At 28.8% G+C, this 44,667-nt stretch carries 44 protein-coding genes; 17 read left to right on the plus strand and 27 right to left on the minus strand.

The genetic code is table 11. The annotated features are described in order from the left end of the window. Positions 1–92: 92 nt before the first annotated feature. The 6 genes from CAMP5063_RS05765 to CAMP5063_RS05790 form a co-directional block, all read right to left on the minus strand. Complete coding sequence (locus CAMP5063_RS05765) at positions 93–2,201, minus strand: polyribonucleotide nucleotidyltransferase (RefSeq protein WP_337194982.1); 2,109 nt, start codon at positions 2,199–2,201, stop codon at positions 93–95. Between the two features lie 135 nt (positions 2,202–2,336). Beyond that, positions 2,337–2,996, minus strand: coding sequence for a phosphoribosyltransferase (locus tag CAMP5063_RS05770; RefSeq protein ID WP_133319883.1), 660 nt, complete (start codon positions 2,994–2,996; stop codon positions 2,337–2,339). Then, a complete protein-coding gene (locus CAMP5063_RS05775; protein ID WP_337194990.1) occupies positions 2,993–5,029 on the minus strand; it encodes an LPS-assembly protein LptD in 2,037 nt (678 codons plus the stop codon). The genes CAMP5063_RS05770 and CAMP5063_RS05775 overlap by 4 nt, the downstream gene beginning before the upstream one ends. Beyond that, positions 5,019–5,477 (minus strand): RDD family protein, encoded by a 459-nt coding sequence (locus CAMP5063_RS05780; protein WP_133319881.1) that lies wholly within the window; start codon positions 5,475–5,477, stop codon positions 5,019–5,021. Before CAMP5063_RS05780 ends, CAMP5063_RS05775 begins: the two co-directional genes overlap by 11 nt. After that, the gene (gene purD / locus CAMP5063_RS05785) at positions 5,474–6,724 is read right to left on the minus strand and encodes a phosphoribosylamine--glycine ligase (RefSeq protein ID WP_337194983.1); all 1,251 of its coding nucleotides are present in this window, start codon (positions 6,722–6,724) and stop codon (positions 5,474–5,476) included. Before purD ends, CAMP5063_RS05780 begins: the two co-directional genes overlap by 4 nt. A 259-nt stretch (positions 6,725–6,983) precedes the next feature. Further along, positions 6,984–8,423, minus strand: coding sequence for a hypothetical protein (locus CAMP5063_RS05790; RefSeq protein ID WP_133319879.1), 1,440 nt, complete (start codon positions 8,421–8,423; stop codon positions 6,984–6,986). A gap of 112 nt (positions 8,424–8,535) precedes the next feature. Between CAMP5063_RS05790 and CAMP5063_RS05795 the strand changes: the two genes are divergently transcribed. Further along, positions 8,536–9,087 carry a class I SAM-dependent methyltransferase gene (locus CAMP5063_RS05795; protein ID WP_133319878.1) on the plus strand — a complete coding sequence of 184 codons (552 nt, stop codon included), beginning with the start codon at positions 8,536–8,538 and terminating at the stop codon, positions 9,085–9,087. Here the strand turns inward: CAMP5063_RS05795 and guaA are convergent, their stop codons facing one another. Further along, positions 9,088–10,623 (minus strand): glutamine-hydrolyzing GMP synthase, encoded by a 1,536-nt coding sequence (guaA, locus tag CAMP5063_RS05800; protein WP_263737741.1) that lies wholly within the window; start codon positions 10,621–10,623, stop codon positions 9,088–9,090. A gap of 9 nt (positions 10,624–10,632) precedes the next feature. Next, positions 10,633–11,991 (minus strand): sodium:proton antiporter NhaD, encoded by a 1,359-nt coding sequence (gene nhaD, locus CAMP5063_RS05805; RefSeq protein WP_263737742.1) that lies wholly within the window; start codon positions 11,989–11,991, stop codon positions 10,633–10,635. Positions 11,992–12,125: 134 nt separating this feature from the next. Here nhaD and CAMP5063_RS05810 point away from each other — a divergent pair, with 134 nt between their 5' ends. Genes CAMP5063_RS05810 through CAMP5063_RS05820 form a run of 3 tightly spaced genes read left to right on the plus strand, consistent with a single transcriptional unit; the run spans position 12,126 to position 15,410 of the window. After that, a complete protein-coding gene (locus CAMP5063_RS05810) occupies positions 12,126–12,599 on the plus strand; it encodes a hypothetical protein (RefSeq protein ID WP_263737743.1) in 474 nt (157 codons plus the stop codon). After that, positions 12,592–14,385 (plus strand): excinuclease ABC subunit UvrC, encoded by a 1,794-nt coding sequence (gene uvrC, locus CAMP5063_RS05815; RefSeq protein ID WP_337194984.1) that lies wholly within the window; start codon positions 12,592–12,594, stop codon positions 14,383–14,385. Before CAMP5063_RS05810 ends, uvrC begins: the two co-directional genes overlap by 8 nt. Continuing rightward, entirely contained in the window at positions 14,382–15,410 is a 1,029-nt protein-coding gene (locus CAMP5063_RS05820; RefSeq protein WP_263737744.1) for a hypothetical protein, read from the plus strand. The genes uvrC and CAMP5063_RS05820 overlap by 4 nt, the downstream gene beginning before the upstream one ends. On the opposite strand, the gene recR is transcribed toward CAMP5063_RS05820, so the two are convergent. The 3 genes from recR to CAMP5063_RS05835 are packed head-to-tail and all read right to left on the minus strand — an operon-like array spanning position 15,397 to position 17,871. Then, positions 15,397–15,969: a recombination mediator RecR gene (gene recR, locus CAMP5063_RS05825; protein ID WP_263660753.1), complete on the minus strand. Its 573-nt coding sequence runs from the start codon at positions 15,967–15,969 to the stop codon at positions 15,397–15,399. The two genes, CAMP5063_RS05820 and recR, sit on opposite strands and share 14 nt — an antisense overlap. Before the next feature lies 1 nt (position 15,970). Further along, positions 15,971–17,203 (minus strand): ArsS family sensor histidine kinase, encoded by a 1,233-nt coding sequence (locus CAMP5063_RS05830; RefSeq protein ID WP_263737745.1) that lies wholly within the window; start codon positions 17,201–17,203, stop codon positions 15,971–15,973. Beyond that, positions 17,200–17,871 (minus strand): response regulator transcription factor, encoded by a 672-nt coding sequence (locus CAMP5063_RS05835; protein ID WP_066006696.1) that lies wholly within the window; start codon positions 17,869–17,871, stop codon positions 17,200–17,202. Before CAMP5063_RS05835 ends, CAMP5063_RS05830 begins: the two co-directional genes overlap by 4 nt. A gap of 115 nt (positions 17,872–17,986) precedes the next feature. On the opposite strand from CAMP5063_RS05835, the gene dnaJ reads away from it, so the two are divergent. Next, a complete protein-coding gene (gene dnaJ / locus CAMP5063_RS05840) occupies positions 17,987–19,108 on the plus strand; it encodes a molecular chaperone DnaJ (protein WP_263661661.1) in 1,122 nt (373 codons plus the stop codon). Here dnaJ and CAMP5063_RS05845 read toward each other — a convergent pair. Genes CAMP5063_RS05845 through gatC form a run of 8 tightly spaced genes read right to left on the minus strand, consistent with a single transcriptional unit; the run spans position 19,105 to position 25,330 of the window. Continuing rightward, on the minus strand, positions 19,105–19,887 hold the full coding sequence (locus CAMP5063_RS05845) for a shikimate dehydrogenase (protein ID WP_263737746.1): 783 nt from the start codon (positions 19,885–19,887) through the stop codon (positions 19,105–19,107). The genes dnaJ and CAMP5063_RS05845 overlap by 4 nt on opposite strands. Next, entirely contained in the window at positions 19,884–20,690 is an 807-nt protein-coding gene (locus CAMP5063_RS05850) for an SPOR domain-containing protein (RefSeq protein ID WP_337194985.1), read from the minus strand. The genes CAMP5063_RS05845 and CAMP5063_RS05850 overlap by 4 nt, the downstream gene beginning before the upstream one ends. An 18-nt stretch (positions 20,691–20,708) precedes the next feature. After that, the gene (locus CAMP5063_RS05855) at positions 20,709–21,254 is read right to left on the minus strand and encodes a DUF1882 domain-containing protein (RefSeq protein WP_133319866.1); all 546 of its coding nucleotides are present in this window, start codon (positions 21,252–21,254) and stop codon (positions 20,709–20,711) included. After that, positions 21,251–22,492 (minus strand): serine hydroxymethyltransferase, encoded by a 1,242-nt coding sequence (locus CAMP5063_RS05860; RefSeq protein ID WP_133319865.1) that lies wholly within the window; start codon positions 22,490–22,492, stop codon positions 21,251–21,253. The genes CAMP5063_RS05855 and CAMP5063_RS05860 overlap by 4 nt, the downstream gene beginning before the upstream one ends. Continuing rightward, positions 22,493–23,995 carry a lysine--tRNA ligase gene (gene lysS, locus CAMP5063_RS05865; protein WP_337194986.1) on the minus strand — a complete coding sequence of 501 codons (1,503 nt, stop codon included), beginning with the start codon at positions 23,993–23,995 and terminating at the stop codon, positions 22,493–22,495. Between the two features lie 11 nt (positions 23,996–24,006). Next, positions 24,007–24,462: a Fur family transcriptional regulator gene (locus CAMP5063_RS05870; RefSeq protein WP_043019516.1), complete on the minus strand. Its 456-nt coding sequence runs from the start codon at positions 24,460–24,462 to the stop codon at positions 24,007–24,009. After that, positions 24,452–25,021 (minus strand): CvpA family protein, encoded by a 570-nt coding sequence (locus CAMP5063_RS05875; RefSeq protein ID WP_263661665.1) that lies wholly within the window; start codon positions 25,019–25,021, stop codon positions 24,452–24,454. Before CAMP5063_RS05875 ends, CAMP5063_RS05870 begins: the two co-directional genes overlap by 11 nt. Before the next feature lie 21 nt (positions 25,022–25,042). Then, the gene (gatC, locus tag CAMP5063_RS05880) at positions 25,043–25,330 is read right to left on the minus strand and encodes an Asp-tRNA(Asn)/Glu-tRNA(Gln) amidotransferase subunit GatC (RefSeq protein ID WP_133319862.1); all 288 of its coding nucleotides are present in this window, start codon (positions 25,328–25,330) and stop codon (positions 25,043–25,045) included. A gap of 146 nt (positions 25,331–25,476) precedes the next feature. On the opposite strand from gatC, the gene CAMP5063_RS05885 reads away from it, so the two are divergent. The 6 genes from CAMP5063_RS05885 to pyk all read left to right on the plus strand — a co-directional run bounded on the left by CAMP5063_RS05885 (position 25,477) and on the right by pyk (position 30,879). Further along, entirely contained in the window at positions 25,477–26,022 is a 546-nt protein-coding gene (locus CAMP5063_RS05885) for a hypothetical protein (protein ID WP_133319861.1), read from the plus strand. Next, positions 26,019–27,014, plus strand: a complete 996-nt coding sequence (locus tag CAMP5063_RS05890) for a hypothetical protein (protein ID WP_337194987.1) — start codon at positions 26,019–26,021, stop codon at positions 27,012–27,014. Before CAMP5063_RS05885 ends, CAMP5063_RS05890 begins: the two co-directional genes overlap by 4 nt. A gap of 1 nt (position 27,015) precedes the next feature. After that, entirely contained in the window at positions 27,016–27,348 is a 333-nt protein-coding gene (locus CAMP5063_RS05895; RefSeq protein ID WP_263660759.1) for a hypothetical protein, read from the plus strand. Continuing rightward, positions 27,335–27,958 (plus strand): type III pantothenate kinase, encoded by a 624-nt coding sequence (locus CAMP5063_RS05900; RefSeq protein WP_133319858.1) that lies wholly within the window; start codon positions 27,335–27,337, stop codon positions 27,956–27,958. The genes CAMP5063_RS05895 and CAMP5063_RS05900 overlap by 14 nt, the downstream gene beginning before the upstream one ends. A gap of 110 nt (positions 27,959–28,068) precedes the next feature. Continuing rightward, positions 28,069–29,415 carry an FAD-dependent oxidoreductase gene (locus CAMP5063_RS05905; RefSeq protein ID WP_337194988.1) on the plus strand — a complete coding sequence of 449 codons (1,347 nt, stop codon included), beginning with the start codon at positions 28,069–28,071 and terminating at the stop codon, positions 29,413–29,415. 12 nt (positions 29,416–29,427) lie between these two features. Beyond that, a complete protein-coding gene (pyk, locus tag CAMP5063_RS05910; RefSeq protein WP_263666818.1) occupies positions 29,428–30,879 on the plus strand; it encodes a pyruvate kinase in 1,452 nt (483 codons plus the stop codon). Positions 30,880–30,886: 7 nt separating this feature from the next. On the opposite strand, the gene gmhA is transcribed toward pyk, so the two are convergent. The 4 genes from gmhA to CAMP5063_RS05930 are packed head-to-tail and all read right to left on the minus strand — an operon-like array spanning position 30,887 to position 34,268. Beyond that, the gene (gene gmhA, locus CAMP5063_RS05915) at positions 30,887–31,447 is read right to left on the minus strand and encodes a D-sedoheptulose 7-phosphate isomerase (RefSeq protein ID WP_263673264.1); all 561 of its coding nucleotides are present in this window, start codon (positions 31,445–31,447) and stop codon (positions 30,887–30,889) included. Continuing rightward, positions 31,437–32,810, minus strand: coding sequence for a D-glycero-beta-D-manno-heptose-7-phosphate kinase (gene rfaE1 / locus CAMP5063_RS05920; RefSeq protein ID WP_337194989.1), 1,374 nt, complete (start codon positions 32,808–32,810; stop codon positions 31,437–31,439). The genes gmhA and rfaE1 overlap by 11 nt, the downstream gene beginning before the upstream one ends. Then, positions 32,803–33,756 (minus strand): ADP-glyceromanno-heptose 6-epimerase, encoded by a 954-nt coding sequence (gene rfaD, locus CAMP5063_RS05925; RefSeq protein WP_263737750.1) that lies wholly within the window; start codon positions 33,754–33,756, stop codon positions 32,803–32,805. The genes rfaE1 and rfaD overlap by 8 nt, the downstream gene beginning before the upstream one ends. Continuing rightward, positions 33,753–34,268 carry a D-glycero-alpha-D-manno-heptose-1,7-bisphosphate 7-phosphatase gene (locus CAMP5063_RS05930; protein WP_263737751.1) on the minus strand — a complete coding sequence of 172 codons (516 nt, stop codon included), beginning with the start codon at positions 34,266–34,268 and terminating at the stop codon, positions 33,753–33,755. Before CAMP5063_RS05930 ends, rfaD begins: the two co-directional genes overlap by 4 nt. 129 nt (positions 34,269–34,397) lie before the next feature. Between CAMP5063_RS05930 and CAMP5063_RS05935 the strand changes: the two genes are divergently transcribed. Then, positions 34,398–34,703, plus strand: coding sequence for a c-type cytochrome (locus CAMP5063_RS05935; RefSeq protein WP_133319851.1), 306 nt, complete (start codon positions 34,398–34,400; stop codon positions 34,701–34,703). Positions 34,704–34,714: 11 nt separating this feature from the next. Here the strand turns inward: CAMP5063_RS05935 and ccoS are convergent, their stop codons facing one another. After that, a complete protein-coding gene (gene ccoS, locus CAMP5063_RS05940) occupies positions 34,715–34,930 on the minus strand; it encodes a cbb3-type cytochrome oxidase assembly protein CcoS (protein WP_263666814.1) in 216 nt (71 codons plus the stop codon). Continuing rightward, entirely contained in the window at positions 34,927–37,272 is a 2,346-nt protein-coding gene (locus CAMP5063_RS05945) for a heavy metal translocating P-type ATPase (RefSeq protein ID WP_263737752.1), read from the minus strand. The genes ccoS and CAMP5063_RS05945 overlap by 4 nt, the downstream gene beginning before the upstream one ends. A 181-nt stretch (positions 37,273–37,453) precedes the next feature. Here CAMP5063_RS05945 and rho point away from each other — a divergent pair, with 181 nt between their 5' ends. After that, positions 37,454–38,758 (plus strand): transcription termination factor Rho, encoded by a 1,305-nt coding sequence (rho, locus tag CAMP5063_RS05950; RefSeq protein WP_039617780.1) that lies wholly within the window; start codon positions 37,454–37,456, stop codon positions 38,756–38,758. 2 nt (positions 38,759–38,760) lie between these two features. Next, the gene (locus tag CAMP5063_RS05955; protein WP_263737754.1) at positions 38,761–40,296 is read left to right on the plus strand and encodes a DNA polymerase III subunit gamma/tau; all 1,536 of its coding nucleotides are present in this window, start codon (positions 38,761–38,763) and stop codon (positions 40,294–40,296) included. On the opposite strand, the gene cfrA is transcribed toward CAMP5063_RS05955, so the two are convergent. Further along, the gene (gene cfrA, locus CAMP5063_RS05960) at positions 40,293–42,386 is read right to left on the minus strand and encodes a TonB-dependent ferric enterobactin receptor CfrA (RefSeq protein ID WP_263665897.1); all 2,094 of its coding nucleotides are present in this window, start codon (positions 42,384–42,386) and stop codon (positions 40,293–40,295) included. The two genes, CAMP5063_RS05955 and cfrA, sit on opposite strands and share 4 nt — an antisense overlap. A gap of 158 nt (positions 42,387–42,544) precedes the next feature. On the opposite strand from cfrA, the gene exbB reads away from it, so the two are divergent. From exbB to CAMP5063_RS05975, 3 genes are read left to right on the plus strand one after another with little or no spacing between them, the layout of a single operon-like run. Beyond that, positions 42,545–42,976, plus strand: a complete 432-nt coding sequence (exbB, locus tag CAMP5063_RS05965; RefSeq protein ID WP_133319846.1) for a TonB-system energizer ExbB — start codon at positions 42,545–42,547, stop codon at positions 42,974–42,976. Next, positions 42,969–43,358, plus strand: coding sequence for a TonB system transport protein ExbD (exbD, locus tag CAMP5063_RS05970; RefSeq protein WP_263665899.1), 390 nt, complete (start codon positions 42,969–42,971; stop codon positions 43,356–43,358). Before exbB ends, exbD begins: the two co-directional genes overlap by 8 nt. Further along, positions 43,355–44,008: an energy transducer TonB family protein gene (locus tag CAMP5063_RS05975; RefSeq protein ID WP_263737755.1), complete on the plus strand. Its 654-nt coding sequence runs from the start codon at positions 43,355–43,357 to the stop codon at positions 44,006–44,008. The genes exbD and CAMP5063_RS05975 overlap by 4 nt, the downstream gene beginning before the upstream one ends. A gap of 10 nt (positions 44,009–44,018) precedes the next feature. Here CAMP5063_RS05975 and CAMP5063_RS05980 read toward each other — a convergent pair whose 3' ends face one another. Next, positions 44,019–44,471 carry a DUF411 domain-containing protein gene (locus CAMP5063_RS05980; protein ID WP_263737756.1) on the minus strand — a complete coding sequence of 151 codons (453 nt, stop codon included), beginning with the start codon at positions 44,469–44,471 and terminating at the stop codon, positions 44,019–44,021. Positions 44,472–44,667 lie beyond the last annotated feature (196 nt).

A 44,667-nucleotide genomic window follows, 5' to 3' on the forward strand; every position in this document is an offset into this window, starting at 1 on the left:
CAAAAAATGAAATTATGCCAAAAGAATATTTTTTTGTCAAGATCTAAAATAAAAATTTAAGCATATTCTTAAATATGCTTAAATTTAAACAATTAAGCTAAATCCAACGACACTTTTCCATTTTTAATTTCTGCCACCTTAACCTTAACCTCGTTACCAATTTCTAGCTTTTCCTTGAATTTAGAATTATGTAATAAACCATCTACGCCATCTCTAAGTTCTACAAAAACTCCAAATTCTACAACTTTTTGAACTTTTCCTATAAATTCTTCTCCGATATCAAATTTAGGCACTTCTTTTCTATCGCGCTTTTTATTAGAACCTTTAGAATGAACTAAATTTAATATATATTCTTTGCTTTGAGAAATAAAATCATGATTAATTCCTGCTATTTTAACCTCACCTTTATCTCTATCTAAGTCAATATTAACTTCAAATTTTTCTATAATCTCTTTTATAGTTTTACCACCTTGGCCAATAATATCAGGGATTTTATTTGGATCTACATTAAAAATTTCAATCTTTGGTAAAATTGCTTCATTAACAACTATGTTTTGATTGGCCTCTTCCATTAATTGTAAAATGTGCTCCCTGGCTTCTTTTGCTTGATATAAAGCTTCTTTTAAAACTTGTTGCTCTATACCGCCAAGTTTTATATCCATCTGCAAAGCAGTGATTCCCTCATAACTCCCTGCTACTTTAAAATCCATATCTCCATCATGATCCTCAAGACCCATAATATCTGTTAAAATAGCATATTTTTCATCTTCAAAAACAAGTCCCATTGCCACACCTGCCACTAGTTTTTCACTTTTTACCCCTGCGGCTCTTAAAGCCAAAGCACCACCACAAACAGTAGCCATAGAACTAGAACCATTGCTTTCTAAAATTTCAGACACTAAACGAATAGTATGAATATAATCCGTATCAATACTAGGATGTAAAGCTCTTTTTGCTAAATTTCCATGCCCTAACTCTCTTCTACCTGGAGCTTTTATAGGAGTAGCCTCACCTACGGAAAAACCTGGAAAATTATAATTTACCATAAATTTTTCGCATATTGGATTTTTTTCTGTTAGCAAATCTGACATTTGCGCATCATTATCACTTCCCAAGGTAGCTATAACTAAAGCTTGAGTTTGCCCTCTAGTAAAAAGACACGATCCATGTGCATTTGGCAGAATATTTGTCTCTATATCTATCTTTCTAACATCTTTCAAGCCTCTACCATCTGCCCTTTTATTTTCATTAAGAATTTGACTTCTAACAAGCTCTCTTTTGCACAAATATAAAGCTTTCTCAATATCTTCAATTTTCCATTCATTTTCAATAGCACTAGCTTCATTTTCAATCTCTTTTGCTATTTGTGAGATTTCACTTGCTCTTTCACTTTTCGCCATTTGGTTAATTGCAATTTTAAGCTTTGAGATATAAGAATTTTTAATAAAATCAACAATTTTACCACCATCTGTTTCTATTTTAAATTCAAGTTTGGAATTTTTTCTATAAGCAGCAAAAACTCTTTCATATTCATTAGAGCCACGCAAAATCGCATTGCCTGCAAATTCTAAAGCCTTTAAAACATCATCCTCATTAAGCTCATTCATACAATGTTGACCATTTTGTTTATTTGCTAAAGCTCTCATTTCTATCATTAAAAGCTCATCTTTAACACCCGCCACATAAAGGTCTAGGGTGCTATTTTTTAATTCACTATTGCTTGGATTTAAAACAAATTCATTATTCATACGACCTATTCTTACACCACAAACTGGCGCTTTTATAGGAATATCACTTAAATATAAAGCAATGCTTGCGGCATTTAAACTCATCACTTGCAGATCTACTTCAGGATCAGCAGAAAGAACCATTACTACAATTTGAGTTGGATAGGCATAGCCTTTTGGGAAAAGAGGTCTTAAACTTCTATCTATAATCCTTGCACTTAAAGTTTCATTATCACCTGGTTTAGTTTCTCTTTTTACATAACCACCTGGAATTCTTCCTGCTGCATAAGCTTTTTCTATATATTGTACCGTAAGAGGTAAAAAATCCTCTTCTATCATTTTTTCTTCTCTAGCAACAGTTGCCAAAACTACAGCATTTTTTTCTTGCATTAAAACTGCACCTGCTGCTTGTTTTGCAACCTTATTAGTCTCAAATATTTCAAGATGATTATTAATATTTATTTCATGTCGCATGATTTTTCCTTTAATATTTTCATCATAGGCAAAAACCAAATAAGCTTTTTAAATTTTAAAAATTAAAACTTAAAAAGCCTGTTTTTGTTTTGCCTATAAATTTATATCTAAACAACCGATTGTTTAGATATAAATTTATCTCTTTAATGGAAGATAATATTTACTTTCTTCTAAAATATCTAAAATTTCATGAGCTTGCAAAATCGTTTTATTTTTAAAATAAAACTCAATATTCACAAAATGATCAATTTTTTGCACACAATAAACCTCATCTACAAAAACACCGATATATTCATATACATCACTTGGCATTAAAGCAGTAGCATAAACAATACTATTCACTTCTTCTTTTAACAAACTTTTAATACATGAAGAAGCAGTAATTCCACTTTCGCAACCTTCATGCAATATTAAAATATTTCTCCCTTTTAAATCCTTTAAAAGATTTCCTTTTCTATAACGATACACATTTTTTAAAATTTTTTCTTCGTAGGTTCTATTGGCTTCACCATAAATATAATCTAAACTTATATCGAAAGCTTTAACTAAAGCCTCATTATAAACCAACTCCTTTGTTTCACTAATCATAGCTATTTGACATTCATCATTATTAGGAGCTTTAATTTGTTCTGTAAATAAAAAATCATATGGAATTTCTAATTTTTGTGCTAGCGCATCAACAAAAACTATCGATTTTAAAGAAGGTGTAATAATAATATAATCTTTTAGTTTGTTTAATGGTAATATATCATATAATTTCTCAAGCGCATCTTTTTCATCTTCAAAAAATATCATATCGACCTTTCATTTTCCTCTAAAGAAAAATCATAAGATACCCCGCCTAATGGATAAAAATTAAACATAAAATATACACCACTTTGATCTTTAGCACTAATACCACCACTTGTAAGTTTAGGTGAAATATCTTTGCGATACATCAAAGAATAATTCCAACATTTTCTTTGATAAGTATAACCTATTTCCCATTTTTCAGGATCTTTGTTCAAATCAAACCACAATCCGCCAAAAATTTGATAATTAGTATTTATATCATATTGGGCTTTAGTTCCTATAAAATTATATTTTTCATTTTCATACATTCTATAAGCATGGTTTAAACTAATCTTCCATTCACCATAATCAAACAAAGCTTCACTAAAAACCTTATCAAAACGATTATCAACTCCAGAATATTCAGCTTCATTTCTTAAACTTATATAATCATTGTAAAAATATTCTACAACATTATCAAAAGCACCAAAGCTACCTTCTTTAGTAAAGTATTTAACCTTCAAGTTATGATATAATTTTTTTTTGCCTAAAGTATTATAAAAATACTGATACATTGAAAAATTAAGTTGCTCAGGATCATTTTTTAACTCTACAAAATCTTCAGTGATTTCACCTGATTTAGCTCCAGGTAGAAAATAATTAACCCCTAAATATAGAGTATGATAAAAATTTTCATATGGCTTTGAAAGATCTGTATATAAAGAAAAATTATGAGAATTTCTAAATAAATGTTCTTGATTTTTAACATCTGTATTAGAATAATCTACAAAATTTGCATATATCCTTTCTGTAAAAGCAAAATTTAAAAAATCATCAAAAAAACTCGTATGATAAATTAAAGGTAAATCAAAATCTAAAGTTTTAGCATAAATACCCGTATGTCTATAATACCTACGAAAAGAAGCATCCAAGCTATATTGTATATAATTATCAAAAAATCCATTTAAATATCTATGATATTGAAAAGATGGATATTCTTGTAAAGTATCTTTATTGCTAATTTTAGAAGTGTCTATATAATACTTTGCATAAGCACCATAATAATTATCATCATCTGATAAAAAATAATTTATTTTAGAAGTAACTAAAGAAGCTTCGGTTTTTGCGCTAGAACTTAAATTCATATAATCAACATCATTTAAATAAGTAGCATCAACCCATAAACCCTCTTGAAAGTCTTCACCTAAAAGACTTTTAAATAAAGATTCATTGGAATATTTAACCTCTAAACCATAGTGTTCTTTATTTTTTAAATTTTCTTCTCTTTTATAACTTGATTTTTCACCAAAAATACCACCGCTAATTTCACCTTGAGAATAAGGGGTATCAATAAATCTTAAAGTTGAGTATAAGCCATAACCTCTTTTTGTTCTAATCTGAGGTTCAAATTGAATGTCCGCATTATCATCAATAACATAATAAATTGGCTGATTATAATATAGCCCCTCACTTTGTTTTAAAACTACTTGGGGAATTAACAATCCGCTTTTTCTTTTAGTATCTACACTAAAACCAAAATAAGGTAAATACATCACCGGAACATTTTTTACATATAATCTTGCATTATAAAGATGTAAAAAATTACTCTCTTTGTTTAATTTGCCTTCATCAAAACGAATTTCCCAATCAGGATTTTCAACATTACAACTAGATACAACAGACTTTTTACTCATTACAAATTTGTCATCAATTTTAGCTTGATGACATTGTAGCCAAACCTCCAAATCATTATTTGAAAAAAATAAATTTTTAAAAGCTGTAGTGTTATCTTTTAAGTTAATCTTCGTATAGGTAGAATTAGTTCTTTCTTTTTGCCCCCTTAAGATATTAACATCTCCAAAAAGCTCCAAATCTTTTGTTGTTTCATTAAATTTAGCCTCGCTTGCAGTTATCAAATAAAAATCAGATACCACAACTACATTATTTTTTGCCTCTATGATATCATTTTTTTTAACAACATCCAAAGCATAGATATCTACTTTAGAAGCATATAAACTTCCTATGCAAGCCAAAGAAAGTAATATTTTACGCAAGATCTATCACCACTGTTTTGGCCGCATAATCATGCCAAGTTTTTAAAACGATATTGCTTAAAGCCCAAGCAAAACCCAAACCATACAACATATCACTAATTTGCCTTACACCTGCTCTTAAAGCACTTTGAATGAAATTTGGTTTATCTAATAAGTTTTGATCAATAACCATAATCTTCAAAAGCATTTTTCCTAAAGTTGCACCATATAAATATGTAAATAAACTATGATATGTAAATTGCAAAATTAAAGTTCCGCCAGCAAAACGTATTAAAAGATTGTGAATTTCATCATAAGTTTGCATAGAACTAATCTTATCAAATAAAATAATACTCACAATAGCTAAAATCACAAAACTATCAACAATATAAGCTAAAAATCTTTTTTTAAAACTTGCTATTTTTAGCTCTTCTTTTTCTAGTTTGTCAAATAATTCTTGATTTGCACTCATTTAAGAACCTGAAAAGCAATATCTTTTCTATGTTGTTTTCCTTTAAAATGAACATTATCACAAAGCATATAAGCGTTTTTTTGCGCCTCTTCAATACTTTTTCCAATTCCTACACAAACTAATACACGACCACCACTAGCATATAGTTTGTTATTTTCTAAAGTTACTCCAGCATAAGAAATATGAGAATTTTGCGGAATTTCTCCTATATCAATTAATGCTTTTGGAGAATCTTTATAAGGATAGTTTTTACTTGCACAAACCACACCTACTGCAAATTCATCTTTGATTTTTATACGAGTATTTGCAAGATTTTTATTCACACATGCTAAAAATAAATCCAAAGGATTTTCTATCAAAGGCATCAAAACTTCGCACTCAGGATCACCAAAACGCACATTGTATTCTAAAACATAAGGTTTATTATTTACAACCATCAAACCTATAAACAACACTCCAACAAATTCAGTACCCTCTTCTTTCATACCTTTAAGAGTTGGTACTACTATATCTTTTTTTACTTGCTCTAATAAATTTTCACTTGCTAAAATACTTGGAGCATATGCACCCATTCCTCCTGTGTTTGGTCCCTTATCATTATCTAGTAATCTTTTATGATCTTGTGCAGCAGGTAACAATATAAAATCATCTCCATCACAAACTGCAAATACACTTAATTCAAATCCGTTGAGATATTCTTCTATAACAACAATCTTACCGGCTTCACCAAAACTCTCTCCGCTAAGCATATTTTTAGTAGCCTCTAAAGCTTCTTCATGGCTTTGAGCAATAATCACACCTTTGCCCGCACACAAACCATCTGCTTTTACCACTATAGGAGGAGTTAAACTCATAATAAATTTCTTAGCTTTCTCATAATCTGTTGTATTTAAAAATTTAGCTGTTTTAATTTTATATTTTTTTAAAAAACTCTTCATATAAGATTTTGAAGCTTCAAGCATAGCAGCAGCTTTAGTAGGACCAAAAATAGCAATATTATTTTCTTTAAAAAGATCTACTATACCCTCTGCTAGAAAATTTTCACTTCCAACTATACAAAGATCAATCTCAGATGCCTTTGCATAAGCTGTAATAACCTTAGGATCTTTCATATTAAGATTTGTTCCTATTTTAGCGGTAGCACCATTTCCTGGTGCAAAATAAAATTCCAAATTATCATTTGTTTTTTGAAGAGCCAAAGCGATAGAATATTCCCTAGCACCGCTTCCTAATATTAAAATTTTCATTATTTTCCTTAAAATATCAAAACCCAAATGGCCGGAGTATAAGTGTCTGACCCTCAAAAAGTCAAAGTATGCCATTAGGTGATTTTTAAAGGCTGCAGCTTCTCGCTTTTTTTCAAAACTCAAACGAAGTCACAGAACACGGTAAATCACACATCACAGCTTATAATTAATGTGTTGGATCCTCTTTAATACCATATCGAACCATTTAGGCATTCTAATTATAACTAAGAAAACTTAAAAATAGGGTTTAAAAGGATTTTTATAAAATTTTGAATTTAGTTTTGGAGTCCTTTTTTAAAAAATACTTTCCTTCTAAAATAACATCAGCAACAGATGCCCAAATAGTTTTTTCATCTACATAAACTATATCAAATTCAGTATTTTTCATCAATCCTTGATAATTTACTTTTTTAGGTGCATGCTTAACAACATAATAAGGATTCATTGCAAAAATTTGGATTTTCATATTAACATATAAATCAGGATTGGAAGTAACTATTAAAAAACTTTTTTCACATTCTTTTCTTACTTTTTTAACATAAGAAAGCAATAATTGATCATTTGGATTTAGTGCATGTTTATTTAATCTATTTAAATAAAGTTCAGCAAAAGAAAGAGTGCAGAAAGAAATTTCGCTTGCAGTTTTAAAATAAGAATTTTTTATACTTGTTGATTTTAAAGATTTTTTCCAAATTTCTATATCTAATTTTGTAGCACATATATTTAAACCTTGTTTAATTTTCTCAAAAAGTTTCTCTCTAGCCATATTAAAACTATTATTAAAAATGGTAAGATTTTTTTCATAGAAAGACTTTCTCATTGCCTCTAATTTTTCAATGCTTTTTGTAAAATAATCTACTTCATTTTTTATTTCAACAAGCTTTTGTTTTTTACTTTGTATCATTTCTTCAAATTCTTGTCGTTTTTTACCACTTTCTGTTTCTATTCTCGCTTGTTTTGATTTAATATCTGTAATCAAAGTACTCATTTGGCGATCAAGTGCTAATTTTCTATTTTTCCTATTGTCGATCGAAGCAAGAAGGGCTTGATAATGACATTGATGAGACAAAAAGACTTCATCATACAAACGCTCCATGTTGATATGTTTTTGTTTATCTTTCATATCTTTATAAGCCATTTCAAGATGTACTATAATATTTTTCATAGCAGAAAAGTCAGCTTGGTTAATGGTATTATCTGAAAAAAGCAAAGTATCCAAAGCTTTATGTAAAAAACGCTTCATAGCAAAAAAATCTATAATATATGGCACCTCATCTGTATTAATATCTTTCACAGCATTGATTGATAGTGTTTCATTATAAAAATACCTTTGAATGGCTTGTGGGATAGTCAAATTTAGAGTAATCTTATCAAGATTATCATAATCAGTTTCTCTATAAAGCTCTTGAACATAAGCATCACGCCTTGTTAGTCTTAAATCCTCCAATTCATCATCACTATCTGTTTTCCAAAAATCTCTTTCTTTGATAAAATCATTATCTCCAAATTCTTGAAATTTAGAAGGTCTTAAATCTGTAATATGCTTTCCATCGGATCTAAACTCAACAAACATACCAACCGTTGGCATGCTTCTTTTATCGTGCCAAGCATGTTTGTTAAATTCAAAAAATGTTTTTGCAAGATTAATTACTGTTCCTCTTCCAGTACCATCCACATAAACCATTATTTTTCCATGCATATCCAAATCCTTGATCTAAAGAAAAATTAAATTCTTATTTTAACTTTGTTTTCATAAATTTACAATAATATTTTAAAATTTATTAAAAATAACTATCTTAGGTATTTAATCTATGTTTTTATATCAATACTTTAAAAATCCAAAGCAAACAGGAGCATTTTGTGCAAGCTCAAAAAAACTAAGCAAACTCATAACCTCTCATGTCCAACATGCAAAAAATATTATTGAAATAGGACCTGGAACAGGAAGTTTTACCAAATATATCCTTAAGCAAAAAAATCATGATGCAAGATTTTTTGCAGTTGAAATTAATCCACATATGGCAAAAAAACTACAACAAAATATAAAAAATATAGATTTAGAAATTAGATCAGCGGAATTTCTACCTGATATGTTAGAAAAAAGAGCAATCAACAACGCGGACTTAATTATTTCTGGAATTCCTTGGGCTTTATTAAATTCCAAAGAACAAGATTTATTATTAAAGTCCATTCATGAAGTTTTAGAGGAAAATGGTTGCTTTGCAACATTTGCATATATACTGCCCACGCCAAAAGGAAGAGCTTTTAAGAAAAAACTTTTTACTACTTTTAGCAAGGTAGAAATTTCACCTATCATTTGGCAAAATCTCCCTCCTGCTTTTGTTTATTTTTGCACTAAATAACTATTCCCATTCAATAGTCGCTGGCGGCTTACTAGAAATATCATACACCACACGATTAATTCCTTCTACTTCATTAATAATACGGCGTGAAATATTTTCTAGTAACTCATAAGGTAAATGAGAAAAAGTAGCTGTCATACCATCACTTGCATTCACCACACGCACACAAACTGCATTATCATAAGTCCTGTTATCTCCCATTACGCCAACACTTTGCACATTTAAAAGCACGCAAAAAGCCTGCCATGTTTTATCATACCAACCACTGCTTTTTAATTCTTCAATCAAAATCACATCAGCTTTTCTCAAAAGCTCCAAACTAGGCTCATTTACTTCACCCATAATGCGTATAGCAAGCCCTGGTCCCGGAAAAGGATGACGATAAACTACATCTTTACTCAAGCCAAGTTCTATTCCTAAAGCTCTTACCTCATCTTTAAAAATTTCTTTTAGAGGTTCAATAAGTTTTAAATTCATCTTTTCAGGTAACCCACCCACATTATGATGAGATTTTATGGTTTTACTAGCTCCTACAACCGAACTTTCAATAATATCAGTATATAAAGTTCCTTGTGCTAAATATTTTACATCTTTATGTTTTTTAGCTTCTTCTTCAAAAACCTCTATAAAGGTATTTCCTATAATTTTTCTCTTTTGCTCAGGATCCCTAACACCCGCTAAGCGACTTAAGAAAATCTCCCTAGCATCAATACTAATTAGATCAATACCTAAAGTATGTTTAAACATATATTCAACTTGCTCTTTTTCACCGCTTCTTAAAAGACCATTATCAACAAATACTACTACCACTTGATCTTTTATCGCACTTGCTAGTAATGCAGCCACTACACTGCTATCAACCCCACCACTAACAGCACATAATACCTTATCATTACCCACTTCTTCTTTAATTTTTTGCGCTTGAGTTTTTGCAAAAGATCCCATATTCCATATACTATCACAATTACATGCATACTTAGCGAAATTTTTTAAGATGCTTTTTCCAAACTCACTATGTTGAACTTCAGGGTGAAATTGTAAAGCAAAAAATTTACGCTTTTCATCTCCAAATACACAAAAAGGACTATTTTCGCTTGTTGCTAAAACCTCAAAACCTTGTGGTAAATTTTCTACCTTATCAGAATGACTCATCCATACCGTTTGTTTTTTAGGTAAATTTTTAAACAAGTCACTATCATTTTGAATATCTATAGTTGCTTTGCCATATTCTTTATGACCTGCTGGAGCTACATTTGCACCAAAATGATGTGCCATAAGTTGCATACCATAACAAATTCCTAAAACTGGTATATTTAAATCAAAAACACCTTTATCACAAAAATAAGCATCATTTGCATATACACTAGCCGGTCCACCGCTTAAAATAATACCCTTAGGCTCTTTAATTTTAATTTCATCTAAACTTACATTAAAAGGTAAAATTTCTGCATATACACCCTGCTCTCTTAATCTTCTTGCAATGAGCTGTGTATATTGCGAACCAAAGTCCAAAACCAAAATATCTGCTTTTTTCATCTAACTCCTTTATAAATTTAACAATTGAAATTGTACATACCAAACTATAATAGATACTATATATCCAACTAAAATCGTCCATGCATATTTTAAATGAGAGTTAAAAGTATAAATTCCCTTCATTTTTCCCATTACCCCCACACCAGCTGCTGAGCCAAAGCTTATTAATGATCCTCCAATTCCTGCTGTAAGAGTTACTAAAAGCCATTGAGTATCATCCATACTTGGATTAGCTTTTAATACCGCACTCATAACCGGAACATTATCTACAATAGCAGATAAAAATCCTACGCCTATATTAATACTAGTAGCTCCAAATTTTGTATAAAGATCGGAAGCATAAGCAAGCCATCCAACAAAATGTAAAGCGCCCACAGCAGATAAAATTCCAAAGAAAAATAATAAAGTATCCATTTCAATACGCGTCATATAATGAAAAATATTTAAATCTTTTTTACCTTGTTTTCTATTGAAAAAATACATATATAAGCTGAGCAAAGAAAGACCAAAAATCATACCCCACATTGCAGGTAAATCGCAAATACTATGGATAAAAACTGCTAAAGCGATAGTTAAAAAACCAAGCACAATAAATACTTTACCACCTGGCTTAATTTCAACTTTTTCTAGATTATCTTTATGAAAATTTGGCTCAATATCAGGCACATAACGCGATAGCAAATAAGCCGTAAGAAACCATCCAATAAAAGAAGCAGGAAAAAGAGCAAAAAATTCAAAAAAGGTAGCTTTTTTTGCCGTCCAAACCATCAAAGTAGTAATATCACCAAATGGCGACCAAGCTCCACCAGCATTAGCTGCTACTACAATATTTATAGCGCCTGGGATTAAAAATTCTTTATTATGTTTATCTATAGTTAAAAGCACAGTAGATAAAATCAAAGCTGTGGTAAGATTATCTGCAATCGGAGAGATAAAAAAAGCCAAAATTCCTGTTAGCCAAAATAATTTTCTATAAGTATAACCCTTGCTTACAAGCTTATATTTTAAAGTTTCAAAAACCGATCTTTCTATTAATGCTTCTATAAAAGTCATTGCTGCTATTAAGAAAAACACAATTTGTGCGATTTCCAAGATAAGATGATTAACACTTTCTTCAAGTATTTGCGTGTCTAAATCATTTACTACCATATATATACCAATGACAATAAAAGAAAATGTTCCTATAAATAAAGCAGGTTTAGTTTTGTTGATATGATATTTTTCTTCTGCTGCTATAAAATAATACCCCAATACAAAAATTATTAAAACACCTATACCCAAAGCACTAAAAGCCAAATTTAACTCATGAGTTTGACCTGCTAATAAAAAGCTAATACTAAAACAAAGTAAAAAAAGTATTCTACTCATATTTCACTCTCCAAAGATTGGAATTTTTTTATTTCCTTTACACTGCCATTATTATCTTTTATCTCATAAAATGGAGCAGCTTTATAACCACATGCACTTAAAAATATTAATAAAAAAAATGTTACAATAATTAAATGGAAGTTAAAAATGATATTAAAACAAGTCGTGATGTTATTGATATATTTGCTAATTCTGAAAAATATAAACATTATAGACCTTTAAAAGCACTTTTGCAATATAAAGAGTTTTTAAAACTATTTAACCATAATCACCAACAAATGATTACTAAACTCTTTATAAAAAATAATACTTTGATTATTTTAGTTAAACACCACATTGCATATATGGAGCTTAATCACGATAATACCAAAAAAATGATTAAAAGTCTCATAAAAAACTATATTTTAGCCAAGCCAATGAGTAATTTTGCAAAAGTGGAAAATATAAAAATACTTAGCGACAAAAACTTTATATCCAAAAACAATACTTTTAGCGCACATAAAAAAACTCATCTAGAACTTTCTAATGGAAATTTTAAAAACCATTTTGAAAATCCTATTTTATATAATAAATTTGAAAAACTACGAAAGCTTATAAAAAATGCTTGAAAATGAACTCAAAACCTTGCCTAATTTACCTGGCGTGTATCAGTATTTTGATATACAAGGTAAGCTTTTATATGTAGGTAAAGCCAAGAATTTAAAAAACCGCGTTAGAAGTTATTTTAATTTTACTCCAAATCTTTGCCCAAATCCTAGCAATAGTTTAAGAATTCAAAAGATGATTAGCCAAACACATCATTTAGAATTTATTACCACAAAAAGCGAGGCTGATGCTTTAATACTAGAAAATTCTTTTATAAAACAATTACACCCAAAATACAATATATTATTAAGAGATGATAAAACCTACCCTTATATTTATATAGACTTAAATGAAGATTTTCCAAGATTTGAGATTACAAGAAAAATTATCAAAAAAAATAAAATAAAATATTTTGGTCCATTTTTTAAAGGCGCAAAAGAGCTTTTAAATGCTTTATATTTATCTTTTGAGCTAAGACAAAAGAAATCTTGCAAAGAACTTTGTCTTTTTTATCAGATTAAGCGTTGCAAAGGTCCATGCGAGCAAAAAATCTCTAAACAAGAATATGAAAAAATTATCCAAAAAGCCACACAAGCTCTTTTAAATCCCTTATCTTTAACAAAAAATTTAGAAAATAAAATGCTTGAATACGCAAAGAGTGAAAACTACGAAGAAGCAGCTCTTATAAGGGATCAAATTAAAACAATTGAAGATTTAAGTGTAAAAATACAAATAGACCTTGCAAAATTAGAAGATTTTGATATTTATGCTATTTATTGCGAAGAAAACATACTCTCCATGGTGCGTTTTGTAATAAATAATGGTAAAATCATTAGTTCAAATCATAAAATACTAGCTCTTAATAATCAAAACGAATTTGACTTAAATGCAATTTATAAACAATATATTCTAGAAAATTACACACAAGAATCTCCAATAAAATCAACTCATATTTATACACACAAAGATTTTGAAGACATGAAGCTACTGCAAGATCTACTCAGCGAGAGATTTTCTAAAAAATTTTACCTTAAATCGCCAAAACTTGGTGAAAAAAAAGCCCTGTGCGAGCTTGCTCTAGAAAATGCAAAAATAAACATACAAAAGCATTTAAAAAATGAAAATTATTTATTTTTAAAAGAATTAAAAGATTTTTTCAATCTGCAAAATTATCCCAATCATATAGAAATTTTTGATAATTCTCATATGCAAGGTGATGCAATTGTAGGTGCTTTAGTAACCTTCAAAGATGGGAAATTTGATAAAAGCTCTTATAGACACTATCATTTATCTTATAAAAATGATTATGATCAAATGCTTCAAATCCTTAGTAAAAGAGCTTTATCCTTTGATAAAAATCCACCGCCTGATTTATGGCTGATTGATGGCGGGAATGCCTTATTGAAACTAGCAAATGATATTATTAAAAGTTCTGGAGCAAATGTGGATATTTTAGCTATATCTAAAGAAAAAATAGATGCTAAAGCTTATAGAGCAAAAGGAAGTGCGAAAGATAAAATTTATACTCAAGAAGGAAAAATTCAACTTTCTACCGATGATAAAAAATTGCAATTTTTGCAAAAATTACGCGATGAGGCACATCGCTTCGCAATTAGTTTTCACCAAAAAACAAAAAGAAAACAGGACCTACAAAGCTCTAAGTTGATACAACTTGGAATCTCTCAAGGTTATATTAAAAAATTTTTAGATTATTACGGTAGTTTTGATAAAATCAGTAAAGCCGATTTTAATGAATTAAAATCACTTTCTAATATAAAAATAGCCAAAATAATTAAGGAAAATTTATGATATTTTTTATTAGTTCTTTAACTTTGATTTTATGTTTTTTCAATTATTATTTTTTATATCCAATTGATCAAAAATTATTCTATATTTATACCTCTATTAGTATTTTAATATTTATCGCTACATGTATTTATTTAATCATAAAAAATCAAAAACTTAAAAAAGATAATATCATTATTCAAGAAATAGAAAAATTTTTAAAATTATCAAGTTCAACCTCTTTAATAGATCTAAAAGAAAAATTAAAAACATCATTTGAGCTAACGCAAAAACAATTGCAAGATCAAAAAATACAAAACAAACTTTTACAAAAAAACTTGCAATATCTTATTCAAAGTTTTAACTATATGCGATTAGAAAATTCCATTACACTAAAGCCGATTTTAAAAAAATATCAAATAAATACAAAAACAAAAAATATTATTTTTAAGAATATCCACGCATGCATTGTAAATGATGATATGATTGAAAATTTTTTATTACAATGTATTTTATTAGATATAGGCATTAGTAGTGAAATTTTTGATGATTTTCAAAAAGTAGAGAAAAAATATTCCTTTATTATTTCAAAGAAGAAAATAAAAAATACGCTAAACTACACATTTGTAGATGTCAATGTCAAAGATCTTATCAATTTTTTAAGTACAAATTTTAAAGAAGAAAGTTATCAAATAGCAAATTTATACAATGTATTGATTTTTAAATCTTCTAGTTTTGAAAATAATCTAATTTTAAATATAACCAATCAATTTTGCTCAAATAATCAAATCGTAGATAGCCTAAGTGATTTTAAGAATGCTTTAAAATTAAATTTTAGATTAATTTTGGTTGATTATGAAGTCATAAAGTTCGATATTTTATATTTTAGCCAAATACTACATGAGTATAAAATACAAAATTCACAAAATAAAATTTTACTTTTTACCAAAAATAGAGTTAAAAATTGCGATTTTGCCGATGAAATTATAAATGACATTAGCAAAAATAAATGGATAATTTTACTTAAAAAATATATCAATCAAGTTTAGTTCTATGATTAATAGCCTTATGTAAAGATATAAAATCGACATTTTCCAAACTAACACCGCTTGGAATACCTTGGGCTATTTGGGAAAAACTCAAATTTAAATCCTTTAATTTTTCCTCTATAAAAAAAACTACAGCATCTGAATTTAAGCCTTGAGTAAAAGCGAAAAAAATTTCTTTAGTATTTTTATTTTCAATCATTACTCTTAATTTAGTAATATTTTCTTCGTTAGTATTTTCTAGTACAAAATAAAGCCCATCATAGCTTTTACTATCTTCTAAAATTAATACATCTTTAGGATCTTGCACTATACAAATAATATTATTATTTCTTTCTATATCAGAACAAACTTCACATAATTCATTTTCACTTAAAGCCCCGCATTGTATACATTTTTTAATTCCTCTAATGGACTCTTCAATACTATAAGCAAGTTTAGAACCTAGCAAAGGATCTTTTATACAAACATAATAAGCAAGTCTTAATGCGGACTTTTTACCGATAGTAGGCAATGCAGAAAATGCATTTACCAATTCATTAAATTTTTCTAAATCTTTCAAGTCATTTTAACCTTGAAAAAACAATCTTAAAAATATGATAACCATCTTCATAACTATAAGTTAAATTATAACCATGAAGATTGCAAATATTATTGATAATATAAAGCCCTAATCCCATACCTTCAACTTGAGTATTTTGTTCTCTTACAAAAGGTTTCAAATAATAATCAAAAGTTTTTTTAAGTTGAACCCCTTTATTTCTAACAATTACATAGTCCCCTGAACATATAATCTCACAAGCTTTATCGTCAGAATATTTAATAGCATTATCAATCAAATTTTTAAGCATTAAGGAAAAAAGTTCTAAATCAGCAACAATCATAGTATCTTCTTTGTAAGAAATCTTAACTTTTTGATAAAAATCATCTCTCATGAGATAATCTTCAGCCTGCTCTAAAATTAAGCTCAAATGATAAGTTTGCAAATTTAGTTGGCAATTTCTAGATAAAACTTTTTCAATTTTACCAAATTCATCAATCAATAATTCAAGTCTTTCAAAAATCGCTACTAAGCGGTCTTTTTGCTTTTGATTGTCTAGCATCTCACAAACTATCCTACCTTTTCCAATAGGTGTTTTAAGTTCATGCATAATCATTCTTAAAAAAAATTGTCTTGATTTTACTAATTCTTGTATTTTATTAATAGCATGGTCAAATTCAAAAGAAATTTCTGAAATCTCATCATTAATTTGTGAATATTCGGATAAAGGTTCTATTTTTCCAGCACTAATATTTTTAATTTTCTTTTTTAAAATTTTTAAAGGCATTAAAGATCTTAAAACAGAAAAATATAAAAATATAATCAAAATCAAACTAAAAAAGAAACTTAGTAAAAACAAATACTCTAAACGCGTAGATGCATTTAGCTCATAAAGCTGCTTTAAATTAGCTTGTTCAACATAAAAAAAAATTTGATTATGGTAAATAATAGAAGAAAAACTACCGTAAACAGAATTAACCTTAAGCACCTTTTCACCTTTTGCAACTATATGTTTTGCACTGCGTTCATTTTCAACTATTTTAAAAGACTTAGAAAGAAGATAATCATGAATTGAAAAACCTTCTTTTCTTTCTAAATTATATATAATTTTTTCTACAATTTCTTTTTGTCTATTTTGCTCATTGGTTAAATAAGAATCAACCTGAACCTTACCCAAGAGCACAAACAAAGCACAAACAAACAAAAAAGCCGTTGCAAAAAGAACGGTAATCTTAAGATTAATAGTTACTTTCATCCTATTAATTTATATCCTATCCCTCTAACTGAAAAAATATGCTTTGGTGCCTTCGAACTATCGCCGATCTTAGTTCTAAGCCTACCAATAATTACATCTAAACTTTTAGAATCTTTATCTTTCAAGCTTTTGCAGTGATACACAAGCTGCTCTCTGCTAACTGAAAATCCATGTTGTCTTATCATATAACTTAAAATTTCATATTCAGCAGGAGTTAAAATTAAAACCTCTTCATTGTAACTAATCTCATGTCTTTTTTCATCAATTTTAAAAGCTGAATTAATTATTTTTTCAGGAGTTTCATTTACGCGTTTTGAACGACGGATTAAACTCATAATTCTTGCATGCATTTCTTTAGGATCATAAGGCTTTGGTAAATAATCATCCGCACCTATTTGAAGTCCTACAATTTTATCACTTAAATCGCTTCTAGCTGAAGAAATAATAATAGGAATACTATATTTTTCTCTTATTTCGCGACAAACTTCAAGACCATCAAGTCCAGGTAAAGTTAAATCAAGAATTAAACAATCATAATTTTTTATACCAGCACTCATTCCCAAATACGGATCTTCATAATTAGTAACTTTGATATTAAATTGGGCCAAATATTCTGCTAAAAACTCTGCAAAATCTGGATCATCTTCGATCATTAAAACATTAATCATCTCTACCCCTTATTAGTGAAAATATGTTACAAACTTAATATTATAACACATAATTTAACTATTCATTTATTTTTTTGCTAAAATTATAATATTAATTTTTCAAGAGAGGAAAAAAGTGGAACTTAATTATTATGAAATATTAGAAATTTCTCAAACTTCAGATAAAGAAACTATAAAAAAAGCTTATAGAAAAATGGCATTAAAATATCATCCTGATAGAAATCAAGGAGATAAAGAAGCTGAAGAAAAATTTAAACTTGTCAATGAAGCTTATGAAGTACTTAGCAATGATGAAAAGCGAAGTATATATGATAGATACGGCAAAGAAGGATTAAAAGGACAAACCGGTGGTTTTGGTGGTTTTGGAGATGTTGATTTAGGGGATATATTTTCAAGTTTTTTTGGAGATGGATTTGGTTTTGGAAACTCAACGCGTAAAAAAGAAAGGGGAAATAAATATCCACATGATTTAAAAATAGCGGTAAAGATTAGCTTCAAAGAGGCTGTTTTTGGCTGCAAAAAAGAAATTGATTTTACCTATAAAACATTTTGTAAAATATGCAATGGTAGTGGATCAGAAAATGGAAAAGAAGATATTTGTTCTCATTGTGGAGGAAAAGGACAAGTTGGTGTTAGACAAGGTTTTATGACTTTTGTACAAACTTGTGATCATTGTAAGGGCAGTGGGAAAATAATAAAAAATAAGTGTAAGACATGCCATGGAAATGGTTATGAAGAAATAAAAGATCATATAGAACTTGATATACCAGAAGGTATTGATAGCGGTATGAGTCTTAGAGTGCAAAACAAAGCAAATAAGCTTCCAAATTCTTCTCAAAGAGGTGATTTGTATATCAAAATCGTTGTAGAAGATGATAATAAATTTATTAGACATGATGATGATATATATACCATAGTACCTGTATTTTTTACCCAAGCTGCTCTTGGAAAGACAATTAAAATTTCCACCATAAGAGGAGAAGCTGATCTTAAACTTCCAGTGGGTGCAAAAGATAAACAAAAATTTGAATTAGCTAATGAAGGTGTTAAAAATATTCACAATGGAAAACTTGGTTCACATATTGTACAAATTGAAATAAAATTTCCAAAAACACTTACTGATGAACAAAAAAATCTACTATTGCAACTTGAAAAAAGCTTTGGCTTAGAAAATGAGGAAGCTTTTATAGAACAAGAAAGCTTGTTTGATAAAATCAAATCTTGGTTTAGTCACTAAGGAAGTTTTAAAGCCATCTCCATGGCTTTATAAATTTCTTCTGTTTTTTGACACTCTAAAAATAGCTCAAAAGCAAAAACACCTTGCCATAAAAGCATTTGCGTGCCATCTTTTATTTTTAATCCATTTTCTCGTGCCAACTTTAAAAAAGATGTTTCTCTACTATAAATAACATCAAAAGCATACTTAGCTTTTTGAAAAATATTTTTTAAAATCCTTTCTTCACAAGGTAAACTTTCATCATGTAAACCTGCACTAGTCGTATTTATTATCAAATCAAATTGTGTATTTAAATCAAGTTGATCATATAAAAAACATGGATAATTATTTAAATTTTTAAATCTAACACTAGAGCGATTTGCTATTGCAACTTCAATATTTATAGATTTTAAAGCATGAGCTAAAGCTTTAGCGGTGCCACCAGCACCTAAAATCAAAGCATTTTTAATAGAAAAAAAATTTTCAATTGCTTTTAAAAATCCCAAATAATCTGTATTGCAAGCATAAATTTTACCATCTTTGTTTATTAAAGTATTGGCAGATCCTATTTGCTTAACACTTTCATCACAAAAATCTGCAATTTTATACGCTTCTTCTTTAAAAGGTATAGTAATATTTGCTCCATCAAATTTTTGAACAATTTCTTTTAATTTTGCTTTATTTTTTAAATGGTATCTTGTATATATTGCGTCTTTTTTAAGAACTTGTAAAGCATTATTGTGCATTCTTGGAGATTTAGAATGCACAATAGGATCACCTATAACTGTGAAAATTTTCATTTTACTCTAAAAGTAAAAGCACCTTTTGCGATTTTAGAACGCACCTTTTCCAATTCAGCTTTTAATTCGCTTTCTTTATAAGGCCCAACTAAAACTTTTGTAAGTTCTTTGCCATTTACTGTTGTTTTGTAAATTTTATATTCATATCCATTTTCTTTAAGTATATTTAATTCTTTTGATTTAGGATCAAGACTATTTAAAGAAAAAACTTGAATATAAGCACCTGCAGGAAGTTGTGTTTGAATACTTGTGGTTTTTATACTCTCAAACAATTCATTTGCATTGCTTTGCTCTGGGGTTTTTGGCTTTTCAACAACATTAGTTTTTGATTTTTCAGAAGGTTTTTGAATTGGTTTTTCTATAGATTTTTCTACAGGCTTAATCTCTTCTTGTTTTTCTTCCACCTTAGCTGGTTCTTCTTTTGGTTCTGTTGATGTAATTTGATCTAATACACTATTGCTTGGAATTTCCTGTTTTTCCTCTATGGTATTATTTGCATCAGCCAATGAACTTTCTTCTTTCAGTTTTCTAGCTAAAGCTTCAAATTCATCCTCTTCTTTAGTATTATCTGCAATAGGCAAAGAATTAAAATTATTTTCATAAGAAGCTTGCTCTTGCGGCTCTAATGGCATTTGTAGTGATTTTTCCTCGCCTGGATCATTAATTAACTTCATTGCTATCATTACTACCAAAAACACAATAATTAAAATAATCGATCTGAGTAAAATTTTTTTAAGTTTTTCACTTTTATTGCTTTTTTGCAAGATAATATCATCAAATTCATTTTTGTTGTTTTCTTCCATTTTTCATCCTTTCAAAAATTACATATGTTTAGACCAAGAAGCGCCACGCTCTTTTTGATAAACCTCATAAGGTAAAGTTAAAATATTAAATTCCTTAGGTATATCCATACTAGGAAAAACTTTCCACTCTACAGGCATTTTTTGAGAAAAAAGCAAAGATAATTTTGATCCCAAAGAGCATGCTTCATTAAAAGTAGTATGTCCTTTATGGATATACAAATGCAAATGATTATTAGTTCTTGTTTTATAGGCAGTAAAATTTATAAAACCTTCTTCCCTTAAAACAAGCTGTGCTCTATGCCAAAAACGCTCTGCGTTAAAACCATTGTAATCAAATACAATATTTTCAACCTTATCAAAACTATTAATCAAAGAGTGTGCTACAATAATCTTTTTTTCCATATGTTCTTGTATAACATTAGCTGTCAAAGGAGCATTTACTTTTTCGAATTTATCAAAAAAAATTCTACCTTTATGCTCATATTTGTTAATTATAGCATTACGCTTAATATAATAATGGCTTGTAACCATTTTAATTAAAGCCAAATCCATAGTTGTAATCAAAATAAAGCCCTTTCATAAATAATAAAATTACTTGCCAAATTTTTCAGTTTAACTTTAATCTCTTCTTGTAGCTTTGTATTTTGTATATCATCTAAAATATCAGCTATATAATTTGCAACAATAGCAATTTGCTCCTCTTTAAAACCTCTTGCTGTTAAAGCTGCTGTTCCAAGTCTTAAACCACTCGTTACAAATGGACTTCTAGTTTCCCCTGGAACCGTATTCTTATTTGCTGTAATACCTGCTCTTTCTAAAGCTAAATCCGCATCTTTACCACTAAAATCTTTATTTAAAAAGCTTAATAAAATTAAATGATTATCAGTACCACCGCTAACTAAATCATATTTTCTATCTATTAGAACTTGAGCCAAGGTAGCAGTATTTTTAATGATTTGCTTAGCATAAATTTTCCACTCATCACTTAAGTTATATTTAAATCCAACAGCTTTGGCGGCAATTACATGCATTAATGGACCACCTTGAATACCCGGAAAAATTGCAGAATTGATTTTTTTGGCAATTTCTTCATCGTTACTCATAATAATCCCGCCTCTTGGACCTCTTAAAGTTTTATGTGTTGTAGAGCTTACAACATGAGCATAGGGAAACGGGCTAGGATGCTCACCTGCTACAACCAATCCTGCAATATGCGCAACATCAGCAAATAAATATGCGCCAACCTCATCTGCTATTTCTCTAAATTTAGCAAAATCAATCACTCTAGGATAAGCACTAGCACCACAAACAATAAGTTTTGGCTTAACTTCTTTTGCTATCTCTCTAACTTTATCATAATTAATTCTCCCATCAAGCTCTACCCCATAAAAAAAACTTTCATAAACTTTTCCAGAAGAACTTACTTTAGAACCGTGAGTTAAATGTCCTCCGTGACTTAAATCCATACCCAAAATTCTATCACCAGGATTTAACAATGCCATGTATACACCTTGATTTGCTTGAGAACCTGAATTAGGCTGTACATTGGCAAAATTACAATTAAAAAGTTTTTTACATCTTTCTATAGCAATTGTCTCAATTTCATCAACAAATTCGCATCCACCATAATATCTTTTACCAGGATAGCCTTCTGCATATTTATTTGTTAAAATACTCCCCATTACTTCCATTACTTCTGGTATAGTGAAATTCTCACTCGCTATCATTTCAAGACCATCACATTGTCTTGCTAGCTCCTTTTGGGTTAAATCAAAAATTTCTTTATCAAAATTTTCCAACATTTACTCTCCTTTTACCTCATTTTTAAGTGGCCTCATAGCTGGGAAAAGCACTACATCACGAATTGATTTTTTATTAATTAAAAGCATAACTAGCCTATCTATTCCTATACCTTGACCTGCAGTTGGTGCCATAGCATAGCCCAATGCATTAACAAAATCTTCATCCATTTCACATGCTTCCTCATCACCTGCATTTTTAGCTTCAATTTGCTTTAAGAATCTCTCATATTGATCTAGCGGATCATTAAGCTCATTAAATCCATTAGCAATCTCTCTACCCGCGATAAACAATTCAAATCTTTCAGCAATATCCTTATCCTTGTCACTCCTTCTAGACAAAGGACTTATAGAAACAGGAAAATCTATTACAAAAGTGGGATTAATCAACTTATCTTCAACATAATTATCAAAAAGTTCAGCTTGCAAATGACCTAATTCTAATTTTTCGTTGGCTTCAAAACCATCTTTTTTTAATTTTTCTAAAATTAATTCTTTATTATTAATAAGCTCATCATCTAAACCGCCATATTTTTTCAAAGCATCTTTATAAGTAATTCTTTCAAATGGTTTAGAAAAATCAATTATTTTTTCATCAAATTCGAGCTTTTTACCTAAATTTAATTTATCCAAAAGCATAGCAAAAAGCTCTTCTGTTAAGTCCATTAAATCATGATAATTGTGATAAGCCCAATAAAACTCGATTGTAGTAAATTCAGGATTATGTGTTAAATCCATTCCTTCATTTCTAAAACATCTATTAATCTCATAAACTGCCTCAAAACCACCTACAATCAAACGCTTTAGATATAATTCTGGAGCAATTCTTAAAAATCTTTCCACACCTAAAGCATTATGATAAGTCACAAAAGGCTTTGCATTTGCTCCTCCTGCAATAGGATGCATCATTGGTGTTTCAACCTCTAAAAATCCTTTATTATCAAAAAAAGATCTAATGTAAGAAACAATTTTAGAACGCAAAATAAAATCTTTTCTTACTTCACTATTCATAATCATATCAAGATATCTTTTTCTATATCTTTGCTCAATATCTGTTAGTCCATGATATTTTTCCGGTAAAGGCACTATGGCTTTTGTAGCTATTTGAATTTGCTCTACATGAAGACTAAATTCTCCTGTTTTAGTCATAAAAGGAAAACCTTTAACCAAAACAATATCTCCTACTTCAAGATATTTTTTTAAAATAGCAAAATATTCTTCTCCTAAAATATTTTGATTAAAATAAATTTGAATATTATCTTGCTCATCTTCTATATTAGCAAATACCGATTTACCAGCTATTCTAAGAAGTTTTAATCTTCCTGCTAACACTCCGTATACTTTTTCATCACGCTGATTTTCCGTATCTTTAATGTATGCAAATTTATTTTTATATTCAACTATACTCATTTCTTTTTTCAAAAAATGTGGGTATGGATTAATTCCTAGCTTTTTTAATTCTTGCGCTTTTTGAATTTTTTGTTGTTCTAAAATATTATCAAACATTAATTTTACCTTTATTTTTTACTACATTGTGGACATAAGCCATAAAGTTGCATTAAATGTCCTGTTAATTTAAAATTATATTCTTTTGCTATTAACATTTGTTGCTGCTCAATAATAGAATTTTCAAATTCAACTATTTCTCCACAACTTTTACAAATTAAATGATCATGATGGGGTTTATTTGCGAGTTCAAATTTCTTCCCTGAAGCTCCAAAAGATATAGAAGTAGCCATACCTGATTCTTCTAATAAATTTAAAGTTCTATAAACTGTAGCGATTCCTACATTTAATTCAGGATTTTTTTGCTTGATTTCCACATACAAACTTTCTGGGGTATAATGCATATCACTATTATATAAAGTTTTCAAAAGCACTTCTCTTTGTTTGGTATATTTTAAGCCATTATCCTTAAGTGTCTTCTTAAAGCGCTCAAGTAAAACATCATATTCTATATTTTCAATTTGCATTATTTACCTCCGAATTTAGACTTATATTAGAATCTTTAATTCTTTCTTCTATTTTTTCTAAACTATTTTGAGTAAAATCAGTATTCATTATAAATTCACCTGTTTTTCTAAGTAAATTTAAAGTATGACTATTGTTTGCATATTTTTCTAAACTTGAATTTAAAAATTCTATATTATTAATACAAGCAACTAAAATTGCAAAAATTAAAAATATTTTAGCACTTCCAAATAAAAATCCACCTATACGATCTATAAAACCAAGACCACTCATGCTAAACATTTTTGATAATATATTTCCCAAGGCCACACATGCTATCCATATCACGATTAACAAAACTAAAAAACCTGCAAAAATAGCAAGATTTTCATTTTCAATTGCATAAAAATTATTATTGATAATCTCTGCTACCTCTTTAGCATATCTTGAAGCAAGTAAAACCCCACCAACTATACCCAATAAACCAAAAATTTCTTTAAATAAGCCACTCACCAAGCCTTTTAAGCCTAAAATTACAGTCAAACCTAAAACAAAAACATCAAACCACGAAAAATTTTCCATCTACGCTAAACTCCAAATATTTTATTCAATTATTTTAGGGACTATAAAAAATCCATCTTGAGAATTTGGAGCATGCTTGCTTATCGTATCTATCACATCAGATTTTTTACTCTCATCATTTCTCAATAAGGTTCCACCATTTGTTGTGCTAGTCATGGCTTCTATATCATCAAGTTTTAATTCATCTAATTTTTCTACAAAATTAACAATTTGACTTAATTGTTCTTCTAATTCTTGTCTTTTTTCATCTGCTATTTTTAGAGCACTTAGCTTTTCAAGTTTAGTTAATAATTTATCATCAATTTGCATCATTTACCTTAATTTTAATTTTATAAAACTCTTTGGTTTAGATTGAAAATTATAACATAAAATAATTTATTTTTTCATTTTTATATGTTACAATTATAGACTTTAAAATTACAAAATAACATTTTTTATATTAATAAAGGAAAAATATGGCTTTAAAAGAAAATTTGAAAGCAGTAAAAGAAGAATTAAGCTCTCAAGAGCAAATGATGGAAAATTTTATCAAATCAGAACGCTTTATAAGAAAATACAAATATTATTTTATTGCTCTTATTGCTCTTTTAGTTCTTTATTTTAGTGGAAGTTATATTTATAATATAAAACAAGAAAAAAATATCCAAGAAAGTAATATCATTTTTAATAATCTGTTAAAAAATCCTTCAGATCAAAAATTAATTGAGGAATTAAAGCAAAAAAATGCAAATTTATACACCATATATATTATGGGTCAAAATAATCAAGATCTTAATCAAACCTTGAGTCTTAATATAGATCCTTTGTTAAAACAAATAGTGCTTGCCCAAAATAATCAAAAATCAGATTTTCTAAAAGATTATAATACTCTATTAATAGGTTTTGAATTTTTAAAACAAAATGATTTTAAAAACGCAGATGTTGAATTTAATAAAATACCTATAAATTCTCCTTTATGGCAAATCATCACAAGCTTAAAACACTATCAAGGAATAAAATGAAGCATTTTTATTTATTTATTATTACTTTAATATTTTTTAGTGCTTGTGGCACTAAAAGGGAATACTATCAACCAACACAACTAGAACAACTTCCTTATAATTCTAAAAATATTAATGGAAAAATAGTTAATTTTAACAACAACATTGCTCAGCTAAATAATAATACTTTCATAGACAATAAAGGAAATATTACTGCTTTAAAAATAAATAAAAACTATAATATTTTAAATATCCGTCAAGAAGAAATTCTTATAGCCGATAATGATGGGAATTTTAAAATTTTAAATTTACAAGGTGAAGAATTATTTTCTCATAAATTTAACGAAAGTGTAGTAAGTGCTAATGTAGATGGGGATGATATAGCTTTGATTTTAGCAAGTAATACTTTAGTGTATGCTAATAAAAATCTTGGTATAAGAATGCTACAAAATTTAGGCACTGCTTATGCTCAAGATAGTCGCTATGCTAATCCTTATTTTTTAAATACCATTATCATATACCCTATGCTTAATGGAAAATTAGCCATACTTAACAAAAGTACACTAAAAGTTAGTAAAGAAATTTTAGTAAGTAGTGAAGAATTTTTTAATAATATCATCTATCTTCATGTTAAAAACGATACAATGGTTGCCGCAACAGCACAAAAAATCATCGTTGTAACACCAAATAGAACTTTATACTTAAACGAAAACATTAAAGAAGTAAATATTAACGATAAAGAAATTTTTATATTAACAAAAGATGGAAGAGTTATCAAAAATGATTATAATCTTAGAAAAATTGATGAAATAAAATTTCAATTTGCTTTATTTTCCAAAAGCACATTATATAATGATTCTTTGTATATATTTGAAAAAACTGGCTATTTAATTAAATTAAATACAAATCTGAAAGATTTTACCGTATATAAATTAAATGAAGCTATTGATAAAAAAAGTTTTATGGCTAATGGTAAATTTTTCTACCACAATAAAGTTTTACAATTAAATTAAGATGAATCAAGAACTAAGCGATATTCTTATTAAACATGGAATTATTTTAAAAAATATTAATTCTTTAGATATCCATGCTTTTAGCAAAAAGAAAAAACTAATTTGCTTTTATGGAGAAAATACAAAAAAACAATATTGTTTATTTTTATTTTCTTTTGCAAAAAGTAAGATTTTAAAAAAAGATGGTTTAGAATTTGAAAATATTTTTCAAAACATAAGTCAAATTTTAAATTTAAAATTTAAAAATCATTTTATTTTTCATCAATCTCTAATTTGCTCAAAAGCAAAAGAATATTTATTCACCAAAGGAATTCAAAATTATGCTTTTGTGTGATATTGGCAATACAACTGCAAGTTTTTTAAATGAGCAAAAATTTCATTCTATGAGCATAGAGCAATTTTTACAGTATGAGCCGACACAAAAAGTGTTTTACATCAATGTTAATCCAAATTTAGAGCAAAGATTAAAGCAAAATCCTTTATTTATTAACCTTGCTCCATATTTTAATTTTGATACTATTTATAAGAATTTAGGAGTTGATAGAATAGCAGCTTGCTATACCATAGAAGATGGGGTAGTAGTTGATGCAGGCTCTGCAATAACTGTTGATATTGTTTCAAATTCAATCCATCTTGGAGGATTTATCCTGCCTGGTATTGAAAGCTATAAAAAATCTTTTGCCAGTATTTCTTCTCGCTTAAAACACGAACTTAACACTCAAATAAACTTTGATGCCTTTCCCCAAAGAACTATTGATGCTTTAAGTTATGGAGTTTTTAAAAGTATATATTTACTTATAAAAGATAGTGCATATGATAAAAAATTATATTTCACAGGTGGCGATGGGCAATTTCTTGCAAATTTTTTTGATTATGCAATTTATGATAAATTTTTGATTTTTAGAGGTATGAAAAAAGCTGTTTGTGAAAATTTTATACTTTAAAAGATTAACCATATCTTTGGCTTTTCAATTATAAGCTTTATTTAAACTCAAAACAACTATATTTTGATATTATTAGCAAAATCAAACATACACAAAAGGAATTGATGATAATGGATCGAAAACACTTTGATGCCGTGGTAATTGGCGGTGGGATTTCTGGTGCTGCAGCATTTTACGAATTAGCAAGATATACTGATATTAAAAGTATTGCATTATTAGAAAAATATAATAACGCTGCAACATTAAATAGTCACAGCACAAGTAATTCACAAACCATCCACTGCGGTGATATAGAAACTAACTATACCTTGGAAAAAGCAAAAAAAGTTAAAAAAACAGCAGATATGATTGTAAAATATGGGCTCTTGCAAAATGCACAAAATAAATTCATGTATTCACACCAAAAACTTGCACTTGCAGTTGGGGAAAAAGAATGTGAATATATGAAAAATAGATATGAAGAATTTAAAGAATTATATCCTTATATTAAATTTTACACAAAAAATGAAATCAAACAAATAGAACCAAATGTTGTTTTAGGTGAAGATGGTGTCAATGATAGGGCGGATAATATAGTAGCTATGGGTGTAGAAGAAAGTGAAATTTATACCACAGTAGATTTTGGACTTATGAGTCAAAATCTCATAGAGCAAGCTTGCAAACAAGGTAAAGATACTCATGTTGCTTACAATCAAGAAGTTGTGTTTATAGAAAAAAAAGATGATATTTTTTATATAAAAACAAGAGATTTTAAAGAATATAGTGCAAAATCCATTATCGTCAATGCAGGCGCACACTCGTTATTTTTAGCACATAAAATGGGTATAGGTTTAGACAAATCTTGCTTTCCTGTTGCAGGAAGTTTTTACATGGCAAAAAGAAAAATTTTAAATGGTAAGGTTTATATGGTGCAAAATCCAAAACTCCCATTTGCTGCATTACATGGCGATCCTGATTTACTAACTAACATGAACACCCGTTTTGGTCCTACTGCTTTAGTTATTCCTATGCTAGAAAGATACCATGGCTTTAAATCTTTACCTGAATTTTTTAAAACACTTAATCTTGATATGAATGTAATTAAAATTTGTTTTAATCTTTTTAAAGATTCTACTATTAGAAATTATATTCTTTATAATTATTTATTTGAAATTCCTTATATCAACAAAAAACTTTTTGTAAAAGATGCTAAAAAAATAGTTCCTAGTTTAAAAACAGATGATATTTACTATGCTAAAAATTTTGGAGGAGTGCGACCTCAAGTGCTTGATAAAAAAGCAGGAGAATTAATGCTTGGAGAGGCTAGCATCACTGAAATTCCGGGTATAATTTTTAATATGACACCAAGCCCAGGTGCTACGAGTTGTCTTGGTAATGGTTATAGAGATGCAAAACTTATTTGTCAATACTTGGGTGCTAATTTTAATGAAGATTTATTTACTAGCGAACTGCTATAAAAAGGATAGGAAATGTTAAAAAAAACAAAAATAGTCGCAACAATTGGACCAGCAAGTGAAAATGAAACTACAATAAGACAAATGATTATTAATGGAGTGAATGTTTTTCGCTTAAATTTCTCACATGGAACTCATGAATATCATAGTCAAAACCTAGCCACCATTAGAAAAGTAGCAGCTGAACTTAATGCAAGGATTGGAATTTTACAAGATATTAGCGGGCCAAAAATTAGAACCTTAAAAATTCCAGAAGCTTTTGAGTTAAAAAGTGGAGATAGACTAGACTTCTACAAAGATACTTTTGAAGGCGAAAAACTTTCTAATGAACATTATAAAGTCTGTATTAATCATCCTGAAATTCTTTCTATGCTAAAAGTGGGAGAATACATCTATCTTTGTGATGGCTCTATTAAAACTAAAGTTATACAAGTTGAAAAAGATTTTATCCAAACCCAAGTAGAAAATAACGGGGTGCTTAGTTCAAATAAAGGAATTAATTTTCCAAATACAAAAATCAATATCGATGTTATAACTCAAAAAGATAAAGACGATCTTGCATGGGGCATTAAAAACGATGTTGATTTTTTAGCTATATCTTTTGTGCAAAATGCTCATGATATTGATGAAGTTAAAAAAATACTTGATGAAAATAATGCCAAAATTGCTATTTTTGCAAAAATAGAAAAATTTGATGCTGTTGAAAATATCGATGAAATTATAAATAGCAGCGATGGTATAATGGTAGCAAGAGGAGATTTAGGCATTGAAGTGCCTTATTATAGAGTGCCAAATATACAAAAACTCATCATTAAAAAAGCTAATGAAGCCAATAAACCTGTAATCACTGCCACTCAAATGCTTTTTTCGCTTGCAAAATCCAAAACTGCCACAAGAGCTGAAATTTCAGATGTTGCTAATGCTGTACTTGATGGCACTGATGCGGTTATGCTTAGCGAAGAAAGTGCAGTGGGGATTGATCCGGCAAATGCGGTTGATATTATGACTCAAACCATTATAGAAACAGAAAAAAACTATCCTTATGAAAAATTTGAAAATTTTAAATGTTTTAACGAAACTGATATCATTGCCAAATCAAGCACACAACTAGCTACTGATTTAAATGCAAATGCAATTTTTACCATTACAAGCAGTGGCGCTTCTGCAGTTAAAACAGCAAGGTATCGTCCAAAAATGGATATCATAGCTATTACTCATTCCAAAAAAGCTTTAAATTTTTTAAGTATAGTCTGGGGAGTTCAACCTGCTATATTGATAGAAAAGCATGAAAATTTAACAGAACTTTTAAGCAATTCTGTAAAACTTGGAGTTGAAAAAGGCCTTATGAAAAAAGATGGGGTTTACACTCTTACTGCAGGATTTCCAGTAGGTGTTGCAGGAAGTACAAATTTAATTAGAATTTTACAAAAAGATCAAATTGAATATTATTTAAGTTTGGGAAAATAACCCAAACTTAATATTCTTCTTCTATTAGATCACATAAGCAGTGTATGATTAAAATATGCATTTCTTGAATTCTAGCCGTATCATCGCTTGGGATGATTATATTATGCTCACATAATGCATTCATCGTTCCACCACCTTTTCCACTAAGCCCTATACATTTAGTGCCAATTTCTTTGGCCTTTTCAAAAGCTTTGATCACATTTGGGCTTTTTCCACTAGTAGAAATTCCAATCAATACATCATTATTGCTAGCTAAAGCTTCAACTTGTCTTGAAAAAACAAATTCAAAACCATAGTCATTTCCTATAGCACTTAAAGCAGAAGTATCAGTGCTTAGAGCAATAGCAGCTAAAGCCTTTCTTTCTTTTTTATATCTTCCACTAAGTTCAGCTGCAAAATGTTGGCTATCTGCAGCACTTCCGCCATTTCCACAAATTAAAATTTTCCCACCACTTTTCAAGCACACTTTTAATTCTTGAGCAACCGTAGCAATTTGCTCTTTTAAATTCAAACTTTGCTCTAAAGTTTTTTGATGTTGAATAAATTCCTTTTCAATTTTATTTATCATTTGCAATCCTATTAATTATATTAGTAGTACTAAATCCATCTTCAAAGTCAATTAATTCTACTTTTTTTACTAAATTTGAACCCACTATTTCTTTGCCTTTATAATCAGCTCCTTTAACTAGCACATCAGGCTTTAAAAACTCTATCAGTTCATAAGGAGTATCATCATTAAAAATCACTACATAATCTACAAAATACATACTCGCAAGCATACATGCGCGTTGGAATTCTAAATTTATAGGTCTTGAGTTTCCTTTTAGTCTTTTTATGCTTTCATCTGAATTTAAACCTACAACTAAGATATCTCCTAGTTTTTTAGCTTTTTCAAGGTATTTTATATGACCATAATGCACAATATCAAAACATCCATTGGTAAAAACTACTTTTTGATTTTGTATCAACTTCACAAGCTCTTCTTTGCTTTTAATTTTATCTTCAAAAGAAGCTTTTTTTAGATTTTTAATCTCTTCTAAACTTACACTCACACTTCCTACTTTTGCTACCACAACAGCTGCTGCATCATTTGCTAACTCACATGCTTTTACAATATCAACTTTTAAGGCTAAAGCATAAGCAAGCATAGCTATAACACTATCTCCAGCTCCTGTTACATCATAAACTTCCAAAGCTTTTGCGGGAATAATATGTAATTTCTCATCAAAAAGTGCTATTCCTTCTTCAGATAAAGTTATAATAGAATAAGCTAAATTTAAATCATCTTTTAATTTTTTCAAAGCTTTTTCTAAATTATCAATTTTTTCTACACCCAAAGCTTGATTAGCTTCTTTTTTATTTGGAGTTAGCAAGGTTGCATTTTGATATTTGCTAAAATCACTTCCTTTTGGATCAATCAAAATAGGTAAATTTAAAGTATTTGCATGCTCTATCAAAGCTTTTGTTACTTTTGAAGTTAAAACTCCTTTAGCATAATCACTCAAAATAATCGCGTCATAATCTTTTGCGATTTTTTTATACTCTTGAATAATTTCATCTTCTAATTTAGTATCAAAATCATTCTCATCATCAAGTCTTAAAACTTGCTGAGAATGTGATAAAACTCTACTCTTAAGAGGGGTTTTTCTATCTTTTTCTACTAATAATTTTGCATTTAAATTCTCTTTTAAAAACCTCCCACTCTCATCATCACCCACAAGTCCTAGAGCAAAAACCTCAGCACCAAGACTTTTTAAATTTGCATATACATTACCAGCTCCACCTAGTCTTTTATCTTCTTTTTGTGATTTCATCACCATTACAGGAGCTTCTGGAGAAATTCTAGTGCAATCACACCATATATAATGATCCACCATAAAATCCCCAACAACTAAAATTTTTGGCTTTTTAGAACTTAAAAAATCAAACATTTACTTCCTTTTCATAAAGCCTTTTGATCTCATCTAAATAATCTTTTACACCCTCTTCAAGACTAAATTTAGCTTTATATGAAAAACTCTCATCTAATTTTGCTTGAGTATGGAATTGATAAGAATTTTTGTAAGGATTAGGAATATACTCACAAGGATAATTAGTGTTTAATTCTTTTTGCAAAATATCTACTATATCTTGAAAAGTTCTTGCTTTACCTGTAGCTACATTATAAATTCCACTTTTTGCTTCTAAAGCTTGTAAATTTGCACTCACAACATCTTTAATATACACAAAATCACGATAAATTTGATCACTTCCTTCAAACAAACGCGGACTTTTACCCGCTAAAATTTGATGTCCAAATTGCAAAATCATAGAAGCAGTGCTATTTTTAAAAAATTCTCCCTTGCCATATACATTAAAATATCTAAGCCCAACTATATGCATTTTATCAAAATATTTTTTTGCTAATTTATCCATCATTAATTTTGAATATGCATAAGGGTTTTTAGGGGCTTCACTTAAATTTACAGTTTGCGGGCTTGGAGCATCTCCATAAACTGAGGCTGAACTTGCATAGATTAATTTCGCATTAAGTTCCAAAGCAAGTTCTATAAAATCTTTAAAAGTGTTTAAATTGGTCTTTAAAACTTTGTTTTGATCATAAACAGTTGTATCTGAAATTGCAGCCTTATGAAAGATCACATCAGGTTTAAAAGCTTTTATAACTTTTAAAGTTTTTTCATCATTAATATCGCCCACATAAAGCTCACCTTCAAAATCTAAAATATTCTTAAAATGACCAAAACTTTCTAAATTTCCATTTTCAAAAGTAGCACTTGATCGCATTTTATCCACAATCAAAACCTCATGTTTATCCTGAAGTTCTAGAGCAAGAGCAGAGCCTATAAAACCTGCTCCACCTGTTATCACAATTTTCATTTCCTATCCTTTAAATAATACAAAAGTTCTTTTAAATTTTTAAAGACCTTATAGTTTTTATTATCATTATAATTTTCATTAATCAAAAATAGATTTTTTATACCAGCATTGATTCCAGCTTGCATATCACTTAAATTATCCCCTATAAAAAAAGATTGTGAAAAATCTATATAAAATTCTTTTTGTGCTTTTAAAAGCATGCCAGGTCTTGGCTTACGACATTCACAATTTTCTAAATGTGGGCAGTGATAAATTTTTTCTATTTTAATGCCTTTTTTCAAAAACTCACCTAGCATATACGAGCTTAAAATTTCAAAATCTTTTTCACTATAATAAGCCCTTGCAATACCTGATTGATTAGTAGCTACAAAAATTAAAAAATTTTGCTTTTGAAAAAATTCACAAAGTTCAAAAATACCATCACAAAATTCAAAATCACTAATCTTATGAACATATTTTTTATCTATATTTATAATTCCATCTCTATCTAAAAATAACGCCTTTGTTTTCATGAAAAAATTATAATGAATTTTTTTTAAGATTTTATAATTTATCAAGTAAAAAAGTTTTTTAAGCGACTTTAAATAAAAAAAGCATATAATTAAAAACATTTTATTTTCAATTTATATAGGAGTGATACAATGAAAAAGCTACTTGTTTTATCAGCTTTGGCATGTCTTAGTGTTTCAGCTTTTGCTGCGGATGGTGCTACACTTTATAAAAAATGTGCAGTATGTCATGGTGCTAAAGCAGATAAAGTTTATCTTAATAAAGTTCCTGCTTTAAATACTTTAACTGCAGCTGAAAGATTACAATACATGAAAGATTATGCAGCAGGTAAAAGAAATGCTTATGGCCAAGGTGCAATCATGAAGATTAACCTTAAAGGTTTAACAGAAGCAGATTTTAAAGCAATTGAAGAATACATCGAGAGCTTAAAAAAATAATTTGACAGCCTTTATGGCTGTTTTTCTTGATTTTTCTTTTCCAAAGCTTCTTTTTTTCTTTTTTCCAAAATCACTGCATCGTTTAAAGCTTCTTCGCTATCATTTAAAATAGTAAATTTATAATCATCGTCAAATTGCTTATTTTTGATCCCCCAAAGTAAAGCACAAATTGCCAAAAATAAAGCAACCATAGAAACACCTATCATCATTATTAAAACACCATTCATTTTTTAATCCTTAAAGCATTTAAAATCACTATTATACTACTAAAAGACATTGACAAAGCTGCAATTAAAGGATTAATCAAACCAAAAAAAGCTAAAGGCATGCTCAAGGCATTATAAAATAAAGAAAAAGCTAAATTTTGTTTAATAATTTGATAAGTTTTTTTAGCTATTTGTATAGCCTTTTGCAAGCTTTTTAAGTCGTTTTTTAACAATATAATATCACTATTTTCCATAGCAAGCTCAGAACCTTCTTTTAAAGAAACCCCAACACCTGCATAAGAAAGTGCTAAAGCATCATTTACCCCATCTCCTACCATTAAAACCTTACCTGTTTGATTTAAGTTAGCTATTATTTGCATTTTATCTTCTGGCATACATGAAGCTTTGAAATGATTTATTTTTAATTTTTCAGCTACCTTACTCACAGCAGATAAATTATCACCACTTAACATATAAATTTGCATTTTGCATTCTTTCATAAATTCGATCAACTCTTCAGAGCTTTCTCTCATACTATCTTCTAATTCAAAAACTGCTAATATAGTTTTATTTTTAGCAAATATAAAATGCGTAGTTTGAAATTCTTGTACTTGCATATGATTTTCTTTGAAAAATTTCTCATTTCCTCCCAAAAATTCATCTTTACCCAAAAAGGCTTTATAACCTCTTGCTTGAAAATTTTGAACTTTTTCAAATTCTATTCTGCTATCAATTTTTTCATCTAAAAATTTCAAAATGCTTTTAGCCACTGGGTGGTTAGTCAGGTGTAAGAAATTTAATAACTCATTTTTATCTAACCTCTCATCCAAAAAGCTTTTTTTAACTTCTAAACTAGCCTTTGTTAAAACCCCTGTTTTATCAAACACAGCCACATTGCACTTACTCAAATCCTCCACAACACCTGCTTCTTTAAATAAAATTTTTTCCTTCAAACCAGTGCTAATTGCTACTAAAGAACTCACCGGTGTAGCTAAAGCCAAAGCGCATGGACAAGCTATGATTAGCACAGAAACCATGCGTATCATGGCTTCTTCAAAACCTAAATTTAGTACAAAAAAAGTAAAAACAAAGCACAACAAAGCACAAATTAAAATAATAGGCGAAAAATACTTACTTACCTGTTGCACCATTTTTTCTATTTTGGCTTTTTTAGCACTTGAATTTTCAAGTAAATCAATAATCCTAGCTAATTTAGAATCCTTATAAAGAGCATTTGTCTTATATAAAGCATTCCCGCTTAAAACTAAAGAAGCAGAATAAATCATATCATCTTTTTGCACATCAAGTGGTAAGCTCTCTCCGCTTAAACTAGACATATCTAAACTAATATTACCGCTAATACACACTCCATCTATTAAAACCCTATCGCCTTCTTTTAACTCTATAATATCTCCTATTTGCACCTCTTCTACATCGATATTTTCTATTTTTTCATTTTTTAACACCCTTACTTCATTACCTAAAAATGACCTCAAATGATCGAGCGTATCAAGGGCTTTTTTCTTACTTAAAAGCTCTAAATACTTTCCTATAAAAACAAAACAAATAATCATCGCCACAGAGTCAAAATATACCTGTGAAGCTCTTGAGAACATTGCCCACACTGAATATATATAAGCTAGACTTGCTCCACCAATTACTAGAGTATCCATATTAACACTTTTAAATTTCAAAGCATAATAGGCATTTTTATAAAAAATCGAGCCTGTGTAAAAAAGTACAGGAGTACAAAGTAAAAATTCAGCAAAATGTAAAATATCTTTAATATCAGCTTCCATACCACTAAAAAACCCAGCATATTTAGCTACAGATATCCACATGATATTCATTACGCAAGCTATAGCAACTATTAATTTCGCATAAAAATCTCTTTTGGTTTGAGTTGCTCTTTGTTCATTTTTTGTAGGTAAATACACACTAGCTTTATAGCCTATACTTTCTATATTTTGGATAATTTTTACTAGATTAATACTTTTTTCATCAAAAACAATTCTAGCTTTATGAGTAATAGAATTAATATCAACCTCTATCACTCCTTCACTTTTAATGAGAATTTTTTCATTAAGCCAAACACAGGCTGCACAATGAATTTCTTCTATCAGTAAAAAAACCTCACTAAAGCCTTCTTTTGTTTTTTGTATGTATTTTTCATAGTCTTTAATACTATATTCTATTGTTACTGGGGTTAAAGTTTGATTACCAAGTTTTTCATAAAATTCCTCCAAATTATTCTCTTGTAAAATTTCATATACACTTTCACAGCCTTTACAACAAAAATAATTTCCATTTTTTTCTATCATTTGTTCTTGTTTAAAGCTTAATTGGCAATGCTTACATCTCATTTTATACTTTCTTTATAAGTTTTTACAATATTTTATCATTTTTTCAAACTTTCAATTTTAAAAATTATTTACAAAGCTATATTATAATTTCTAAAATTTGACAAAAAAGTATTTTTTTTAATAAAATCTTTTTTGAATAAACTAAAACAAAAACTACATTTTCTACATTTTATGAGGATATATGGAAAATACAAAAGAAAAGAAACAACACCAAAGAACACACATTCCTGTTGAAGGTTATAAAATAGAAGATTTAAAGTTGCTTGATTTAGAAAGCTTAGTAAAAATAGCAAATGAAGCAGAAATAGAAAATCCAAGAGAATTTAGAAGACAAGATCTTATTTTTGAAATTCTAAAAGCACAAACCAAAAAAGGTGGCTTTATACTCTTTACAGGAATTTTAGAAATTTCGCCTGAAGGTTATGGATTCTTGCGTGGAATGGACTCAAATTTAAGCGATAGTGTAAATGATGCTTATGTATCAAACTCACAAATTCGCAAATTTGCTCTGCGTGTAGGAGATATAGTTACTGGTCAAGTTAGAGAGCCAAAAGATCAAGAAAAATACTATGCTTTATTAAAAATTGAAGCGATTAATTATCTTCCATTAAAAGAAGCTAGAGAAAGACCTTTATTTGACAATCTTACTCCAATTTTTCCAACTGAAAAAATCAAATTAGAATATGATCCTTTAAAATTAACAGGTAGAATGCTTGATCTGTTTGCTCCTATTGGAAAAGGTCAAAGAAGCTTAATCGTAGCACCTCCAAGAACTGGTAAAACTGAGTTAATGAAAGAACTAGCTACCGCTATTGCTAAAAATCATCCGGAGGCTCATTTGATTGTACTTTTAGTAGATGAGCGCCCTGAAGAAGTTACAGATATGCAAAGATGTGTTAAAGGCGAGGTTTTTAGCTCTACTTTTGACTTACCTGCCTATAATCATGTTAGAGTGGCTGAACTTGTTATAGAAAAAGCAAAAAGGATGGTAGAAACAGGTAAAGATGTCATTATATTACTTGATTCTATTACAAGATTAGCAAGAGCTTATAATACTGCCACACCAAGCAGTGGTAAAGTTTTAAGTGGCGGGGTTGATGCAAATGCCTTGCATAAGCCAAAGCGCTTTTTTGGTGCAGCTAGAAATATAGAACATGGTGGCTCATTAACCATCATAGCAACTGCCTTGATAGAAACAGGCTCAAGAATGGATGAAGTGATTTTTGAAGAATTTAAAGGAACAGGAAATAGCGAAATCGTTCTTGATAGAAATATTTCAGACAGAAGAATTTACCCTGCAATTAACATCATAAAATCAGGCACTAGAAAAGAAGAATTACTCCAAGGTGTTGAAAAACTTCAAAAAATTTGGGCAATTAGATCAGCTATTTCACAAATGGATGATATAGAAGCTTTAAAATTCTTATACTCTAAAATGCTAAAAACCAAAAGCAATGAAGAGTTGTTATCCATCATGAATGAGTAGTAATGCTCCAAGCTCTTGCTGTTAAATACAGACCAAAAAATTTCAATGAGCTTGTAGGGCAAAATACTGTTTCTACAAGCTTAAAATATGCTCTTGAAAATAATCGCTTAGCACATGCTTATTTATTTTCAGGATTACGCGGAAGTGGAAAAACTTCAAGTGCAAGAATTTTTTCAAGAGCTCTAGTATGTGAAAAGGGACCAAGTGCTAATCCTTGTGGAGAATGTTCTCAATGCTTATCTTCACTCAGTGGCTCTAATATAGACATTATAGAAATGGATGCTGCAAGCCATAGGAGCTTAGAAGATATTCAAGAGCTTATCGAGCAAGTTAAATACGCTCCATCTTTAGCTAGGTTTAAAATTTTTATTATCGATGAAGTGCATATGCTTACCCCACAAGCAGCAAATGCCTTGCTTAAAACCTTGGAAGAACCACCAAGCTATGTAAAATTTATACTAGCAACAACTGACCCTTTAAAACTTCCTGCTACGGTTCTTTCAAGAACGCAGCATTTTAGATTTAAGCAAATTTCTATCCACGATATCTTAAATCATCTTGAGTGGATTTTAGAAAAAGAAAATATCAATTATGAAAAAGAAGCTTTAAAACTCATAGCAAGAAGTGGAAACGGATCTTTAAGAGATACTCTAACTTTATTAGATCAAGCCATAGTATATTGTCAAAATCATATACAAACACAAAAAATTACTGCGATGCTAGGCTTTTTAGATCCATCTAAAATTGAAGAATTTTATCAAGCCATTTTAGCTAACGATAAAGATAAAGTTCTTGAGTTTTTAAAAGAATTTGAAGATTACGAGGCAAGTAATGTCATCGATGAGATGATATTTTTTTTAAAAGAAGCATTTTTTGCCAAAAACAATCTTTTTTCTATGTTAATTTACGAAAGATTTTTTAGAATTCTTTCGCGCGCTAAGACTATGTTAAATTCTAGCGATGATGATAGTTTTGTACTTTGTGTTATGGCTTTCATGCTTATAGAAGCAACTTATCTAAAAAGTATTGATGAAGCTATTTACAGCAAAAGTCCAAAACAAGATAACACACCAAACCCAAAACAACAAGAAATTCTTTCTATACAAACAATTAAAGAAGAAAAACTTAATCCTTATGAAAGTTTGTTAAAAGCTATTTACAAAAGAGATTATGATTTAGCTGAAGTTTTCAAAAAAACCACGCAGTTTATTTCCTTTGAAGATGATATTTTAAGTATTAGCTCACATGCTAAAGATGATGATAGAAAAATCCTAAACAATGGCTTTAAATTAATCAAAGTCTTGCTTCATGAACTTTTTGGAGAAAAAACACAAATTAAAATTCAAAAAATAGAAACTATAGATACCCAAAAATTACAAGATATATTCAAAACTCCTATAAAACAAGAAATAAAAAGTACTCCGAATTTAAATGAACATTTTGAAAATTTTAAAAAAGATGCTAAAAAATACGATCCTAAAGACGAAACCAAAGAAGCTCTCAATAAGCTCTTTGGCTCCCCAACTATACAAAATTAAAAACTGCCGTTGATTGAAATATAAATTCTTCTTCCTTCTTCTATGCGATTATAAGTATTTACCCAAGTATCTTCACCTTTGTTTTTATAAGACTCCCAATCATTTGTAAAACTTTTATCAAAAAGATTATAAATTGCCGCATTAATATTCCATTTTTTATTAATATCATAACGCACACCCATAGAAGCTAAAAAGACATCTTGATAATACTCTCTATTAATATTTGTATCACCCATATAACGATCTATTTGCCATTCGCCTTTTATCCATGGAGTGAATTTACTAAAGATATTATAACTTGCTTTTAACATGATATTGTGTTTTAGACTATCAATTTCTGGTTTTCCTATCATAGTTTCATCTTGCGCATCTTTAATTTCACTATCAAGATAAGTATAAGCTAGATCTAAATTTAAATGCTCTACAGGAGTAATCCCAGCTCCAAGTTCTATGCCTCTATACTCAACCTTGCCATGATTAATCGCCTGATAGCATGTATCAGCTTCACATTTTCCAATACCCAAAATCATACTATCTTTACTAAATTTTTGACTAGAAATTTTATCTTTAAAATTTGTTAAAAAGCCAGTTGCTGAAATATAAAACAAATCATTATTATAAACAGCGGCTAGTTCATAATTAAGCGATGTTTCTTCTTTTAAATTCGGATTTCCATACATAGGATATTTACCTTGTCCACTATAATTATAAGCACCAGCTATCAATCTATTAGCATATGGGGTTCTAAAGCCTGTTGAAACACCGCCTTTTAAAGTAAGCTCACTAGTAGGATTATAAACTAAATAAGCTCTTGGAGAAATGTTATTTCCAAAAATTTCATGATAATTATATCTTGCTCCAAAAGTAAATCTTAAATCATCTCTTATACCATATTCATCTTCTGCAAAAAAAGCTAATAAATATTGATCAAAATTAGTAGGATTAGCAATTTTATCTTGCATTTTCTCAAGTCTATACTCACCACCCACGCTTAAAATATGACTTTGACCTAAAGGAATAACTGATTTTGTATCTATAATAATATCTTCAGCAACTATATCTCTATTTTGCCCTAAAAATGGCTGATTTGCTTGGCCAACTACCTCACGCCCATCGTTACTTACACGGTTATACTGCAAAGTAGAAGTAATTAAAAAATCATCATATACCCCCTCATGACTTAAATAAGTTACCAACTTATCCACTTGCATGGTATCTGTATAACCACCTGTTAAAGAGCCATTATTTTTATCTGTTGGTTTTGTTAATGTACCGAGTTGGCCTTTTTTATTATCATAATGATTTCTTGAAAAATCAATATCAAATATCAAAGTATTATAATCATCTATTAAGTAATTTAATCTAGTTCCTAAATTAAAATTACTTGCTTTTGTAGGACTTTGTGCTTGATCACCTTGCACTCTTTGACCACTCCCATTACTAAATTCAACATTAGATTGTTCTCTATAAAACTCTCTAAAACGCAAAGTAAGTCCCAAACGATCATTCATCAATGGACCACTAGAATATATACTTGCGCCATAAGTATTACCCCATTCTTTATGTGCATTAAAAATACTATCCAAACTAAATGATGTTTCCCACTCGTTACTTACTTTTTTTGTGATGATATTTACAACACCACCCAAAGCTTCAGAACCATATAAAGTGCTCATTGGCCCTTTTATTACTTCTATTCTTTCTATACTAGAAATTGGTGGTAAGAATGAATTTGAAATTTCATTAAAACCATTAGGTCCTACTTCTCCACCTATTCCTTGACGACGCCCATCAATCAAAACTAAAGTATATCCAGTAATACCTCTCATGGTAATATTATAAGAGCCTGTTTTTCCTTTACTAGCAAATAAATCTACACCAGGAATATCAGCAATAGCTTCAGCAACATCTCTATAAGGCTTACTCTCTAAATCTTTTTTACCAATCACATTTATAGTAGCAGGAGCTTCTTTAATATCTTGAGAAAATCCCGAAGCACTCACTATAGAACTATCTAATAAAACTTCTTGTGATAAAGCATTACAGACCAAAAGACTAGCAACACAAACTGACAAGCAATAATTTTTCATTATTTCCTTTCTTAAATAAACAAAATTTTCAAAGTTGGAATATTATGATAATAATTATTAATTTAAAATAAATTTATTATATCAATTATGATAATTGTTATTAATAAATAATTTAATTTTCAGTAATATAATCACAAAAATTTTTAAAGCGAGGATGTATGGAATTTTTAAAAACTTATATTGACTTAATTATATTTATTGTTTTAGGGTTAATGGCATTTATTGCTATATGGTGCACTATAGAACGCATCTTATTTTTTAGAAAAATTAAACTAAATGATTATCAATGCCAAGAAAAATTTGATGATGCAATTAGTGAAAATATCACCATGCTTTATATTATTTACACTAACGCTCCTTATGTAGGACTTTTAGGAACTGTAGTAGGGATTATGATTACATTTTACGACATGGGAGCAAGTGGAAATATTGATGTAAAATCTATTGTTATTGGCTTATCGCTGGCTTTAAAGGCTACTGCTTTGGGAATTTTAGTTGCCATCCCTTCTTTGATGGCTTATAATGGGTTGCTTAGAAAAATATCAACTTTGAGTAATGCATATCGTATTTTTAAGGATAAAAATGCTTAAATTACCAAAAAATGAAAGTTTAAATATTATTCCTTTTATAGATATAATGCTTGTTTTACTAGCCATTGTTTTAAGTATATCCACTTTTATCGCACATGGTGAAATCAAAATCAATCTACCTCAAAGTGAAAATTCAAATTCCATAAGTGAAAATAAAGACAAAATAAGCATCTTAATCGATAAAGAAAATAAATTTTATATCGATGGAAAAACAGTTTCCATAGAAGAAATAAAAGAAAAATTTGACACTATAAATTCTAAAACCTTAGTAGAGTTAAAAAGCGATAAAGAGGCAAAATTTGAAAGCTTTGTAAAAATTATTGATATTTTAAAAAATAAAAATCATGAAAATTTTCAAATTTTAACAGAGCACAAAAGATGAAGACTTTTATAAGTAATCATAAAAATCAATCATTTTTCATTACTTTATTTATCTTTTTACCTTTACTTTTTGTTTTTCTTTATACTAAGAATTTTTTACATATACAACATAACACTACAAAGGAAGAAAAATTTAATATAGCTATAAAACAATTTTTACAAGATTCTCCTAAAGTAAAAAACGAACAATCTAAACAAGAAAAAATAAAAAAAATAGAACAAGTAAAAGAAAAACCTATCGTTCAACCTAAAAAAATAAATACTTCAACCGATACTAAAGCAACAAATCGATTAAAAGAGGAAATAAAATCTCAAAAAATAACATCTCAAGAAAAAAACATCCTGATAAATTCTCAAGAAAGTATATCTTTAACTAATAACAATGAACTTTTAAAAGAAGTTAAGCAAGCTATAGATAAAGCTTTAATTTATCCTAGGCAAGCTAGAAAAATGCGGATGAGTGGTGAAATTTTAGTAGAATTCACATGGACTAAGGATAAAAACTTATTAAACTTAAAAATATTAAAACCATCAAAATATAAACTATTAAATGATAGTGCCTTAGAAACTATACGCATAGCATCTAATAATTTTCCACAATATGAAAAAACTTTTCATATAAGAATACCTTTAATATACAAAATAAACTAAGCAATTTTGCTTAGTTTGTCTTGGTTAAATTATGTCCTTTATAGATCCCATAAATTTTATAATCTCCATTTTTAAGCATCAAAACTACAGGATATTCTTCTTCATAACCTTGTTCCATTCCAGGACTTCCTTGAGGCATACCAGGAGCAGAAATACCTATAACATCCTCAGGTTTATTTTCCAAAAGCCAAGCAACTGCATCTTCAGGAACATGCCCTTCTATAGCATAGTCATCAATCACGCCAGTATGACAGCTTTGATACATAGGCTGAATATTCATTTTTTCTTTTATTTTTAAAAAATCTTCACTTTTGTGTATTTGTACTTTATAGCCTTTATCTTTCATATAATTAGCCCAAAGATCGCAACATCCACAAGTGGGACTTTCGTAAATATTTAATATTTTTTCATTAGCCAATAAGCTTGTAAAACCAAGCGTTAAAGTTAAAAATAATTTTTTCATATATCCTCCAAAAATAAAAAAGATACAATACATTATAAAAATTAATATTTTATATCAAAAACCAAAAATATCAACTATGGCTAATTAAAAATATTAAATTAAAGTATTACTACTAAATAAAATTTCTAAATAACTTTTCTGATTTTCTACCACTTAACAAGTACTAAAACCTTCTTTTTATTTTGTAAAACTAAAA

The organism is Campylobacter sp. RM5063 (assembly GCF_024723655.1).
GTDB classification, from domain to species: Bacteria; Campylobacterota; Campylobacteria; order Campylobacterales; family Campylobacteraceae; genus Campylobacter_D; species Campylobacter_D lari_D.

Bases quoted from the DNA above. Each gene is read 5' to 3' on its own strand.
- CAMP5063_RS05850 (WP_337194985.1), bottom strand. From the start codon at position 20,690: ATGGAAGAAAACAACAAAAATGAATTTGATGATATTATCTTGCAAAAA.
- CAMP5063_RS05935 (WP_133319851.1), top strand. From the start codon at position 34,398: ATGAAAAAGCTACTTGTTTTATCAGCTTTGGCATGTCTTAGTGTTTCA.
- rfaE1 (WP_337194989.1), bottom strand. From the start codon at position 32,810: ATGTTTGATTTTTTAAGTTCTAAAAAGCCAAAAATTTTAGTTGTTGGG.
- cfrA (WP_263665897.1), bottom strand. From the start codon at position 42,386: ATGAAAAATTATTGCTTGTCAGTTTGTGTTGCTAGTCTTTTGGTCTGT.
- CAMP5063_RS05845 (WP_263737746.1), bottom strand. From the start codon at position 19,887: ATGAAAATTTTCACAGTTATAGGTGATCCTATTGTGCATTCTAAATCT.
- CAMP5063_RS05895 (WP_263660759.1), top strand. From the start codon at position 27,016: ATGAATCAAGAACTAAGCGATATTCTTATTAAACATGGAATTATTTTA.
- purD (WP_337194983.1), bottom strand. From the start codon at position 6,724: ATGAAAATTTTAATATTAGGAAGCGGTGCTAGGGAATATTCTATCGCT.
- CAMP5063_RS05830 (WP_263737745.1), bottom strand. From the start codon at position 17,203: ATGAAAGTAACTATTAATCTTAAGATTACCGTTCTTTTTGCAACGGCT.
- CAMP5063_RS05890 (WP_337194987.1), top strand. From the start codon at position 26,019: ATGAAGCATTTTTATTTATTTATTATTACTTTAATATTTTTTAGTGCT.
- CAMP5063_RS05770 (WP_133319883.1), bottom strand. From the start codon at position 2,996: ATGATATTTTTTGAAGATGAAAAAGATGCGCTTGAGAAATTATATGAT.
- CAMP5063_RS05905 (WP_337194988.1), top strand. From the start codon at position 28,069: ATGGATCGAAAACACTTTGATGCCGTGGTAATTGGCGGTGGGATTTCT.
- gatC (WP_133319862.1), bottom strand. From the start codon at position 25,330: ATGCAAATTGATGATAAATTATTAACTAAACTTGAAAAGCTAAGTGCT.
- exbB (WP_133319846.1), top strand. From the start codon at position 42,545: ATGGAATTTTTAAAAACTTATATTGACTTAATTATATTTATTGTTTTA.
- CAMP5063_RS05930 (WP_263737751.1), bottom strand. From the start codon at position 34,268: ATGAAAACAAAGGCGTTATTTTTAGATAGAGATGGAATTATAAATATA.
- CAMP5063_RS05780 (WP_133319881.1), bottom strand. From the start codon at position 5,477: ATGAGTGCAAATCAAGAATTATTTGACAAACTAGAAAAAGAAGAGCTA.
- CAMP5063_RS05860 (WP_133319865.1), bottom strand. From the start codon at position 22,492: ATGTTGGAAAATTTTGATAAAGAAATTTTTGATTTAACCCAAAAGGAG.
- guaA (WP_263737741.1), bottom strand. From the start codon at position 10,623: ATGAAAAAAGCAGATATTTTGGTTTTGGACTTTGGTTCGCAATATACA.
- CAMP5063_RS05875 (WP_263661665.1), bottom strand. From the start codon at position 25,021: ATGGAAAATTTTTCGTGGTTTGATGTTTTTGTTTTAGGTTTGACTGTA.
- CAMP5063_RS05885 (WP_133319861.1), top strand. From the start codon at position 25,477: ATGGCTTTAAAAGAAAATTTGAAAGCAGTAAAAGAAGAATTAAGCTCT.
- CAMP5063_RS05945 (WP_263737752.1), bottom strand. From the start codon at position 37,272: ATGAGATGTAAGCATTGCCAATTAAGCTTTAAACAAGAACAAATGATA.
- nhaD (WP_263737742.1), bottom strand. From the start codon at position 11,991: ATGAGTAGAATACTTTTTTTACTTTGTTTTAGTATTAGCTTTTTATTA.
- CAMP5063_RS05975 (WP_263737755.1), top strand. From the start codon at position 43,355: ATGAAGACTTTTATAAGTAATCATAAAAATCAATCATTTTTCATTACT.
- CAMP5063_RS05795 (WP_133319878.1), top strand. From the start codon at position 8,536: ATGTTTTTATATCAATACTTTAAAAATCCAAAGCAAACAGGAGCATTT.
- CAMP5063_RS05810 (WP_263737743.1), top strand. From the start codon at position 12,126: ATGGAAGTTAAAAATGATATTAAAACAAGTCGTGATGTTATTGATATA.
- rho (WP_039617780.1), top strand. From the start codon at position 37,454: ATGGAAAATACAAAAGAAAAGAAACAACACCAAAGAACACACATTCCT.
- CAMP5063_RS05955 (WP_263737754.1), top strand. From the start codon at position 38,761: ATGCTCCAAGCTCTTGCTGTTAAATACAGACCAAAAAATTTCAATGAG.
- CAMP5063_RS05835 (WP_066006696.1), bottom strand. From the start codon at position 17,871: ATGATTAATGTTTTAATGATCGAAGATGATCCAGATTTTGCAGAGTTT.
- CAMP5063_RS05900 (WP_133319858.1), top strand. From the start codon at position 27,335: ATGCTTTTGTGTGATATTGGCAATACAACTGCAAGTTTTTTAAATGAG.
- rfaD (WP_263737750.1), bottom strand. From the start codon at position 33,756: ATGAAAATTGTGATAACAGGTGGAGCAGGTTTTATAGGCTCTGCTCTT.
- CAMP5063_RS05790 (WP_133319879.1), bottom strand. From the start codon at position 8,423: ATGCATGGAAAAATAATGGTTTATGTGGATGGTACTGGAAGAGGAACA.
- pyk (WP_263666818.1), top strand. From the start codon at position 29,428: ATGTTAAAAAAAACAAAAATAGTCGCAACAATTGGACCAGCAAGTGAA.
- lysS (WP_337194986.1), bottom strand. From the start codon at position 23,995: ATGTTTGATAATATTTTAGAACAACAAAAAATTCAAAAAGCGCAAGAA.
- exbD (WP_263665899.1), top strand. From the start codon at position 42,969: ATGCTTAAATTACCAAAAAATGAAAGTTTAAATATTATTCCTTTTATA.
- ccoS (WP_263666814.1), bottom strand. From the start codon at position 34,930: ATGAATGGTGTTTTAATAATGATGATAGGTGTTTCTATGGTTGCTTTA.
- CAMP5063_RS05820 (WP_263737744.1), top strand. From the start codon at position 14,382: ATGATATTTTTTATTAGTTCTTTAACTTTGATTTTATGTTTTTTCAAT.
- CAMP5063_RS05870 (WP_043019516.1), bottom strand. From the start codon at position 24,462: ATGCAAATTGAAAATATAGAATATGATGTTTTACTTGAGCGCTTTAAG.
- CAMP5063_RS05765 (WP_337194982.1), bottom strand. From the start codon at position 2,201: ATGCGACATGAAATAAATATTAATAATCATCTTGAAATATTTGAGACT.
- CAMP5063_RS05980 (WP_263737756.1), bottom strand. From the start codon at position 44,471: ATGAAAAAATTATTTTTAACTTTAACGCTTGGTTTTACAAGCTTATTG.
- gmhA (WP_263673264.1), bottom strand. From the start codon at position 31,447: ATGATAAATAAAATTGAAAAGGAATTTATTCAACATCAAAAAACTTTA.
- uvrC (WP_337194984.1), top strand. From the start codon at position 12,592: ATGCTTGAAAATGAACTCAAAACCTTGCCTAATTTACCTGGCGTGTAT.